Source organism: Streptomyces sp. NPDC048288, from assembly GCF_043201555.1.
In the GTDB taxonomy this organism is placed as follows: Bacteria; Actinomycetota; Actinomycetes; order Streptomycetales; family Streptomycetaceae; genus Streptomyces.
On the sequence record NZ_JBICZD010000011.1, the window covers coordinates 54,563 to 112,233 of the forward strand.

The 57,671-nt window shown below is 71.8% G+C and carries 47 protein-coding genes (2 of these 47 running past the window's edge); 23 read left to right on the top strand and 24 right to left on the bottom strand.

What is annotated here, in order from left to right:
- Together ACGFZS_RS34545 and ACGFZS_RS34550 are read left to right on the top strand one after the other, a co-directional pair.
- Positions 1–1,359, top strand: the 3' portion of a protein-coding gene (locus ACGFZS_RS34545; RefSeq protein ID WP_393798406.1) for a glycoside hydrolase family 3 protein. Its footprint begins 435 nt before the window's first position; only the last 1,359 of its 1,794 coding nucleotides appear in the window; the start codon falls outside the window, past its left edge; it ends in the stop codon at positions 1,357–1,359.
- A 102-nt stretch (positions 1,360–1,461) separates the two neighbouring features.
- Positions 1,462–2,079 (top strand): hypothetical protein, encoded by a 618-nt coding sequence (locus ACGFZS_RS34550; protein WP_393798407.1) that lies wholly within the window; start codon positions 1,462–1,464, stop codon positions 2,077–2,079.
- 109 nt (positions 2,080–2,188) lie between these two features.
- Here ACGFZS_RS34550 and ACGFZS_RS34555 read toward each other — a convergent pair whose 3' ends face one another.
- From ACGFZS_RS34555 to ACGFZS_RS34600, 10 genes are all read right to left on the bottom strand, one after another.
- Positions 2,189–3,481, bottom strand: coding sequence for a hypothetical protein (locus tag ACGFZS_RS34555; protein WP_393798408.1), 1,293 nt, complete (start codon positions 3,479–3,481; stop codon positions 2,189–2,191).
- Positions 3,478–4,029 (bottom strand): flavin reductase family protein, encoded by a 552-nt coding sequence (locus ACGFZS_RS34560; protein WP_393798409.1) that lies wholly within the window; start codon positions 4,027–4,029, stop codon positions 3,478–3,480. Before ACGFZS_RS34560 ends, ACGFZS_RS34555 begins: the two co-directional genes overlap by 4 nt.
- Positions 4,030–4,033: 4 nt before the next feature.
- On the bottom strand, positions 4,034–4,618 hold the full coding sequence (locus ACGFZS_RS34565) for an O-methyltransferase (RefSeq protein ID WP_393798410.1): 585 nt from the start codon (positions 4,616–4,618) through the stop codon (positions 4,034–4,036).
- 29 nt (positions 4,619–4,647) lie between these two features.
- Positions 4,648–6,051 carry an MATE family efflux transporter gene (locus tag ACGFZS_RS34570; RefSeq protein WP_393798411.1) on the bottom strand — a complete coding sequence of 468 codons (1,404 nt, stop codon included), beginning with the start codon at positions 6,049–6,051 and terminating at the stop codon, positions 4,648–4,650.
- A gap of 2 nt (positions 6,052–6,053) precedes the next feature.
- Positions 6,054–7,523 (bottom strand): tetratricopeptide repeat protein, encoded by a 1,470-nt coding sequence (locus ACGFZS_RS34575; RefSeq protein WP_393798412.1) that lies wholly within the window; start codon positions 7,521–7,523, stop codon positions 6,054–6,056.
- Entirely contained in the window at positions 7,498–9,456 is a 1,959-nt protein-coding gene (locus tag ACGFZS_RS34580; RefSeq protein ID WP_393798413.1) for a S9 family peptidase, read from the bottom strand. The genes ACGFZS_RS34575 and ACGFZS_RS34580 overlap by 26 nt, the downstream gene beginning before the upstream one ends.
- Complete coding sequence (locus tag ACGFZS_RS34585; protein WP_393798414.1) at positions 9,456–10,637, bottom strand: SagB/ThcOx family dehydrogenase; 1,182 nt, start codon at positions 10,635–10,637, stop codon at positions 9,456–9,458. Before ACGFZS_RS34585 ends, ACGFZS_RS34580 begins: the two co-directional genes overlap by 1 nt.
- Entirely contained in the window at positions 10,634–11,860 is a 1,227-nt protein-coding gene (locus ACGFZS_RS34590) for a SagB/ThcOx family dehydrogenase (RefSeq protein ID WP_393798415.1), read from the bottom strand. Before ACGFZS_RS34590 ends, ACGFZS_RS34585 begins: the two co-directional genes overlap by 4 nt.
- Before the next feature lie 500 nt (positions 11,861–12,360).
- Positions 12,361–13,149 (bottom strand): LuxR C-terminal-related transcriptional regulator, encoded by a 789-nt coding sequence (locus tag ACGFZS_RS34595; protein ID WP_393798638.1) that lies wholly within the window; start codon positions 13,147–13,149, stop codon positions 12,361–12,363.
- Positions 13,150–13,429: 280 nt separating this feature from the next.
- Positions 13,430–13,822 carry a hypothetical protein gene (locus tag ACGFZS_RS34600; protein ID WP_393660418.1) on the bottom strand — a complete coding sequence of 131 codons (393 nt, stop codon included), beginning with the start codon at positions 13,820–13,822 and terminating at the stop codon, positions 13,430–13,432.
- A 152-nt stretch (positions 13,823–13,974) separates the two neighbouring features.
- On the opposite strand from ACGFZS_RS34600, the gene ACGFZS_RS34605 reads away from it, so the two are divergent.
- A complete protein-coding gene (locus ACGFZS_RS34605; RefSeq protein WP_393798416.1) occupies positions 13,975–14,970 on the top strand; it encodes a helix-turn-helix domain-containing protein in 996 nt (331 codons plus the stop codon).
- A gap of 350 nt (positions 14,971–15,320) precedes the next feature.
- Here the strand turns inward: ACGFZS_RS34605 and ACGFZS_RS34610 are convergent, their stop codons facing one another.
- Positions 15,321–15,713: a hypothetical protein gene (locus ACGFZS_RS34610; protein WP_393798417.1), complete on the bottom strand. Its 393-nt coding sequence runs from the start codon at positions 15,711–15,713 to the stop codon at positions 15,321–15,323.
- A gap of 114 nt (positions 15,714–15,827) precedes the next feature.
- A complete protein-coding gene (locus ACGFZS_RS34615; RefSeq protein ID WP_393798418.1) occupies positions 15,828–19,577 on the bottom strand; it encodes an ABC transporter ATP-binding protein in 3,750 nt (1,249 codons plus the stop codon).
- Positions 19,578–19,792: 215 nt separating this feature from the next.
- On the opposite strand from ACGFZS_RS34615, the gene ACGFZS_RS34620 reads away from it, so the two are divergent.
- Entirely contained in the window at positions 19,793–21,505 is a 1,713-nt protein-coding gene (locus tag ACGFZS_RS34620) for an MOSC domain-containing protein (RefSeq protein WP_393798419.1), read from the top strand.
- 8 nt (positions 21,506–21,513) lie between these two features.
- Here ACGFZS_RS34620 and ACGFZS_RS34625 read toward each other — a convergent pair whose 3' ends face one another.
- Positions 21,514–22,026, bottom strand: a complete 513-nt coding sequence (locus ACGFZS_RS34625) for a hypothetical protein (RefSeq protein WP_393798420.1) — start codon at positions 22,024–22,026, stop codon at positions 21,514–21,516.
- Between the two features lie 121 nt (positions 22,027–22,147).
- Between ACGFZS_RS34625 and ACGFZS_RS34630 the strand changes: the two genes are divergently transcribed.
- Together ACGFZS_RS34630 and ACGFZS_RS34635 are read left to right on the top strand one after the other, a co-directional pair.
- Positions 22,148–22,996 carry a serine hydrolase gene (locus tag ACGFZS_RS34630; protein WP_393798421.1) on the top strand — a complete coding sequence of 283 codons (849 nt, stop codon included), beginning with the start codon at positions 22,148–22,150 and terminating at the stop codon, positions 22,994–22,996.
- 77 nt (positions 22,997–23,073) lie between these two features.
- A complete protein-coding gene (locus ACGFZS_RS34635; RefSeq protein WP_393798422.1) occupies positions 23,074–24,099 on the top strand; it encodes an esterase-like activity of phytase family protein in 1,026 nt (341 codons plus the stop codon).
- A gap of 136 nt (positions 24,100–24,235) precedes the next feature.
- On the opposite strand, the gene ACGFZS_RS34640 is transcribed toward ACGFZS_RS34635, so the two are convergent.
- Positions 24,236–25,021, bottom strand: coding sequence for a calcium-binding protein (locus ACGFZS_RS34640; protein ID WP_393798423.1), 786 nt, complete (start codon positions 25,019–25,021; stop codon positions 24,236–24,238).
- A 194-nt stretch (positions 25,022–25,215) separates the two neighbouring features.
- Between ACGFZS_RS34640 and ACGFZS_RS34645 the strand changes: the two genes are divergently transcribed.
- From ACGFZS_RS34645 to ACGFZS_RS34655, 3 genes are all read left to right on the top strand, one after another.
- Positions 25,216–27,540, top strand: a complete 2,325-nt coding sequence (locus ACGFZS_RS34645) for an ArnT family glycosyltransferase (RefSeq protein ID WP_393798424.1) — start codon at positions 25,216–25,218, stop codon at positions 27,538–27,540.
- A 133-nt stretch (positions 27,541–27,673) separates the two neighbouring features.
- Positions 27,674–28,480, top strand: a complete 807-nt coding sequence (locus ACGFZS_RS34650) for an endonuclease (protein WP_359215441.1) — start codon at positions 27,674–27,676, stop codon at positions 28,478–28,480.
- 157 nt (positions 28,481–28,637) lie between these two features.
- Positions 28,638–28,991, top strand: a complete 354-nt coding sequence (locus ACGFZS_RS34655; protein WP_359215444.1) for a peptidase inhibitor family I36 protein — start codon at positions 28,638–28,640, stop codon at positions 28,989–28,991.
- A gap of 7 nt (positions 28,992–28,998) precedes the next feature.
- Here the strand turns inward: ACGFZS_RS34655 and ACGFZS_RS34660 are convergent, their stop codons facing one another.
- From ACGFZS_RS34660 to ACGFZS_RS34670, 3 genes are all read right to left on the bottom strand, one after another.
- Positions 28,999–30,684, bottom strand: coding sequence for a thiamine pyrophosphate-binding protein (locus ACGFZS_RS34660; protein WP_393798425.1), 1,686 nt, complete (start codon positions 30,682–30,684; stop codon positions 28,999–29,001).
- On the bottom strand, positions 30,681–31,649 hold the full coding sequence (speB, locus tag ACGFZS_RS34665; protein ID WP_393798426.1) for an agmatinase: 969 nt from the start codon (positions 31,647–31,649) through the stop codon (positions 30,681–30,683). The genes ACGFZS_RS34660 and speB overlap by 4 nt, the downstream gene beginning before the upstream one ends.
- Positions 31,650–31,716: 67 nt before the next feature.
- Positions 31,717–33,174: a sodium:solute symporter gene (locus ACGFZS_RS34670; protein ID WP_393798427.1), complete on the bottom strand. Its 1,458-nt coding sequence runs from the start codon at positions 33,172–33,174 to the stop codon at positions 31,717–31,719.
- Between the two features lie 124 nt (positions 33,175–33,298).
- Here ACGFZS_RS34670 and ACGFZS_RS34675 point away from each other — a divergent pair, with 124 nt between their 5' ends.
- Positions 33,299–34,846, top strand: coding sequence for a PucR family transcriptional regulator ligand-binding domain-containing protein (locus ACGFZS_RS34675; RefSeq protein ID WP_393798428.1), 1,548 nt, complete (start codon positions 33,299–33,301; stop codon positions 34,844–34,846).
- 76 nt (positions 34,847–34,922) lie between these two features.
- Positions 34,923–35,711 (top strand): phosphatase, encoded by a 789-nt coding sequence (locus ACGFZS_RS34680; RefSeq protein ID WP_355710548.1) that lies wholly within the window; start codon positions 34,923–34,925, stop codon positions 35,709–35,711.
- Positions 35,712–35,826: 115 nt separating this feature from the next.
- Here ACGFZS_RS34680 and ACGFZS_RS34685 read toward each other — a convergent pair whose 3' ends face one another.
- The 5 genes from ACGFZS_RS34685 to ACGFZS_RS34705 all read right to left on the bottom strand — a co-directional run bounded on the left by ACGFZS_RS34685 (position 35,827) and on the right by ACGFZS_RS34705 (position 40,057).
- Positions 35,827–36,159, bottom strand: coding sequence for a hypothetical protein (locus ACGFZS_RS34685; RefSeq protein ID WP_365682242.1), 333 nt, complete (start codon positions 36,157–36,159; stop codon positions 35,827–35,829).
- A 123-nt stretch (positions 36,160–36,282) separates the two neighbouring features.
- Positions 36,283–37,263 carry a cation diffusion facilitator family transporter gene (locus ACGFZS_RS34690; RefSeq protein WP_393798429.1) on the bottom strand — a complete coding sequence of 327 codons (981 nt, stop codon included), beginning with the start codon at positions 37,261–37,263 and terminating at the stop codon, positions 36,283–36,285.
- A gap of 9 nt (positions 37,264–37,272) precedes the next feature.
- On the bottom strand, positions 37,273–38,139 hold the full coding sequence (gene tesB / locus ACGFZS_RS34695; RefSeq protein WP_365682238.1) for an acyl-CoA thioesterase II: 867 nt from the start codon (positions 38,137–38,139) through the stop codon (positions 37,273–37,275).
- 35 nt (positions 38,140–38,174) lie between these two features.
- Positions 38,175–39,332 carry an acyl-CoA dehydrogenase family protein gene (locus ACGFZS_RS34700; RefSeq protein ID WP_355710556.1) on the bottom strand — a complete coding sequence of 386 codons (1,158 nt, stop codon included), beginning with the start codon at positions 39,330–39,332 and terminating at the stop codon, positions 38,175–38,177.
- A 131-nt stretch (positions 39,333–39,463) separates the two neighbouring features.
- Positions 39,464–40,057, bottom strand: coding sequence for a TetR/AcrR family transcriptional regulator (locus tag ACGFZS_RS34705; RefSeq protein WP_393660447.1), 594 nt, complete (start codon positions 40,055–40,057; stop codon positions 39,464–39,466).
- A gap of 86 nt (positions 40,058–40,143) precedes the next feature.
- On the opposite strand from ACGFZS_RS34705, the gene ACGFZS_RS34710 reads away from it, so the two are divergent.
- From ACGFZS_RS34710 to ACGFZS_RS34755, 10 genes are all read left to right on the top strand, one after another.
- The gene (locus tag ACGFZS_RS34710) at positions 40,144–41,760 is read left to right on the top strand and encodes a carboxyl transferase domain-containing protein (protein WP_393798430.1); all 1,617 of its coding nucleotides are present in this window, start codon (positions 40,144–40,146) and stop codon (positions 41,758–41,760) included.
- 11 nt (positions 41,761–41,771) lie between these two features.
- Positions 41,772–43,700, top strand: coding sequence for a biotin carboxylase N-terminal domain-containing protein (locus ACGFZS_RS34715; protein ID WP_393798431.1), 1,929 nt, complete (start codon positions 41,772–41,774; stop codon positions 43,698–43,700).
- Positions 43,697–44,629, top strand: a complete 933-nt coding sequence (locus tag ACGFZS_RS34720; protein WP_393798432.1) for a hydroxymethylglutaryl-CoA lyase — start codon at positions 43,697–43,699, stop codon at positions 44,627–44,629. The genes ACGFZS_RS34715 and ACGFZS_RS34720 overlap by 4 nt, the downstream gene beginning before the upstream one ends.
- 5 nt (positions 44,630–44,634) lie before the next feature.
- A complete protein-coding gene (locus ACGFZS_RS34725; RefSeq protein ID WP_393798433.1) occupies positions 44,635–45,795 on the top strand; it encodes an acyl-CoA dehydrogenase family protein in 1,161 nt (386 codons plus the stop codon).
- A gap of 292 nt (positions 45,796–46,087) precedes the next feature.
- A complete protein-coding gene (locus ACGFZS_RS34730) occupies positions 46,088–47,137 on the top strand; it encodes an ABC transporter substrate-binding protein (protein ID WP_393798434.1) in 1,050 nt (349 codons plus the stop codon).
- Between the two features lie 47 nt (positions 47,138–47,184).
- The gene (locus ACGFZS_RS34735) at positions 47,185–48,057 is read left to right on the top strand and encodes a siderophore-interacting protein (RefSeq protein ID WP_393798435.1); all 873 of its coding nucleotides are present in this window, start codon (positions 47,185–47,187) and stop codon (positions 48,055–48,057) included.
- A gap of 159 nt (positions 48,058–48,216) precedes the next feature.
- Positions 48,217–49,659, top strand: coding sequence for a lysine decarboxylase DesA (gene desA / locus ACGFZS_RS34740; protein ID WP_393798436.1), 1,443 nt, complete (start codon positions 48,217–48,219; stop codon positions 49,657–49,659).
- Complete coding sequence (locus ACGFZS_RS34745) at positions 49,643–50,920, top strand: lysine N(6)-hydroxylase/L-ornithine N(5)-oxygenase family protein (protein ID WP_393798437.1); 1,278 nt, start codon at positions 49,643–49,645, stop codon at positions 50,918–50,920. Before desA ends, ACGFZS_RS34745 begins: the two co-directional genes overlap by 17 nt.
- Positions 50,917–51,465 (top strand): GNAT family N-acetyltransferase, encoded by a 549-nt coding sequence (locus ACGFZS_RS34750; RefSeq protein WP_393798438.1) that lies wholly within the window; start codon positions 50,917–50,919, stop codon positions 51,463–51,465. Before ACGFZS_RS34745 ends, ACGFZS_RS34750 begins: the two co-directional genes overlap by 4 nt.
- Complete coding sequence (locus tag ACGFZS_RS34755; protein WP_393798439.1) at positions 51,462–53,231, top strand: IucA/IucC family protein; 1,770 nt, start codon at positions 51,462–51,464, stop codon at positions 53,229–53,231. Before ACGFZS_RS34750 ends, ACGFZS_RS34755 begins: the two co-directional genes overlap by 4 nt.
- A 69-nt stretch (positions 53,232–53,300) precedes the next feature.
- Here ACGFZS_RS34755 and ACGFZS_RS34760 read toward each other — a convergent pair whose 3' ends face one another.
- Entirely contained in the window at positions 53,301–54,884 is a 1,584-nt protein-coding gene (locus ACGFZS_RS34760) for a beta-N-acetylhexosaminidase (RefSeq protein WP_393798440.1), read from the bottom strand.
- Between the two features lie 112 nt (positions 54,885–54,996).
- Between ACGFZS_RS34760 and ACGFZS_RS34765 the strand changes: the two genes are divergently transcribed.
- Positions 54,997–55,878: a DUF4429 domain-containing protein gene (locus tag ACGFZS_RS34765; RefSeq protein WP_393798441.1), complete on the top strand. Its 882-nt coding sequence runs from the start codon at positions 54,997–54,999 to the stop codon at positions 55,876–55,878.
- A gap of 56 nt (positions 55,879–55,934) precedes the next feature.
- Here ACGFZS_RS34765 and ACGFZS_RS34770 read toward each other — a convergent pair whose 3' ends face one another.
- On the bottom strand, positions 55,935–57,497 hold the full coding sequence (locus ACGFZS_RS34770; RefSeq protein ID WP_393798442.1) for a purple acid phosphatase family protein: 1,563 nt from the start codon (positions 57,495–57,497) through the stop codon (positions 55,935–55,937).
- Between the two features lie 165 nt (positions 57,498–57,662).
- Between ACGFZS_RS34770 and ACGFZS_RS34775 the strand changes: the two genes are divergently transcribed.
- On the top strand, positions 57,663–57,671 hold the start of the coding sequence (locus ACGFZS_RS34775) for a hypothetical protein (RefSeq protein ID WP_355710602.1). 249 nt of this gene lie beyond the right edge of the window; 9 of the gene's 258 nt are visible here — the first part of the coding sequence; the start codon lies at positions 57,663–57,665; the stop codon falls past the right edge of the window.

Consider the following 57,671-nt stretch of genomic DNA (forward strand, 5'->3'; position numbering starts at 1 on the left):
ACCCTCTTCCCGGGTGCGATGGCGATCGGGGCGGGCGGCTCGGCGGCCGACGCCCGCGCCCTCGGCCGCATCTCGGGCGCGGAGTTGCGCGCGATGGGCGTACGGCAGGACTACTCCCCCGACGCCGACGTCAACGTGAACCCGGCCAACCCCATCATCGGCGTACGGTCCTTCGGCGCCGACCCGGACGCCGTCGGGGCGCTGGTCGCCGCCGAGGTGGCGGGGTACCAGGCGGCGGGGGTGGCCGCGACGGCCAAGCACTTCCCGGGGCACGGCGACACCGCCGTGGACAGCCACACCGGCTTCCCGGTGATCACGCACAGCCGGGAGCTGTGGGAGAAGCTGGACGCGGTCCCGTTCCGGGCGGCGGTCAGGGCGGGCATCGACTCGATCATGACCGCGCACCTCCAGTTCCCGGCGCTGGACGACTCCGGCGACCCGGCCACCCTCTCCCGTCCGGTGCTCACCGGCATCCTGCGCGAGGAACTCGGCTACGACGGGGTGGTGGTGACCGACTCGCTGGGCATGGAGGGCGTCCGCACGAAGTACGGCGACGACCGGGTGCCCGTGCTCGCCCTCAAGGCCGGGGTCGACCAGCTCCTCAACCCGCCCACCCTGGACGTCGCCTGGAACGCCGTCCTGAAGGCCGTACAGGGCGGGGAACTGACGGAGTCCCGGCTCGACGAATCGATCCTGCGGATCCTGCGGCTGAAGTCGCGGCTGGGGCTGCTCGACCGGCCGTACGTGAACACGAAGGACGTCGGCCGGGTGGTGGGCACGGCCCGGCATCTCGCCGCCGCCGACCGGATCGCCGAGCGCACCACCACCCTGCTGGTCAACGAGGGCGGCCTGCTCCCCCTCTCCCACGCCACGCACGGCAGGTTGCTGGTCGTCGGCGCCGACCCGGCCTCCCCGTCCGGTACGACGGGCCCGCCCACCGGTGTGCTCGCCACCGCCCTCACCGGACTCGGCTTCACCGCCACGGCGATGTCCACCGGCACGGCGCCCTCGGCGGCGACCGTCGACCAGGCGGTCGCGGCGGCACGGGACGCGGACGCGGTGGTCGTCGGGACGTACAACGTCACGGCGGGCGGCGAACAGCAGCGGCTGGTGGAGCGGCTGGTCGCGACCGGCAGGCCAGTGGTGGCCGTGGCGGTCCGCAATCCGTACGATGTCGCCCAACTGCCCACCGTGAAGGCCTTCTTGGCGGCCTACTCGTGGACCGACGTCGAACTGCGGGCCGCGGCCCGGGTGATCGCCGGCCGGGTGACACCGCGGGGCAGGCTGCCGGTGCCGGTGCAGCGGGCGGACGATCCGGCGCAGGTGCTGTATCCGATCGGTCACGGGCTGACGTACTAGACGTACGCAGCGGAACCGGGCGTAACACCCCCAACAGGCGGAAAGCCTCCCACACGGCTGGCGTGGGCCCTGCTCGCGGGCCACGCTGGCAGGGGGGTCGGTATGCGCGGGAGACGATGGGCGGGGGTACTGGTGGCGCTGGCCGTCGCCCTGCCGGCGGCCGGGTGCCGGTCGTCCTCGTCCGGGACCCCGGCGGGCAGCGCGCGGTCGACGGCGAGCGGGCCGGTGTCCGGGTACGGCACGGAGTTCCTCGCGGTCGGCGAGTGCAGTTCGTTCGGGACCGCCAGCTTCACCGAGGTGCCCTGCACCAGCGAGCGGGCGGCCGCCCGGGTCGTCGCCCGGTACGACGGGACCGTCGCCGACGGGCCGCCGTGCCCGGCCACCACCGACTTCGTGCTGCACATCAGCGCCCAGCGCGCGAGCGGCGACGAGGACGGCGACGGAACGATCCCGCAGGGCTACGCCTGTATGCGCAACCTGGAACCGCCGCACCCCGGGGACCCCGGCGGGGGCGGCGGACCGCGCACCGTCGTCGGCGACTGCGTCTACGGCTCGGGCCACGGCCAGGTCCGGGAGACCGCCTGCGACGGCTCGGGCAAGCGGGAGCCTCAGTACCGGGTGGTGCGGGCGGTGACCTCGCGGGACGACTGCCCGGCGTCGACCGCCCTCTACGTCCAGCTGGGCGGGGAACGTCCGGTGGGCTGCGCCCGGCGGTTGTGAACAGAGTGCCGACTTCCACCCACAAGGCCACCGACCGCTCTCGGACGGTGCGGCTGGAGGGCACCGCGTGGCAGATCTTGGCGGTCGCCCGCCGGGCGACGCGTCCGAGTCAGCCGCCGGTCAGTGCCGCCAGATACGCCTGTGGCTCGCGTGCCGCCGCGTCCAGTTCCAGGCAGCGGCCCATGGCGTGCGCCGCGTCCGCCGTCCTCTCCAGCAGCAGGTGGCACTGGGCTGCCCGGTACCAGCCCATCGCGCCCGCTCCCGTGCTGAGCTGTCCCGCCCGCGTGTAAAGGTGTGCCGCGTGGTGCAGGTCGCCCGCGCGGGCGTGCGCGTCGCCCGCGGTGAGAAGAGCTTCGACGCAGTTCGGGTCCAGGGCGAGGAGCTCCTCGGCGAGGGCCGGGGCGGACGTCGGCGTGATGTGGATGCGGAGTTCGAGAAGGTAGCGGGCGTTCTCCGCCGCCAGGAGGGCTGTCGTCTCGTCCTGGCCCGGCTCGGAGGGCGCCAGTGCGGTGTGGTGGGCTTGCGCGCGCGCCAGGTGGCGGGGGTCCTCCGGGTGCAGGAGCGCCGCCGCCCGGTGGAATCTGCTCAGGCCCAGGTGTGCCTCCCAGGTGTCCTGCCGGAGGGCCGCCGCCAGGGCTCTCCCGCGTGTCAGGTAGGTCTCCGCCCGCGTTCCGTCCCCGCCGCGCAGCGAGTGGCCGACGCCCTGGAAGCAGGCCGCGAGGGCGAGGGCCGGGTCGGGGGTGGTGGTGGACAGCTCGTCGAGGAGGGACAGCGCGCTCGCCAGGTGGCCAGGGGTGCGGGCGTGGACCCGGGCGACCTCGTAGACGTACTGGTCGTGGCCGGGGTCGCCGGTGGGGCGGACCGCTCCGGCGAGGTCGATCGCGTAGTGGCAGTAGGTGAGTTGGGCCAGGTGGAACAGGAGCAGGGCGCGGGTGGGCGCTGCCAGGTCGGGGAAGGCGTCCGCCGTGTCGACGAGGTTCTGCCAGTGCGGGCTGCGCAGGTGCGGGGCGAGACCGGCGGGGGTGCGGCAGTCGTAGGCGTCCAGGCCCGCGTGCCGCAGGACTTGGTGGCGTTGGCCGGGTACGCCGATGCGGGAGAACCGCGCGGGCCTGTGCGCGTCGGGCGGCTCCGCGAGCCGGGCCGCCACCAGCGGAATCGCTTGCAGCCGGAGCGGGCTGTACGGGCTGGGGCGCAAGTCGATGAGCGGGCGCCAGAAGGGGGTGAGGCGGTTGGCCTCGATGTCGGGAAGGCCGGTGCGGCGGGGCAGGGCGCCTCGGGGATCGGTGCGGGTGTAGGCAGGGCGGACCGGAAGCGGCAGGGATGCCGGGGCCAGTCCGGGAGCAGCGGGGGCGGACGTGGCGAGGGCCTGGGACACCGGGCCGGCCCCCGGGACCGTGCTCATGATCGCCCCGTCCCCGACGCCGCGTCCGGCAGCGGGGCCGTTGTCGCGTACCCCCCGTGATGGTGGACCAGCGGTTCGTGGCCCGGCAGCGGTTCCGCGTCCAGGAGGGCGCCGACGACCTGGAGGTGGTCGCCGACGCGCTGGCGCAGGACCGTGCGCGCGGTGAGGCGCGCGACACCCTGGAGGAGCGGTACGCCCTCTGGGGACGAGGTCCAGTCGACCCCGTGAAAGCGCGGGACCGCCCGGGCCGCGAACCGTACGGCCAGGTCCGCGTGCCGGGCGCCCAGCAGGTGTACGGCGAAGTGGTCGGCGCGGGCGACGGCCGCCGCCGTGGAGGCGGTGAGAGCGACGAAGAACGTCACCAGAGAGGGTTCCAGCGATACCGACGTGAACGAGGTCGCGGTGAAGCCCGCGGGCCCCGGCACCGTGATGACGGTGACCCCCGCGGCGTGTTCCCGCAGCGTGCGGCGCAGCAGTTCGGCGGTCGTGGGGCCTTCCTCGGCTTCCTCGGCTTCCTGGGCCGGCACGGCCCTCAGTGCGGCAGCCACGGTGTCACGCGTTCTTGCGGTGGGCCGCGATGACGAGCCCGGACGCCCAGTCCACCAGCGTGGGAACGAGGTTGGGCTCCTGCATGATCTCCTTGCGGAACAGTTCCACGCGCGGCGGGTGCGAGGCGTCCCAGCTGTCCTGGGGCAGCAGGTCGTCGGCGATGACGAGCGCGCCGTCCGCGAGGTGCGCGAACAGGGTGTCGCGGCGCTCGAACTTGGTGACCGTGGTGTCGATGAACGCGAAGTCGAAGTCGGGCCCGTCGTAGGCGGTCAGCCACTCGGTCGCGTCGGCGACCACGACCTCGGCGCGGGGGTCGTCGGCGACGACGTGCTTGAGCACCCGGGCGAAGTTCTCGTGCTTCTCGATCGAGGTGAGCCGCGCGTCGGCGTCCATGCCGTCCAGGAGCCAGCCCGCGCCGACGCCGACGCCGCCGCCGACCTCGATGATCCGCCCGCCGGGTTTGGCGGCGACGAGGCTGCGCAGCAGGGCGCCCACGCGGGGCTCGCTCGACATCTTGAACTGGCCGCGGTCGGCAATCGCCTGGGCCTTGGCGACGCGCGCCGGGACGGAGAGGGGGAGATCGCTCATGTCACTTCCTTACGGGAGTACGGGAAGGGTCAGGCCACGGCTGCGGGCGTGTGCCGGGTCAGCCGCCGCGCCGCCACCTCGGTGCCGACCGCGCGCGCCGCCCAGTAGGCGAGGACGCCGAGGAAGGCGCCGGTCAGGCCGAGGCCGGCCGCGTCGGCGAGCAGCCAGCCGACCGGGAGTTGTACGACTACGGCGGCGGCCAGGTTGGTGTACATCTCGACGCGGGTGTGACCGAGGGCGCGGATCAGGCTGACGTTGCCCAGGGTCCAGGCCATCAGGGGCACGCAGATCCCGATCAGGACGATCGCCTCGGCGGCGGCGTCGAGGACCGGGGCGAAGGACGTGAACAGCTCGGCGGTCAGGCGGGGCAGGAGCGCGAAGGCGAGGCCGATGGCGAGGCCTGGGGCGAGGAGTACGTACTGTCCCTGCCGCCACAGGACGCGGGCGGCATCCGGCTCCCCCGCTCCCAGCGACCGTCCGATCAGCAAGCGTTGGGCGGCGGCGAATGCCGTGCCGACGCCGAAGACGAACACCATGATCTCGAAGGCGATACGGCCGCCACCGAGTGCCGCCGTGCCGATGCCGCCCATCATGGCGAAGAAGACGGCCATGCTGGCGTAGTCGAGGCCGGAGGAGACCAGGGCGGGCCAGGCCAGGCGGGGTATGGACGTCTCGAAGTCGACCGGGCCGAGGCCTTCGGCGGCCGGTCGCCCGAGTTTGCCGCGCAGGTCCGAACGGCGGGCGAGGACGAGCAGGACGGCGACGCCTGCGAGCCAGGCGAGGCTGGTGGCCAGGCCGTTGCCGAAGGCGCCCCATCGGGGGAAGGGGCCGACGCCGTGGATGAGCAGCACGTCGAGGAGCAGGTTGACGACGTTGACCACGACGCCCGCCACGGCCGCGTACCGAGTCTTCTTGTACGCGTTGAAGCTGGCCGTGAGGAGGGTGAACGGTACGAGCAGCAGCAACGTCGGTGCTCGTGCGGTCAGGTATTGGGCGCCGATGGCGGGCAGTCGGGGATCTCCCCCGGCCACCAGGCCGGTCAGCCAACGGCCACCCGCCATGCACAGGACGGTCAGTGCGAGGGCGAACGCGCCGCAGTAGCGGGCCGAGACGGCCAGGGCGCGGCGAAGGCCCGGCGGGTCCTGGCGGCCGGCGAAGCGCGGGGCGAGGATCTGGTAGCCGATCACGGACGCGAGTACGAGGTTGGCGAACACGTCGAAGACGGCCGCGGTGCCGGAGACGCCGGCGAGTTCGGGCGCCCCGTACCGGCCCATCATGGCGGTGTCGACGATGCCGGAGGCGGTCGAGGACAGTGCGCCGAGCAGCAGCGGCAGGCCGAGGGCGACGATCTGGCGTGCGGCGGAGCGGGTGTCCTCGCCGGACGCGGCGCCCTGGTCGGCGCTCCGGTCGGTGGCCGGGTTGGCGGTCGTCACGGTCAGGCGGCCTTCGCGGGAGCAGTGCCGGGGGCGGGCGCGGAGGCGGGGCCGGGGCCCGGTTCGGGAGACGCGGTGCCGGCCGTCGGGGCGGCGCCCTGCGAGGGGGAGTTGGCGGCCGTCAGGTACGCGCGCGGCTCGATCGCCGTGGCGTCGAGCTCCAGACAGCGGCCCATGGCGTGCAGGGCAGCGCCGGTGTCGCCGACGCGGTCGTGGCACTGGGCTGCCCGGAACCAGCCGATCGCCCCGGCGCCGGTGGCCAGTCGTCCGGCGCGGGTGTACCACTGGGCGGCGGTCGCGTGGTCGCCTGCGGTCGCGTGGCCGTCACCGACGATGAGCAGGGCCTCGACACAGTTCGGGTCCATCGCGTACAGGGCCTCGCTCAGCTCTCGCAGCAGGTCGTTGCTCTCGTCGCCCCGGGCCCGGGCGGCGGCCTTGATCTGCGATTCCAGGATGATCCGCCGGTTCTCGTCGGCGACGAGCCGGTCGGTGCCGACGGGTCGGGCCGCGTAGAGCGCGTCGCTGTGGCGCAGCGCGGCGTCGACCTGGGCGCGCATCGCGTCGGGGCGGCGTTGGGCGAGGCGCAGCAGGGCTAGTGCGCGGTGGTAACGGCTGCGTACGAGATGGGTGTGCCAGTCGCCGCCGAGCCCCTGCGCGTCCAACGCGCCCGTTGCGGTGATCCGCTCGGCGTGCCGTTCGAAGGCGACGGCCCGGTCGGCGCCCGCGCCGCTGCGGATGGAGTGGCCGATGCCCTGTGCGCAGGCGGCCAGGGCGAGGCGGGGGTCACCGGTGGTGGCGGCGAGGGCGTCGAAGGCGGCCAGGGCACGCGGGGCGCGTCCGGTCACGCGGGCGGTGACGCGTGCGGCTTCGTACACGTAACGATCGTGCGCGGCCTCGCCGTCGGGGACCAGGTCGCCCGCGAGGTCGCTGGCGTGGGCGCAGAAGGAGAGCTGGGCGAGTTGGAAGACGACCAGGGCGCGGGTGGCGTCGTCGAGATCGGCGAAGTGGTCGATCAGTTCGACGAGCCGGGTCCACTGCGGGGTGCGCAGTTCCTCGGCGAGTCCGGCCGGAGTCGTGCACGCGTAGGCGTCGAGTCCGGCGTGGCGGAGCACTTGGGCGCGCAGACCGGGAACGCCGATGATGGCGAACCAGCTGGTGGGGCGGGGTGCGGGGGCGGCGAGCCATTGGGAGAGGGTGCGGACGCCCTGCAGACGCAGCGGCGCGTGGTCGCTGTGGGTCATGTCGATGATCGGCCGCCAGAAGACGCCGAGCCGGCTGTGCTCCAGGCCAGGCAGACCGGTGACGCGCGGGAAGCGGCCGCGGGCGTCGCTGCGGCTGTAGCGGCGCTGGATCGGCGGCGGGGCGTCCGGGCGCGGGGTCCTGCCGGTGGCAGGCGGGGACGCGGCGGGGGCCTCGCCGGCGGCGTACGGCGCCCTGCTGGTGCTGTCAGCACTGGTGCTGTCGGCGGACAAGGTGAGCCTCCAGGAAGGTCTCGGTCTCGGAGAACAGAATGTGCCGGTTCGCGTTGGCGACGACGTGGTGGCCCTCGTCCTCGAAGCGCAGGTAACGCACGGGGGCCGGGGCGGTGGCGGTGGCGTGCTCGACGAAGCGGTCGACGGTGGCGACGGGGACCCGCGGATCCCGTGCGCCGTGCGCGATCAGCAGCGGGGCCCGGTCGGGGCCGGCGGTGTGCCGGGGCGAGCGGCGCCGCAGCTCGCGCGGGCCGACGGCGGGCGGGGCGCCGGGCCCGAGGATCTGGCGGCGCAGTTGGGCGGCGAGCGGCCCCCAGTAGCGCGGCGGGGCCTCGACGAACTCGGCCAAGTCGCACGGCGGGCTGACCGCGATCGCGCAGCGCACCAGGTCGGGGCGGGTGCAGGCGGCGAGCAGCGCGGCGTAGCCGCCGTAGGAGCCGCCGAAGAATGCGATCCGGGCGGGGTCGGCGACGCCCCGGTCGGCGGCGGCGGCCACGGCGTCGTACAGGTCCCGCTGCATGCGCGCGCCCCACTCGCCGTTGCCGGCGAGCCGGAAGGCGCTGCCGAAGCCGCGCGAGCCGCGGTAGTTGACATGCAGGGAGGCGAAGCCGAGGGCGGCGAGGTATTGGGCCTCGGCGTGGAAGCGCCAGTAGTCGCGGCCGGACGGGCCGCCGTGCACGATCACGACGGTGGGCGCCGGCCCTGTGGCGCCGAGCGGGCGCATGGCGTAACCGGTGATCGGCTGTCCGTCGCTCGCGGTGAAGGCGAAGTCCTCCAGCGGGGCGAGGGGCCGGCCGACGAGGCCGGGGCGGTTGACGAACAGGGGTTGGGCGGTGGGAGCGGACGGGTCGGCGGTGCGCAGCCCGGTGGTCGGGGTTTCGGCGGCTGCGGGTCCGGCGGCGCCGGGGGTGAACAGCTCGTAGTGGATGGGCCCGTCGGTCCGCACGCGTACGGTCAGCCAGGCCGTGTCGTCGGCGCTGCGGTCGATCACGACGGCTGCGTCGTCCCCGTCAACGGCCAGCCGGGCGACGGCGGCTCGGCGGGCGGGCGCCATGGCGGGCAGCGGGTGCAGCTCGATGCGCTGTCCCATGACGGCGCACAGGTCGGGCCGTCCGGTGAGCGGGTCGAACCAGACGCCCTGCCCCGCGATCGGGTAGCTCTCGACATCGAGGTCCGGGTGCGCGAACTCCTCTGTTGCGTGACCGGTTTCGCAGTCGAGGGCGATCAACCGCCGGGTGCCGGCGCCGTGGCTGGTGAGGACGTACAGCATGCTGCCCTCGGCGTCGAAGCCCTCGACGGACAGGTTCGGGGCGTCGTCGGGGCCGAGCGTGAGCAGCGGCCGTGCGGTGTCGGGGTCTGGGCCCACGAGCAGGCGCGCGGAGCCGTCGCGCAGCAGTTGGATGCCGCCGCGGGCGTTCAGGTCCCGGTCGACCAGCCAGCGGTGGAACGCGCCGGAGCTCGCGAGGAGCCGGGGCGCAGGGCGGGCCTGCGACAGGTCGGCGCGGTAGAGCTCGGGGCGCTTGGTGACGGGGTTCTGCAGGCTGTACGCGAGGTGCGCGCCGTCGCGGCCGGTCCACACCTCGCGTACGGGGCCAGGCGCGGGCAGTTCGACGCGGGCTCCGCTGCCGACGCGTACGGCGGCGATGCGCCAGTGTTCGCTGCCCCGGGGCGCGTACCGGTAGAGCACGAACCGCCCGTCGGCGCTCCAGCGCGGGTCGGAGAGGGTGGCGCCGGGGTGGGCGGACAGCCGCCGGGCGGCGGCGCCGACCGTGTGCAGCCACAGCTCGGGTCCTTCGTCGGCGGTGCGGAGGTACACGACCGAGGCGCCGTCGGGGGCGAGCTTCGGGGAGATGTGGCGTTCGGCGGCGAGGAGTTCGTGGCGGAGGGCGGAGGCGGTGCACGCGGTGGCGCCCGGCGGCGTGGTCACGGCCATCAGGACGTCCGAGCGTCGTCCGTCGGCGGTACGTGGGTGACCTCGGCGCCGTTGAAGTCTATGCCGCGCAGGCCGAGCGAACCACCCATGGTGAGCGTGTACACACAGGCGTAGCGCCGGTCGTCGAGACCGTGCAGGTCCAGGTAGGGACGGTCTTTCTGGGCGGGGGTGACGAGCGTGCCCAGCCCGTAGGAGCCGCCCAGGACGATGAGTTCCTGGCCGATCACGCCCGCTTCGATCCACAGGCGACGCAGTCCGTGCTCGTGGCGGTAGCGCCACTGGTAGCGCGGGAAGTCGGCGACGAGGCCGAGCGTCCAGGCGGCGGTGACGGGTGAGTGCATGCCCTGTAGGACGTCGGTCATGGCTGCGCGGTGGTCGCCGGGGCGGATGGCGCGCAGCTCGTGGCGTTCCACGTCGTAGCGGTACGTGCCGGGGTCGAGGCCCTCGACCCCGTACGCGCACAGGTGGAAGTCCCAGGCGGAGCCGTAGCTGTCCAGGTAGGACAGCGGCTGTTCCGCGCTGGTGCGGGCGCGGCGGGCGCGGACGTCGGCGAGGCCGTGCCACAGCAGGCCCGACAGAACGGCCAGCGGCACGGGGCCGGGGGTGTACGCGCGTCCGCTGCGGCGGCGGGCGAGCAGCACGGACACGGGCTGGGCGCCGGGCGGCTCGGGGACGCCGAGGGGGACGACGGGGCCGTCGGGGAGCTGTTCGGCGGGCGGTTCGCCCTCGGTGGTGAGGTAGTGCTCCAGTGTGCGGGTGCGGATGGTGTCGCCGGGGTCGTCGGTGTCGGCGTAACTCCACCGGCGGGAGGCGACATAGGCCTGGCCGGAGGGGTGCCAGCCACGGCGCTGCCAGTGCCGCCAGCCCTCGGTGAGGCGGTCGCGTTCGTCGGCGGGGGCGGCGGGGTCGCCGTCGGGCGGGAGGGGGGCGGTCCCCTGGGCGAGGATGTGCTCGGCGAGGGCTGCGGGGCGCCAGCGGAAACGGCGTCCGGTGACCGTGTCGGTGAGTTCGACGGAAGCGCTGTCGGGGTCGGCCGAGGGGCGGATGGCGTGCCCGGCGGGCCAGTGGGGGGAGGCCGGGGGGCGGGCAGCGGTCTGGGCGCCTTGCGGGAGGGCGGTCATGGACTCAACTCCGGTACGGGAGGCGGGCATCGGCTGTAGACCGGTACGCGGGGACGTCATGGGGCTCCTTCGGTACGGGTCGCGGCGGCCCGGAGCTCGCCGGCACGGGGCGTGGTTGCTTCGGCAGCGGCCTTCAGGCTCGCCGGGATGCGGAGTTCGGCGTCCTCCTCCTGGCCGTCGGCGAGGGCCACGGTCAGCTGGTAGCCCTCGGCGAGTCCGTCGACGCCGAGGGCGTCCTCGATCTCGCGGGCCGCGTCGCAGTAGAAGATCGCGGCGGTCAGGCCGAGCGAGCGAGCGGCGATGCGGGTGGTCGCGGCGAGGTGGCCGGCGTCCATGTGGACGGTGCGGTAGGTACGCGGCTCGCGGTAGCGGTACATGTTGCGCTCGAAGACGGTGGTCAGCACGACCAGGGCTTTCGCGTGGAGCGGGAAGCGGCCGAGGGTGTTGGGGAAGAGCCGGGACAGGGAGGCGTCGTCGACCGAGGGTCCTTCGACGCTGCGCAGGCTGAACGGCAGCATCGTGACGTGGTACCAGCCGGGTTCGAGTCCGGCGATGTCGCGCACGACGACGTAGGCCTCCGAGGGGTGGCGGCCGCCCCCGGAGGGGCTGCTGCGGCGCAGCAGCGGCGCGGATTCGGTCCTGGGGATGATGCGCCCGGTCATGCCGAAGGCAGCGGCGACGACCTTCTCCAGCGCTTCTCGGTCCACAGGCGCGGCGCCGGTCCGGCCGGCCCAGATGTCGTGGGCGGTGGCGGGGATGAGGTCGGCGGTGAGGCCGGGGAGTCCGACGCCGGGGCGGTCGGTGTAGTCGAGCTTGTAGCGGTCGGTGTCCGGCTCGTACGACTGGTAGTCGCGCATCCGGTCGCGGTCGGCGAGGATGCCGAGGGCCTCGGAGTAGTCGACGCACGGGTAGTCGAAGCACAGGGTGTGGTACTCGACGGCCTCGTGCCAGCCGTGGCGGCTCCAGTCGCGGCGCACGCTGACGAGCCAGTCGAGTTCGGGGTCGGCGGCAGCCTGCTCGGTGTCCACGAGCAGTTCGCGCTCGCGCAGTGTGCCGATGAGTTCGAGCCAGTGGTCGACGGGCCGGGGCATCGCCTTGCTGCCGGCCAGGAGTTCGGCGAGCTCCTGCGGTTCGGCGGGGCGGGCCGCGGCGATCAGGGCGGCGACGGCCGGCCTGGACATCCGGTAACGCCGGCGGCGCAGCAGGTGTTCCACCAGCCAGTGGTCACCGGTCACGGCCGAGGGAGGAGTGATCCTGACCGCTGGGTTGAGTCGTACTGTCATGGTTCTCTGCCTCTCCTCGGACGCTCGTCCTGGTTGTCCTCGGTCCTCTTTGCGGTCGACCGCCCGGCCTCCGATCGCGCGGAGGCCGGGCGGCGATGCGTGCCGTGCCTTCAGTGCCGAGCGACGACTAGTAGACCGAGCCCTGCAGGAGCATGACCTCGTACGCGTCGGTCTCCTCGGTCATGTCGACCTCGGCGGCCTCGACGACGAGTTCGGCGGCGGTGGTGGTGTTCTCACCCATGGTTTTCTCCTTCGGAGAGTGTCCGCGAAGTTCCGCGGAGTTCCTGCCTTCCGGGTTTTTCCCGGCTGACCAGAACTCTGCCGGAGTTCCTCGGGAGTTCCCATAGAAAAGGGCGGAAGGGAAGCGAGGGAGGGACTTTGGGGCAGCGGTCACGCATTGACGCAGATCAGCGCATACGAAAGGGCCCGGATATGGGTGTCGGTTCCACCCATATCCGGGCCCGCGTTTCTACCCGTACTTGATTCGCCGATGAAATGGATCAGAGCAGGCCGGCGCGCAGGGCGCTGGACACCGCGTGGGTACGATTGCGCAGCGACTGCCGCACCATCATGGAATTGATAATGTTCTTTATGGTGCGCTCTGAATAGCCGAGACGGTCCGCTATCTCCGCGGTTCCCGCGCCGTCGGCGAGCATTCGCAGGACCTCGATGTCCCGCTCGGTGAAGCCGTGCCCGGCCACCGACTCGGTGCGGACCCGCCTGAGGTGAGCGGCCAGCGCACGCATCGCGGCGCCGGGCAGCACGGATTGCGTGCGGCACTCAGTGATGGCCCTGACGATGCGCCGGTAACCGGCTTCGGGCCGCAGCAGGAGGCTGCTCAGGCCCCACTCGACGGCGCGCAGCAGCTGTGACTCGGTGATCGACTCGGCTACCAGGACGACTCTGACCTGCGGGTTGCGGTTCGCTGTCAGGGCCGCGCGCAGACACGTCAGGGTGGACTCGGTTACGCGCCCGGCCAGGACCAGAAGCACCTCCGCGTCCGTCTGTTCGCGCGGATCGCCGGCGACCCTCACCTCGTCGAGGGCGGCCAGGTAGGCCTGGGCGCCCTCCTTGACGAGGTCGTCGTCGGAGTGTACGGAGACGAGCGGCACGGCGCCCGGCAGGGCTGGAGGGGGCGTCCTGTCGTCGGCGGCTTCGCGGGGTTGCGCGGAATTCGCCATTCCGCCACCAGGCGTCACGCTGGTCTGCGTCATGCCGTTGCGCGTGCCGCGGCTTCCGGCGCTGCCGTTGCGGACTTTCCGTGGCGCCCTGATCACGGCGCTTTCCACGTATTTCAAGAAAGATTCCCTTTCGGTCAGCGCGGGCCGCTCAGCTCCCCCAGGTGACGTCCCACGTCCCAGGCCCCGCGGCGACGTCCCACTGCGCACGACCATCACCGTGGGACATTCGGGCACCGATGCCCGCCACGGCGCCCAGGGCGAGCAGAGTGGCGGCGACCGCGGCTGCAGCGGCACGAGCGAGACGGGCAACGTTCACGGATTCTCCCTTCCTGCAAATCACAGTGGGCCGGCGAGACCCTCCGACTTCATTTTCCATGATGCCGAGCCCTCAGAATGGGTGGAAGGGATTCGCGGTGGACGGATCATGCACTGACCTAAGCCGTCCAGCACCGTCGGGCGCACATGTCTCCTCGTCGGACGCAGACACCAGCGCGACCTCACATACGGTCAGCGCGGCTTTACATACGGTCAGCACGAAACCGGCCAGTTCGTCGTGGTCGGCCAGCGCCCTGCGACACACGGCACCGGCCGCCCGCTCGGCCTCCGCGGCTCCGGACGCGACCAGGAACAGGCCCAAGACCGGCCCGTTCTCCGCGTCGAGATGAAAAGCGACGTGCTCGACTCCCTCTCCCTCCTGGACACTCCGGCCAATCAGCCAGGCCGCGTTCATCGGCAACAGCCGGCCTTCGGGGCAACAGATGCGGACATGTACGAGACGCATACCCTCATCGTGGTATCCATTCGGTCCGGAACGCTCTCTCTCATTGGGGACGCAACAGGCCAGTGCAGGAACCGGCCTCGGGGCCGGGCTCCTTCCCGGCCTCCGTCTCCGCATGCCGCGCCACGCACGACGCACGATCTGAGGGGACCCCGATGCTGCAGGAGCTGGGACTCGACGCAACCGACGAACGGGTGTACCGGGCGATGCTGGAGCATCCGCGCGACGGGGTGGCCGCGCTCGTCGCACGGCTCGCCCTGCCCGAGAGCACTCTGCGCGCCTGCCTCGACCGGCTCAGCGCACTCACACTCGTCCTGCCCGCCACGTACCAGGAAGTGGGGTTCCGCGCGGTGAGCCCGAAGATCGCGATGGAGGTGCTGCTCTCCCGCCAGCAGGCCGAACTCGCCGCGCACCAGCATCGGGTGGACGCTTCACGGGCCGCAGCGGCGCGGCTCGTGGCCGAGTACTCGGCGCCGCGGGAGCGCGCCGAGGACGCGGGCCTGGAACTGCTGCTCGGCGCGGCGGCCATCCGCGACCGGCTGAGTGACCTGGCAGAGTCGGTCCAGCACGAGATCATGACGTTCGCCCCGGGCGGCGCGCACACCGAGGAGGACCTGCGCGCCAGCCGGGAGCCCAACACGGCCATGCTGCGGCGGGGCGTGGCCATGCGCACGATCTACTTAGACAGCGTCCGCAACCATCAGCCGACCCTGCGCCACGTGGACTGGCTGCATCAGCATGGCGGCAACGTCCGCACCGCGCCGGCCCTGCCCATCCGCATGATCATAGTGGACCGCCGGCTCGCGGTGCTCCCGGTCGATCCGGCGGAGGCAACGGCCGGTGCAGTCATCCAGGAGGGCCCAGGCACGGTGGCCGCGCTGTGCGCGCTGTTCGAGAACGTCTGGGTCGGGGCGTCCCCGTTCGGCACCGCGGCGACACGCGACGCCCACGGCCTGTCCTCACAGCACGCCGAAACGCTCCGCCTGTTGTCGCAGGGCCTGACGGACGAGGCGATCGCGAAACGCCTGGGGGTCTCGCCGCGCACGGCGCGCAGAATCGCGGCGGAACTGCTGAGCAGCCTGGGGGCGCGCAGCCGTTTCGAGGCGGGTGTGCACGCGGTACAGCGGGGATGGCTGCCGACGACGCCGTGAGGCCTGCCGCCCGCGGCCGAGTAGGCGTTCAGAGGTCCCGACAAGGGCGTTGGGCGTGCCGATTGGCGGTGGGGCAGGTGGCGAGGCCGAGGAAGGCTTCATGGATGTCGTCGCGTCGCTCCCGGCGGATGCGCAGGCGGCGGAAGCCGTAAGCCAGATGATCGGCCTCTCGGCGACGCACCGGAAGCCGCCCGGGCCGGAGCCGCGTTCCTCACCTCGCTCGGCGATGACCGGGCGGATACCGCGGTGCCACAGCAGGCGCCGGTCCTTGCCGTGGTAGCCGCGGTCGGCCGGCGGGGCATCGGGTCCGCGCCTTGGTATGACGGGTCGTCAGCTGGTCCGGTCTCCGCTCAGCACAGGATCCAGCCCGAACTCACCGAGCCGCGGCCCACCGTGCCCTTCACCCACACGCACCGGTGTCCGGCGTGCACGGTCACCGGGCCCGCGCGGTGGCGGTACTTGCCCTTGTCGACCACCGGGCGGTTGCCGCGGGCCTGGACGCTGACGGACATGACGCGCTTGGAACCGGTGTTCTTGGGGAGGGTGACGGCGCAGACGTAGCCGCCCTGCCGGTAGATGTGCACGGTGCCGGTGGCGAAGGGCAGGGTCCGCACCTCGCGTCCCGCGCAGCCGGCCGCGGTCACGGCCTGGGCCTGGGCCGGTGCCACGAGGGCGAGCGCCCCGGAGGCGGCCAGCACCGCCACGCCGAGCGCCAGCCGCCGCCGTATCGCACCACTGTCCACAGTCGTCCCCTCCCGTACCGCAGCTGTGCACCCGCCATGACCGTACTGAGGTACGGACGCACGACGTATGCCGGATGGTTGCACGACCGTCAGACAGGCGTTCGGGCGGGCGGCTCAGCGGGCCGCGCCCACCGGCTCCTCCGGTTCCCCGGCCTGGCCGATGAAGGTGCGCCACAGTGCGGCGTACCGGCCGTCGCGGGCCAGCAGCGCGTCGTGCGTGCCGTCCTCGACGACCCGGCCGTGGTCCATGACGACCACCCGGTCGGCGCGGGCGGCGGTGGTCAGGCGGTGCGCGACGACGAGCGTCGTACGACGGCCCGCCAGCCGGTCGGTGGCCAGGTTGACCTGGGCCTCCGTCGCCAGGTCCAGGGCCGCCGTCGCCTCGTCGAGGAGCAGCACGTCGGGGTCGACGAGTTCGGCGCGGGCCAGCGCGATCAACTGCCGTTGCCCCGCCGAGAGGTTGCGGCCGCGCTCGGCCACCTCGTGGAGGTAGCCGCCGTCGAGGGTGGCGATCATCTCGTGGGCGCCGACCGTGCGGGCCGCCGCCTCCACCTGGGCGTCGGTGGCCTCGGGCCGCCCGTAGGCGATGGCGTCCCGGACGGTGCCCGGGAAGAGGTAGGCCTCCTGCGGGACGACGCCGAGCCGGTGCCGGTAGGAGGTGAGGTCGAGGGCGCGCAGATCGGTGCCGTCGACCGTGACCCGGCCGCCCGTCGGGTCGTAGAACCGCGCGACCAGCTTGACCAGGGTCGACTTGCCGGCGCCGGTCTCGCCGACGAAGGCGACGGTCTGCCCGGCGGGGATCGTCAGCTCGATGCCGCCCAGGGCCTCCTCCGCCTCGTCGCCGGAGCCGTAGGCGAAGCGCACGTTCTCGAAGGCGATCTCGCCGCGCAGGGACGGGACCTCCCGGGGCTGTGCGGCCGCCTCCGTGGACGTCGGCTCGCGCAGGAGTTCCTGGATGCGGCCGAGGGAGACGGTCGCCTGCTGGTAGCCGTCGAAGACCTGGGAGAGCTGCTGGACCGGCGCGAAGAACAGGTCGATGTAGAGGAGGTAGGCGACCAGCGCGCCGGTGGTGAGGGTGGCCGCCTCGACCCGGTGGGCGCCCGCGATCAGCACGCTCGCCGCGGCCACCGAGGAGAGCAGCTGGACGAACGGGAAGTAGATCGATATCAGCCACTGGCCCCGGATACGGGCCCGGCGGTAGCTCTCGCTGCGCTCCGCGAAGCGCCGGGAGCCGTCGCCCTCGCGGCGGAACGCCTGCACGATCCTGAGGCCCGCCACCGACTCCTGGAGGTCGGCGTTGACCACCGACACCCGCTCCCGGGCGAGTTCGTACGCCTTCACGCTCGCCCGGCGGAAGAAGAAGGTCGCGATGATCAGCGGCGGCAGGGTGGCGAAGACGACGAGCGCGAGCTGTACGTCGATCACCAGCAGGACGACCATGATGCCGAAGAAGGTGACGACCGAGACGAAGGCGGTGACCAGCCCGGTCTGCAGGAACGTCGACAGGGCGTCGACGTCCGTCGTCATCCGGGTCATGATCCGGCCGGTCAGCTCCCGCTCGTAGTAGTCGAGTCCGAGCCGCTGCAGCTGGGCGAAGATCTTCAGCCGGAGGGAGTAGAGGACGCGTTCGCCGGTGCGGCCGGTCATCCGTGTCTCGCCGACCTGGGCCGACCACTGGACGAGCACCGCGAGCAGCCCCAGCAGCGCGGCCGCCCAGACCGCGCCGAGCGCCATCTTCGTGACGCCCTGGTCGATGCCGTGCCGGATCAGCACGGGCAGCAGCAGGCCCATGCCGGCGTCCACGGCGACCAGGCCGAGGCTGACCAGCAGGGGCAGCCCGAAGCCGCGCAGCAGACGGCGCAGACCGTAGGAGTCCTCGGGGCGCACCGCGCCGGCCTCGTCGATGTCGGGGACGTCGGTGGCCGGGGGCAGCGCGTCGACCTGGGCGAGGAGTTCGGGGGTGGCCGGGGTGCCGGCGAGGGCGAGGTCCCGGGGCGTGCGGTCGCCGGTCCACAGCCGCGGGGTCACACCGCGCTCGGCGTCGAACTCGGCGTCCAGTTCGTCCCGGACGGACGTGTCCTCCCGCGGTGCGAGAGGTACCGAGTGCCCCGGGGAGACCCCGCCCAGCTCGTCGGGGTCGGTGAGCAGCCGCCGGTACAGGGCGGAGCGTTCCTGGAGTTCGTCGTGGGTGCCGATGTCGGCGAGCCGGCCGCCGTCGAGGACGGCGATGCGGTCGGCGAGGTTGAGGGTGGAGCGGCGGTGCGCGATGAGGAGGGTCGTCCGGCCCCGCATCACCTGGCCGAGCGCCTCGTGGATCTCGTGCTCCACGCGGGCGTCGACCGCCGAGGTCGCGTCGTCGAGGACGAGGAGACGGGGGTCGGTGAGCAGGGCGCGGGCGAGGGCGACGCGCTGGCGCTGGCCGCCGGAGAGGGTGAGGCCCTGCTCGCCGACCTTGGTGTCGTAGCCCTCGGGGAGTTCGGCGATGAACCGGTCGGCCTGGGCGGCGCGGGCGGCGGCGAGGACCTCGTCCTCGGTCGCGCCGGGACGGCCGTAGGCGATGTTGGCGCGGACCGTGTCGGAGAAGAGGAAGGAGTCCTCGGGGACCAGGCCGATCGCGGCCCGCAGGGAGTCCAGGGTCAGCTCGCGGACGTCGTGGCCGCCGACCAGGACGGCGCCGTGGGTGACGTCGTAGAAGCGGGGCAGCAGGAGCGAGACCGTGGACTTGCCGGAGCCGGAGGAGCCGACGACGGCGAGGGTCTCGCCCGGCCGGATCTCGAAGCTGAGCCCGCTCAGGACCGGGCGCTCATGGTCGTAGCCGAACGACACGTCGTCGAACTCGACGGTCGCGGGCGCGTCGGCGGGCAGGGTCTTGGTCCCCTCCGTCATGGTCGGCCGGGTGTCGATCAGCTCCAGGACGCGCTCGGTGCCGGCGCGGGCCTGCTGGCCGACGGTGAGGACCACGGCGAGCATCCGGACCGGGCCGACCAGCTGGGCGAGGTAGGAGGAGAACGCGACGAAGGTGCCCAGCGTGATGTGACCGCGGACGGCCAGCCAGCCGCCGAGCGCCAGCATGGCGACCTGGCCGAGGGCCGGCACGGCCTGCAGGGCCGGGGTGAACCTGCTGTTCAGCCGGATCGTCCGCAGCCGCCCGGCGAACAGCTTCCGCCCGACCTCCCGCAGCTTCCCGGTCTCCTGCTCCTCCTGCCCGAAGCCCTTGACCACCCGCACCCCGGTCACGGCGCCGTCGACCACCCCGGCCACGGCGGCGGCCTGGGCCTGGGCGTACCAGGTGGCGGGGTGGAGCTTGCTGCGGCTGCGCTTGGCGATCCAGTACAGGGCCGGGGCGACGGCGAGGGCGACCAGGGTGAGCGGCGGCGACAGCCAGGCCATGATCCCGAGGGAGATCAGGAAGAGGAGGACGTTGCCGATGGTCATCGGCAGCATGAAGAGCAGGCCCTGGATCAGCTGGAGGTCGCTGGTGGCCCGCCCGACCACCTGCCCGGTGGACAGCTCGTCCTGCCGCCGCCCGTCGAGCCGGGTGAGGGTGTCGTACATCTCGGTCCGCAGGTCGTGCTGGACGTCGAGGGCGAGGCGGCCGCCGTAGTAGCGGCGGACGTAGGTGGACACGTACACGAGCAGGGCCGCGCCGATCAGGGCGCCGGCCCAGGGCCCCATGGCCCGGCTGTGGTCGCCGATCACATCGTCGATGATCACCTTGGTGACCAGCGGTACGACGGCCAGCACGGCCATGCCGGCCAGCGAGGACCCCAGCGCGAGCACGACGTCCCGGGGATGCCGCCACGCGTACCCCGCTAGCCTGCGCGCCCAGCCCTGCTGCTCCCGCTCCCCCTGTTGCGCTGCCACGCGGATGCCCTCCGTTCGCCCTGCTCTTCCGCATGGCCACAACACGAAAGGAACCGGATTTCATCCCTCCGCAACAAAACGGGGGGCGGGGCGGGCGAGGTAACAGGGAAGTTCGGTGACGGGGAAAGCCGCTCTCCGTTCGCGGAATCCCGGTGGGGGCAGCAGGATGCGTGCTCAGGGGATCGTGGTGGGGTCGGCCGCCGCAGGAGGTCCGCATGGCGAGGTTGGTGTCCGTCAACGTCGGACTGCCCGAGGACGTCTCCTGGCAGGGCAGGACCGTGCGCACCGGGGCGTGGAAGTCCCCCGTGCGCGGCAGCCGCATGGTGCGGCGGCTGAACGTCGACGGGGACGGCCAGGGCGACCTGGCCGGGCACGGCGGCGAGATCCGGGCCGTCCTCGTCTACCAGCTGGACTCCTACCGGTACTGGCGGAAGGAGCTGGGCCGCGACGACCTGGACTTCGGGATGTTCGGGGAGAACTTCACCGTCGACGGCCTGCCCGACGACGAGGTGTGCATCGGCGACCGGTACCGCATCGGGGAGGCCGAGTTCGAGGTGACCCAGCCCCGCGTCACCTGCTACCGCGTCGGCATGCGGCTGGGCGAGCCCGCGATGGCCTCGCTCCTGGTCGCCCACCACCGGCCGGGCTTCTACCTGCGGGTGATCACCGAGGGCCGGGTCCGGGCCGGTGACGGGATCACCCGCACCCGCCGGGGCCCGGGAGAGCTGAGCGTCGCCGACACCGACGCGCTGCTCTACCTGCCCGGCCGCGACCCCGCGAAGCTGCGCACGGCCCTGCGCGTCCCCGCCCTCAGCCCCGGCTGGCAGCAGTCCTTCCGGGAACTCGCCGCCGCCGGGCAGACCGGTCCCGAGCCGGGGCCGCCGGGTTTCCGGCCGCTGCGGGTGACCCGCGTCGTCCCCGAGACCGCCGACGTGACCTCCGTCCACCTCGGCCCCGCCGACGGCACGGCGCTGCCCGAGGCCCGCCCCGGCCAGTACCTCTCCCTCCGCCTGGCCGTCGACGGCACCGACCGCGCCGTACGCAGCTACTCCCTGTCCGCGACGCCCGCGGACGGCACCTACCGCATCAGCGTCAAGCGCGAGCCGCACGGGAGGGTCAGCGGCTACATCCACGCCCGGCTCCGCGCCGGGGACCTCGTGGAGGTGGCCGGTCCGCGCGGGGCGTTCGTGCTCGAAGAGGGTGCCGGTCCGGTCGTCCTGCTCTCCGCGGGCATCGGTGTCACTCCGGTGCTCGCCATGCTCCACCGGCTGGCGGCCGTACGGGACCCGCGCCCCGTCTGGTGGATCCACACCGCCCACGACCGCGCCCACCACGCCTTCGCGGACGAGGCCCACGCCCTGCTGGCGCACCTCCCCCATGCCCGCGAGCACATCCACTACACCGCGCAGACACCGCCGCCCGGCGACGCCCGCGTCACCCGGGGCCGCCCGACCGCCGCCTCGCTCACCGCCCTGGGCGTCCCCGCCGACGCCGACGCCTACCTCTGCGGGCCGACCGCCTTCATGGACGACCTCTCCGGTCACCTGCGCGAGCTCGGCCTGCGCCCCGAGCGGATCCGCACGGAGCGGTTCGGCGCGCTCGCCGCCGTCAACCCGGGCGTCACCGCCGCCGCCCCGGTACGCCCGCACCAGCCGGCCGGCCCGCCGGGCACCGGCCCCCTCGTCACCTTCAGCCGCACCGGCATCACCACCCCGTGGTCACCCGCCCGCGGCTCGCTCCTCGAACTCGCCGAAGCCTGCTCCATCCCCACCCGCTGGTCCTGCCGCACCGGCGTCTGCCACACCTGCGTGACGCCCGTGGTGACCGGCGACGTCACCTACACCGCCCCGCCCCTCGAACTCCCCGAGCCGGGCACGGCCTTGATCTGCTGCGCCACACCGGCGACCGAGGTCGTCCTCGACCTCTGAGCCCGGCGCTAGGAGTCCGACCGGCCGGACGTGTTCTGGTGCCCGACGGCGATCGCCCAGCGCACGCCCGCCGACGCGGTCACGCTCACCGTGCCCCGGGTGGGGTCGCGCTTCAGGTCCGCGACGTTGTACGTGCTGGAGACCTCGCCGTCGACGCACGTGAGCGGGAAGCTCAGGCCCACCGCCCGGACCGCGACGGTCAGCCGGCCCTTGCCCTCGCAGGCCACGTCGACCGACAGGGCGCCGCGGCCGATGTCGCCCTTGATGTCCAGCTCCCGGCTCCCGGTGACGTTCGCGGCCTGCGCGACGACGTCCTCCCCGCCGAGCGGCGGCACCTCGGTGACGGACCCGGAGGACGGTGTCTCCGTCACGGCGGCCGACGTCTTCGGCGGGGCGGCGGCGGGTGGGACGGCCTTATGGCCGTCGGTGCAGCCGACGGCGAGCGAGACGACGGACAGGACGGACAGGACGGACAACGACATCGTGGCCGCGCGGCCACCGGCTCTCCCCATGCTCCCCATGCGGTGACCTTATGCCGGGGCCGTGGCGGAGGAGAAGGCTCCGCCGCCGTCGGGCAAACGACTCGTCAAGAACACCTCCCCTCGTACAACCTTTCGTGCGAACTCCCGAGTCATTCCGGGCATGACTCACCGGATACCCAGACGCGCCAGAGTGCTGGCGGCGGTCGTCGGCGGGGCCACGCTCGCCGTGGGCATGGCCGCCGCGCCCGCCTCGGCCGCCTCGCCCGCGGTCAGTTGTACGTCCGCGAAGGCGGGCCTGGCCGCGAAGCTGAAGAAGGACATCACGGCCGCGATCGCGAACCGCAGCGGGACCATCGCCGTCGGCCTGTACGACCGCTCGACGAAGACGACCTGCACGCTCCGCTCCACCACGCACTACGACTCGGCCAGCACCGTCAAGGTGACCGTCCTGGCCACGCTGTTGTGGGACGCGAAGAAGCACAACCGCTACCTCACCACCACCGAGCAGACGCTCGCCAAGGCCATGATCACCAAGTCGGACAACGACGCGACGACCAAGCTGTGGAAGCAGCTGGGCCTGACGAAGATCAAGGGCTTCCTGAGCGCCGCCGGGATGACGCAGACGACTCCCGGCGCGAACGGCTACTGGGGCCTGACCCAGATCGACGTGCGCGACGAGCAGAAGCTGCTGGCGCTCGTCACCGCCAAGAACACGGTGCTCAGCGACAATGCGCGGGCCTACATCCTGAAGCTGATGGGGCAGGTCGTCTCGTCCCAGCGCTGGGGCACCCCCTACGGCGTCCCGTCCGGGGTCTCGGTGCACGTCAAGAACGGCTGGCTGCAGCGCTCCACGCACGGCTGGCGGGTGCACAGCCTCGGCACCTTCAAGGGCGGCGGCCACGACTACCAGATGACCGTGCTCACCCACGACAACAGCACGATGCAGTACGGGATCAACACCATCCAGGCCGTCGCGAAGGTCATCCACAAGGACCTCGCGGCCTCCTGAGGCGTCGGCCGGAAATCGACCCTGTCCTTCACGGGGCGGTCTCCACGCCGTCACCACGGCGTCCTACGGTGACGGCCATGCGCCTGCGAACCGTACTCGCCACCGTCACCGCCGGCCTGGCGGCGGCCACCTGTCTGTCCGCCGCCGGGCCCGCCAACGCCACGACGAATAACGCCTGTTCGACGTCCGTCTCCCTCGACGGCTTCTCCGACGCCCTCGACAAGACGACCTTCGGCGGCTACTTCGTCGGCAACCTGTCCGCGCTCGCCGTGGACAAGGACGGCTCCCTGGCCGCCCTCGCCGACCGTTCCTACCTGTTCGACCTGGACGCGAGGACGCTCGCGCCGAAGTCGGTCGTCGGGCTCGCCGACGAGAAGGGCGCCGCGCTCGACTCCGAGGGCCTGGTCGTGGACCGGGACGGGACCCGGCTCATCACCTCCGAGACCGAGCCGTCGATCCGCCGCTACTCGGTGGACGGCAAGATCCTGGACCGCCTCCCCGTGCCGTCCTCGCTGCTGGTCTCCCCCGCCGGGCGGGCCACCTCCAACCAGACCTTCGAGGGCCTGACCCTGCTGAACGGCGGTCACACCCTGCTGGCCTCCATGGAGTACGCCATCGCCGGGGACACCGCCGGGATCGTGCGCTTCCAGACCTGGCAGCGCACGAAGGACAACCACTTCAGGCTGTCGGCCCAGTACGCCTACCGCACCGACGACCCGATCCTCGGCGTCCCCGAGGTGCAGGCGCTGCCCGACGGCCGGCTGCTCGTCCTGGAGCGCGGTTTCACCTCCGGCGTCGGCAACACCGTCCGCCTCTTCCTCGCCGACCCGCGGCACGCCACGGACACCAGCGGCATCGACAACCTGACGGGGCAGCAGGGCGTCCGCCTGATCAGGAAGACGCTGCTCACGGACATCGCGAGCTGCCCGTCGCTGGGCGCCACGGCCAAGCAGCCGCAGCCCAACCCGCTCCTCGACAACATCGAGGGCATGGTCGTCACCGGCCACGACAAGGGCGGCTACAAGGTCCTCCTGGTCAGCGACGACAACCAGAACGCCGCCCAGACGACCCGCTTCTACCGGCTGTCGGTCCGCGTGCACTGACCTGCCGGCACACCACCGGGGGGGGGGGGGGGGGGGGGGGGGGGGGGGGGGGCCCCCCCCCCCCCCCCCCCGCGCCCGCCCCCCCCCCCCCGCCCCCCCCCCCCCCCCCCCCCGGTGCGACGCGGTCGCCGGACGGCTAGCGGACGTCCACGTAGTCGCCGGTCGCGGTGGACGGCGCGGTCGTCGCCGTGCCGCCGAAGCTGTAGCGGAACCAGCCGTCGCGGGCGGCGGTGACGGTCGTCTTCAGGGTGCCCGTCGAGCTGGTGCGGACGGTCTTCACCGTGGTGTAGGTGGTGCTGCCCTTCTTGCGGAACTGCAGCTTCACCGACTGACCGGCGTAACCGTGGGACTTGTTGTCGTCCCAGCTGGCCCGGGAGAGCTTGCCGGTGACCGTCAGGGTCTTGCCCTTCTTCACCGGCTCCGGCGCGGCGTTGACCGTCAGCGACGACTGGCGCTGCACCTTGAACGTGGTGGCCGCGTCCCGGTGGATGTAGTCGAAGTCGTTGGCGGAGACCAGCGTGGAGAGGTTCCAGGTGGCGGCAGCGGCGTTGTTGACGAAGCCCGTCGCCGCCTGCGGGTCGAAGGTCAGCGTGCCGGTGCAGGTCGACGTGGTGGCGCTCACCTTGACGCAGGTGATGTCGCCGTCGTCGTACCAGATCTGCGCGTAGTTCGGCTTCGGGCCGACGGCGTAGATGTACGTGGTCTCGGCGATGCCCGAGTCGTCGGACGCGGTCACGGAGACCTTGGCGGACACCACCTTGGTGGTACCGACCACGACCGGCTTGCCGCCGTTGACGACGACCTTGTCGATCGTGATGTTGCCCGCTCCGCCGTCCGTCGCCTGGGCGGCGGTGGCACAGGTCGCGGTGGCGACGAGTGCGGCGCTGGTGCTGAGCAGGGCGAGGCGCGTGGTCGCGCGCATGGACATTCCCCCCGGAAGTCGCTGTTCGACCGGTCTGATCGAGCACCGGGAGCCTACGGCTTTGGCCAACGGTTTACCACTTGATTACCGAGGGGCGGGCGGCCCGGGCGCTTCTTACCCACATCTCACCCACCCACAGGTCGCTCCCAGGATCAGCACAGCGCTCCCTCATGGCACCGCTGCACGTTGGACTGGTGACATCTGCCACCGACCCCACCCCCCACACGCACACGCCCGTGTCCCCCGACTGGGCCCCGCCCACGGCGACCCCCGCGGATCCCCTGCCGGACAAGGCACCGCGCTGGTCGCTCCCCGCGTTGATCGCGATCCTGATCCTGGCGGCGGTGCTCTACTCCTGGAACCTCTCCGGTTCCGACATGAACACCTTCTACAGCGGCGCCGTCTGGGCCGGTACGAAGAGCTGGAAGGCCTGGTTCTTCGGCTCGCTCGACCCGGGCAACTTCCTGACCGTCGACAAGCCGCCGCTCGCGACCATGGTCATGGGTCTGTCGAGCCGGATCTTCGGCTTCGGCACATGGCAGATGATGGCGCCGATGATCGCCCTGGCACTCGCCACGATCTACATCCTGCACACCACCGTGAAGCGGGTGTGGGGCCACGGCGCGGCGACCGTCGCCGCGCTGGTGCTGGCGCTGACCCCGATCACCGTCGCCATCAACCGCGACAACAACCCCGACACCCTCCTCGTCTTCCTGATGGTGTCGGGCTCGGCGCTCGCGTTCCGGGCCACCCGTGACGAGAAGCTGCTGCCGCTGCTCGGCTCGGCGGCCTGCTTCGGTCTCGCCTTCAACACCAAGCTGCTCGCGGGCTGGATCGCGCTCCCCGCCGTCTTCGCGCTCTACCTGTACGCGTCGAAGGCCTCCTGGGCGAAGCGGGCCGTCAACCTGGCCCTTGCAGCGGTCGTGCTGGCCGTCTCCAGCTTCTGGTGGGCGATCGCCGTCTCCCTGGTCCCGGCCTCCGACCGCCCGTACATCGGCGGCTCCACGGACGGCTCCGCCTGGGACCTGATCATGGGCTACGACGGTCTCGGCCGCGTCTTCGGCGGCGAGGGCAACGGCGGGGGCGGAGGCGGCGGGGGCGGCGGCTTCTCCGGCTCCTCGGGCCTCGGCCGGATGTTCAACGACATCCTCGGCGGCCAGATCTCCTGGCTGCTCCCCTTCTCCGTGATCGCCCTGGTCGGCGGCCTGGTGCTGTGCGGCCGCGCCCCGCGCACCGACCTGAAGCGCATGGCGCTGGTCCTCTGGGGCGGCTGGACCCTGCTGCACTACGTGATCTTCGCGACCGCGCAGGGCACCATGCACCCCTACTACACGACCGCGCTCGCCCCCGGTATCGCGGTGCTGTGCGGCGGCGGTGGCGCGATGCTGCTCCAGGCGTTCCGCACCGACAAGCGGTGGATCTGGGTCCTCCCGGCCGCCTTCGGCGTCACCGGCATCTGGGCGATCGTCCTGCTGCGCCGGGCCTCCGGCTGGAACACCTGGCTCTGGCCGACGATCGCCGTGCTGACCGTGGCCGGCATCGCGGGCATGATCCTCTTCCGGTCCGGCAACAGGGCCCGGCTGCTGGCCGCCTCGCTGGCGGCGGCCGTGATCGCGGCGCTCGCGGGTCCGACGGCGTACGCGGCGTCGGTGCCGTTCGGCAGTGGCAGCGGCGGGATGGGCGGCGGCACGAACCCGACCGCGGGCCCCTCCACGGGCAGCGGCATGGGCGGCGGCCCCGGCGGGGGCGGCGGCAACCGCAGCGGTGGCTTCCCCGGCGGCGGCGAGATGCCCGGCGGCACCCAGCAGGGCGGCGGCCAGAACAGCCAGGCCGGCGGCGAGATGGGCGGCGGCTTCCCGGGCGGCACGAACGGCGAGGCACCCGGCGGCGGCATGGGCGGCCAGGCTCCCGGCGGCACCGGCAACGGCCAGACGGCACCCGGTGGCGGCACCGGCGAACTGCCGAGCGGCGGCACCGGCAACGGTGAACTGCCCGGCGGCACGGGTGAGATGCCCGGTGGCGGCACCGGCACCGGCACCACGCGCGGCGGCTTCGGCGGCGGTGGCGGTGGCGGGATGGGCGGTGGCGTCAGCAGCGACCTGATCGCCTACCTGAAGAAGCACAAGGACGGCGCCACCTGGCTGCTGGCCGTGTCCAACTCCCAGTCCGCGGCGCAGATCGAGCTGAGCACGCGCGAGCCCGTGATCTCCATGTGGGGCTTCACCGGGTCCGACGACGCGATGACCGTCGCCAAGCTGAAGGAACTGGTGAAGGCGGGCAAGCTGCACTACATCCAGATCGGCGGCAGCGGGATGGGCGGCGGCATGGGCGGCGGCAACTCCGTCAGCTCCGCCGTGAACACCTGGGTGCAGAAGCACGGCACGGCGGTCAAGGAGAGCGCGTACAGCAAGAGCACGACCTCGTCGTCCTCTTCGTCGTCCTCGTCCTCCTCTTCGTCTTCGTCGTCTTCGTCGAGCACCGCTTCGCTCTACCGGCTGGACCCGTCGGACGTCAGCTGACACACCGGCACAACCGAGACCCCCGACCACACGGTCGGGGGTCTCTTTTTACATCCCGTTCACCTGCGCGTCCTCATGTTCATGTCACCCTCCTCTTGCCGCCTCGTCAACCCGCGTAGATGGGAAACTCTTTATGCTGGCGACACACATCCGGCGCTGGAAGTCGGTGGCCCTGGCGACCGCCGCCGTCCTGGTGGGCCTGACCGCCCCCGCGCTGACGGCGACCCCGGCCGCCGCCACGACCACCGCGTACGACTCGACGTACTACAAGAACGCGATCGGCAAGACGGGGACGAGCCTCAAGTCGTCCCTGCACACGATCATCAGCGCGAACGTCACGAAGCTGTCGTACTCGGCCCTGTGGGACGCCCTGAAGAAGACCGACCAGGACCCGAACAACAGCAGCAACGTGATCCTGCTGTACTCGGGCATCTCCCGCAGCAAGTCGCTCAACGGCGGTGACAGCGGCGACTGGAACCGCGAGCACGTCTGGGCGATCTCGCACGGCGACCTCACCACCTCCACCGGCCCCGGCACGGACCTGCACCACATCCGGCCCGAGGACGTGGCGGTCAACGGCAAGCGCGGCAACCTCGACTTCGACGAGGGCGGCTCCACCTTCACCAACAGCGGCGGCAGCAAGGTCGACTCGGACTCCTTCGAGCCGCGCGACGCCGTCAAGGGCGACGTGGCCCGCATGATCCTCTACATGGCCGTGCGCTACGAGGGTGACGACGGCTTCGCCAACCTGGAGCCGGACGACAAGGTCAACAACGGCTCCACCCCGTACATCGGCAAGCTCTCGATCCTCAAGCAGTGGAACGACGAGGACCCGCCGGACTCCTTCGAGGAGAACCGCAACGACGTCATCTACAGCACCTACCAGCACAACCGGAACCCGTTCATCGACCACCCGGAGTGGGTCGACGCGATCTGGTAGGCGCCTGCGGGCCGGTCCTCCGGGCCGGTCCTACTACTTCCCTCACACAGGTGAAGTCGATCTTGGACTCGGGCGTGTCCCGGTGATCACGCCCGAGCATGGAAAGGCCCCGGCAGTCCCGCCGGGGCCTTTCCCACTCCCTTTTCCGGAGAGTCCCGTGAAGCTTCGCACCTGGTCCCTCGCCGCCGCCCTCGCCCTGACCGCGCTGGTGCTCCCCGCCCAGAGCGCCTCCGCGCACGCGGCCGCCCCCTCCTGTCCCGACGGCTCGGTCTGCTTCTGGAGCGGCGAGGGCTTCGGCGGCGACTACTGGGAGTGGACCGCCCGCAGCGGCTACCGCGACATGCCGCCGAACCTCCACGACAACGTCGGCTCCTTCGTCGCCTCCACCCGCGCCTGCTTCGTCAACTGGGACCCGCAGGAGAAGCGCGACGTCTTCAACGGCGACTGGCGCTCCCAGTACCGCGGCGACTTCGGCGGCCGCATCGACGGGGTGGGCCCGGGGGCCTGCTGACGCCCGCCTAGCCCAGGTGCGTCGGCGCGAACATCCTGAGCAGGGCCGGGAGTACGACCACGGAGGGGCCGGGGGTGGCGAGGGCCTTCGCGAGGTCGGTCTCCAGGGTCTCCGGGGTCGTCCGTACCCCGGGGACGCCGAAGGACTCCGCCAGGGCGACGTAGTCGGGGCGGGAGAGTTCCGTCGCCGTGGCCTCGCCGAAGGTGTCCGTCATGTACTCGCGCAGGATGCCGTAGCCGCCGTCGTCGATGATCAGCCAGGTGACCGGCAGACCGTACTGGACCGCCGTGGCCAGTTCCGCGATGGAGTAGAGGGCCCCGCCGTCGCCCGACACCGCCAGCACCGGGCGGGTCGGGTCGGCGGCGGCGACGCCGAGGGCCGCCGGGAAGCCGTAGCCGAGACCGCCGGCGCCCTGGGCGGAGTGCATGAGGTTCGGGGCGTGGGCGTCGAACGCGGACCATGCCCAGTAGGCCAGGATCGTCATGTCCCAGCAGGACGGGGAGCCGGCGGGCAGGGCGCGCCGCACCGATGCCAGCACGTCCTGTTCCAGGGTGAGTTCCTGCGCGGCGATGCGCGCGGAGACCTTCGCCAGGACCTCGCGCACCCGGGTCGGCGCCGACGCGTCGGGCCGGTCCGCCACCGTCTCCAGCAACGCCTGGAGCGCGAGACGGGCGTCCGCGTGGATGCCCAGCGCCGGGTGGTTGGACTCCAGCTTGCCGAGGTCCGCCTCGATCTGGACGACCCGGCCGCGCGGGGCGAACGTGTGGTAGTTCGAGGAGAGTTCACCGAGCCCCGAGCCGACCACGAGCAGGACGTCCGCGTCCTCCAGGAAGTCCGTGGTGTGCCGGTCCTCCAGCCAGGACTGCAGGGAGAGCGGGTGGTTCCAGGGGAACGCGCCCTTGCCGCCGAAGGTGGTGACGACCGGGGCGTTCAGCTTCTCGGCCAGCTGCAGCAGCTTGCCGGAGGCGTCCGCCCGGACCACTCCGCCGCCCGCGATGATCGCCGGGCGGACGGCGCGGGAGAGCAGATCGGCCGCCACCGCGGTCAGTTCGGGGCGCGGGGCCGGCTCGTCGGGGGTGGCGTCCACGGCGGTCACGACCGGGAGCGTGGTCTCGGCGAGCAGCACGTCCTGCGGGATCTCCACCCACACCGGGCCGTGCGGGGCCGTCAGCGCGGACTTCCAGGCCGCCGCGATCGCGGACGGGATCTGGGAGGGGGCGCGCACGGTGTGGACCGACTTCACCACGCCCCGGAAGGAGGCCGACTGGTCGGGGAGTTCGTGCAGATAGCCGTGGCGGCCGCCGCCGAGGCCCGCGGTGGGGATCTGGCTGCTGATCGCCAGCACCGGCGCGGACGCGGAGGCCGCCTCGTGCAGCGCGGCCAGCGAGGTCAGCGCGCCGGGGCCGGTCGACAGGAGCAGCGGGGCCGCCTCGCCGGTCACCCGGCCGTACGCGTCCGCCGCGAAGCCCGCGTTGTTCTCCACCCGCAGGCCGACATAGCGCAGCGACGAGCGGCGCAGGGCGTCGAACATGCCGAGGGCGTGCTGGCCGGGCAGGCCGAAGACCGTCGTCGCGCCGAGCCCGGCGAGGGTCTCCACGACCAGGTCCCCGCCGTTGCGGCCGGCGGGCGGGTTCAGAGCTGCGGCCGTCTGCGCCTCCGTCGGGCGGAGCACCAGGTCGTGGTCGTGGGTCACTTCGAACGCGCCTCGGCAATCTGTCGGGTCATGATCGTGGTCAGTTCGTACGCGGTGTGCGAGGCCGCCACCGAGGTGATCTCGGCGTGGTCGTACGCGGGGGCCACCTCGACGACGTCCGCCGAGACGAGGTGGCAGGAGGAGAGTCCGCGCAGGATCTCCAGCAGCTCCCTGGACGTCATACCACCCGCCTCGGGCGTGCCGGTGCCCGGGGCGTGTGCGGGGTCCAGACAGTCGATGTCGATGGAGATGTAGAGGGGGCGGTCGCCGATCCGCTGTCGGAGCTGGTCGGCGACCTCGTCGGCGCCCCGGCGGTAGATGTCCGCCGAGGTGACGATGCCGAAGCCCATCTTCTCGTCGTCGGTGAGGTCCTGCTTGCCGTACAGCGGGCCGCGGGTGCCGACGTGGGAGAGGGCGGAGGTGTCCAGGATGCCCTCCTCGACGGCCCGCCGGAACGGGGTGCCGTGGGTGTACTCGGCGCCGAAGTAGGTGTCCCAGGTGTCGAGATGGGCGTCGAAGTGGAGCAGCGCGACCGGCCCGTGCCTCTTGGCGACGCTGCGCAGCAGCGGCAGCGCGATGGTGTGGTCGCCGCCCAGGGTCATCAGCCGCGCGCCGGTGCCGAGGAGATCGTCCGCGGCGGCCTCGACGGTCTCGACCGCCTCGTTGATGTTGAACGGGTTGACCGCGATGTCGCCCGCGTCCGCCACCTGCGCCAGCGCGAACGGGGACGCGTCCTGCGCCGGGTTGTACGGGCGCAGCAGCCGGGATGCCTCGCGGATGGCGTTGCCGCCGAAGCGGGCGCCCGGCCGGTAGGAGACACCCGAGTCGAACGGCACGCCCACGACGGCGACATCGGCGGTGCCGACCTCGTCCAGGCGGGGCAGCCGGGCGAAGGTCGCGGGTCCGGCGTACCGCGGGACGCGGGAGGAGTCGACGGGGCCGCGGGGTGTCTCGTTGCTGCTCATCGGGGTGCTGCCTGCTTCCTGCGCTTCGTCGCGTACGTACCGCTATGCACTGCTTCTGCTGACGACTCTACGGGTGGGCCGGGACCGGTTCGGACACGAGTTCGGGGGTGCCCCGGCCGGCCAGCCGCTCCCGCCAGTTCGCCAGCACGGCCTCGTCGGTCGGCTTCGTCACCAGGGAGACGGCGACGTACGCGACCAGGGAGGAGAGCAGGCCGTAGTAGACGGGTTCGTTGGCGAGGATGCCGTAGCCCGCCATCAGGCCGATCACCGCGAGACCGCCGACGGTCACGGCGGCGAGCGCGCCCTGGACCGTGCCGCGCTTCCACAGCAGTCCGCCGAGGATGGGGACGAGGAGACCGCCGACGAGCAGGTTGTAGGCGACCGTCAGCGCCTCGACGACGTCGTTGAGCGCGATCGCCGTGCCGATCACCCCGATCCCCATGACCAGGATGAAGACGCGGTTGCCCCGCACCTCGTCGTGGTCGTCGCTTCTCGTCCCGCCGCGCAGCCGCGACCAGATGTCGTTGTTGGCGACGGTCGCGCAGGCGATCAGGGCGCCGGAGGACGTCGACATCACGGCGGCGAGCGCGGCGGCCAGCACCAGCCCGCGCACCCCGACGGGGAGTTCGTCCTTCACGATGGTCGCGAAGGCGTCGTCCGGGCTGCCCAGCTTCGGGTACAGCACCCTGGCCGCCGTACCGATCACCGCACCGGCGAGGGCGTACGCCAGACAGTAGGTGCCCGCGACCGTGCCGCCCCACTTCGCCGTCGTGTCGCTGCGGGCCGTGAACACCCGCTGCCAGATGTCCTGCCCGATGAGCATGCCGAACGTGTAGATGAGCACGTACGTGAAGATCGTCTCGCCGCCGATGCCCAGCGGGTCGAAGTACGCGGTCGGCAGCTTCGCCTTCATCGCGCCGAAGCCGCCCGCCTTCACCACCGCGATGGGCAGCAGCAGGAGCAGCACGCCGATGGTCTTCACCACGAACTGGACCATGTCCGTCAGGGTGATCGACCACATGCCGCCGAGCGTCGAGTAGGCGACGACGATGGAGCCGCCGAGGATGATCGCGACGGTCCGGTTCATGTCGAAGAGGACGTCGAAGATCGTGGCGTACGCGATGGTCGAGGTGACGGCGAGCATGAGCGTGTACGCCCACATGACCACGCCGGAGATGACCCCGGCCCGGCCGCCGTAGCGCAGGTCGAGCATCTCGGAGACCGTGTACACCTTGAGGCGGGCGATCCGGGCCGAGAAGAAGACCGACAGGGCGAGCAGGCCCAGGCCGATGGTGAAGACCATCCAGGCACCGGACAGCCCGTACTGGTACCCCAGCCCGACCCCGCCGATGGTGGACGCGCCGCCCAGCACGATCGCGGCCATGGTGCCGGAGTACATGGCGGGCCCGAGCCGGCGCCCAGCCACCAGGAAATCGCTCTTGGACCTGGCGCGGCGCATGCCCCACCAGCCCATGGCCAGCATCCCGGCGAGATAGAGCACGATCACTGTGTAGTCGACGGCCATGGGACCTCCCTCGAATCGCGTGCACGGAGTCGGACGACGTGCACTGACACTAGGTGGCCGGAAAGCGACTGCGAAGTGTACGTTTCATCCATTCGAGCCTCACCCGAGGGATGAAACGCACACCATGCCGGATCCCACCGTTCCCCCTACGCCCGCCGTGCCCCTCGCGTCGCTCCTGGCCCGCGAGGACCTGGCCCTGCGCCTGATCGCGGGCCCGTCCGACCCCTCCCTGGTGATCCACGCGGCCCACACCTCGGAGATGGCCGACCCGTACCCGTACCTGCTGGGCGGCGAGCTGCTGCTGACGGCCGGGGTGCACATCCCGGAGGCGGCCGGCTCGGGCACCTATTTCGACGACTACGTCTCCCGGATCGTCGCGGCGGGCGGCGCGGCCCTCGGCTTCGGACTCGCCCCCGTCCACGACACGGTCCCGCGCGCCCTGGTCGCCGCCTGCGACCGCTACGGCCTCCCGCTCCTGGAGGTCCCGCCGCAGACCCCCTTCACCGCCGTCGCCCGCGCCGTCTGGCAGCTGCTGGCCCAGGCCCGCCTCGCCGAACTGCGCCGGGTCACCGAGGCCCAGCAGAGCCTCGCGTCCGCCGCCTCCCGCCCCGACCCGGTCCCCTCGGTCCTGCGCCAGCTGGCCAACCGGCTCGGCGGCTGGACGGCCCTCTACGGCCCGGAGGGCACGGACATCGCGTCGGCGGGCCGCGAGCCCGAGGCGCCGGTGCGCGGCCCGCTGGCCGAGCTCGCCGACGTCGTCCGCCCGTCCGGCCCCGGCACCCCCACCTCCGCCACCCACGCCACCGCCGGCACCCACCTCGCCGCCTACGCCCTCGGCACCGGCTTCGTCCTCGGCGTCGCCACCCCGTCCCGCGAACCCGGCGACCACACCATCGCCTCCGTCGCCGCCGTCCTCCTCACCCTCCTCACGGGGGAGCAGCAGAGCGGCTCGGGCGTGGCGCGCAACTCCGCGCTGGTACGCCTGCTGCTGGGCGGCACGGCAGAAGAGGTGGCGCCGCTACTGGGCAAGGGTGACAAGTGGTTCGTCGTACACGCCTCGCCAATCAACAAGCGGGACATTGCCGACCTAGGGGCGCGGGGCCCTGTCGATTTGCGGCTCCGCCGCGGGGCGCGACCAGCCACGAACCACCCGCACCCGCCCCCCGACCTCCTCGCCACCACTGCACTGGGCGCCTCACTCGGCTCCACCCTCATCGACCCCGGAGGGGAAACCACCCGCATCCTGCTCCCCGCAGACCGCGAACCCGAACCGCAACCCGGCTGGATGCTCGGCGTCAGCGACGCGGTACCCCCGCAACAGCTGGCGGCCGCCGACACCCAAGCCGCCCGCGCCCTGGCCCGCGCCCGAGCGACCCGCACCCCCCTGGTCCGCCACGCCTCCCGCCCCGGCCTCGCCCAACTGGTCCCGGAGGCCGAGGCCGAGGCCCACGCCCGCGCCCTCCTCGCCCCCCTCGCGGAGCACCCCGCGCTCACCGAGACCCTCCGCACCTGGCTCTCCCTGCACGGCAGTTGGGACCGCACCGCGGTGGCGCTCGCCGTGCACCGCAACACCGTGCGCCAGCGCATCGCCCGCTGCGCATCGCTCCTCGACGCCGAACTCGACGACCCGGACGTACGGATGGAGCTGTGGTTCGCCCTCCGCCAGGCGTGAGCCGGGCACGAGTGACCCACGTCCCAGCGGGCGATACGCAGGGAAATCGCACAGCGCCCTGCCTCACAATGGAGCCATGCCGATACCCGGGACACCGAGCCGCGCCGAGCTCGTCGAGCACCTTGTGAAGACCCGTATCGCGGGCGATGTCGCCACGCCCCGCGAGAACAACCTGCTCCACTACCGCAAGCTGGCCAACGGCGAGCGCAACTGGTGGCTGGGACTGGAACTCGGCGACCGCTGGACCGACGAGCAGGACGTACTGGCCGTGATGGCCGAGCGGGTCGGGGTGAACGACGACGCCGAGTACCGGTACGGCCAGGACACCATCGACCCCGAGCTGACCGTGGACGGCCTGGACCGGCTGGCCGCGCGGCTGCGCAAGGCGGCCGAGGGCAGACAGCGGGTGCTGTTCGCGACCGGCCACCCCGGCGGCCTGCTGGACGTGCACCGGGCGACGGCGGCCGCGCTGCGCGCCGCCGGCTGCGAGATCGTGGTGATCCCGGACGGGCTGCAGACGGACGAGGGCTATGTCATGCAGTTCGCCGACGTGGCGGTGCTGGAGCACGGGGCGACCCTGTGGCACACCCACTCCGGTGAGCCGATGAAGGCCATCCTGGGCGGCCTGGAGCGCGAGGGCCGGCCGCTGCCCGACCTGGTCGTCGCCGACCACGGCTGGGCGGGCTACGCGGCCCAGGCGGGCCTGGACTCGGTCGGTTACGCCGACTGCAACGACCCGGCGCTGTTCCTCGCCGAGTCGGAGGGCACCCTCCAGGTGGCCGTACCGCTCGACGACCATGTGCTCAGCCCGCGCCACTACGACCCGATGACCGCGTATCTGCTGGCCGAGGCCGGGCTGGCCTGACGGGCGGAAGACCGAAAGACGGAAAGACCGATGTGCGGCCCCCGGAAGCGGGAGCCGCACATCGTGGTCTGGCCCTAGACCCTCAAGTCACTGGTTTGTCTGCGTCCGGTCCGGCTCAGAAGCCGAACCCGCTGATCCCGCCGAACCCGAACCCGTTGAGGCCGCCGAAACCGCCGAAGCCGCCGAACCCGCCGCTGACGACGGTGGGGACGACCACGACAGGGACGACGGGCACGACGGGGACGAACCCGAAGTTGCCGAAGCGGCAGCCGTTGTTGAAGCCGCCGAACCGGGAGTTGTTGCAGCCGAAGCCGCCGGTGACGACGTTCTGATGAGTGGAGGCGGGGGCCGCCGAGGCGGTACCCGCGGCGCCGATCGCCGCACCGCCGGCCAGCAGCAGGCCGGCGGCGGACATCGCGGCGAGACGCCTCGCGCGCTGTACTCGCATGGGAAATACCTTTCTGCCGGACATACGTCCGCTACGCGGCACGTCCGCTATGCGGCACATGCACTGTGCGGCATTTCACTCATAGAGCTTAATATCCGACAAACCGGACGGCACTTCGGAAGATCACCTACCGTGATCCTCCGAGGTCGCGGGCCCCGGAGTGGGGTCCAGATACACCCGGCCGATCGCCGGGAACGCGGCCCGCAGCCGCTGCTCGGCCCGCTCGCACGCCCACTCGATCTCGGCGGCCGTGGAGACGTCCCGGAAGTCCACCTTGGCGGCGACCAGCGCCTCGTCCGGCCCCTGCACCAGCGTGGTCAGCTCCAGTACGGCCACGATGTGCTCGGACTCCAGCAGCTCCGCGCGGATCCGCTCCCGTACCTGCTCCGGCAGCGGCCGTCCGATGAGCAGCTCGGCGTTGGACCGGCCCAGCACCCAGGCGACGTAGAGCAGGAGCAGGCCGATGAGGAGGGAGGCGAGGCCGTCCCAGACGCCGGAGCCGGTGAGCTGCCCGCCGAGCAGGCCGCCGGCCGCGAGCACCAGGCCGACGAGCGCGGCCGAGTCCTCCAGCACCACGGCCTTCACGGCGGTGTCGGGGGTGTACCGGAGGTAGCGCTTGAACGGTGCCTTGAAGCGGGCCGCCTCGCCGCGCGCCTGCCTCAGCCCCGTCCGCAGCGAGTACCCCTCCAGCACGAAGGCGACGGCGAGCACGATGTACGAGACCAGCGGGTCGCCGAGCTTCTCCCCCTCGGCCAGGGTGTGGATGCCGTCGTAGAGCGAGAAGACCGCGCCGCCGACGAAGGTGGCGACGGCGGCGAGCATGGCCCAGATGTACCGCTCGGGGCCGTAGCCCAGCGGGTGCTCCTCGTCGGCGGGCTTCTCGCTGCGTTTGAGGGCGGTGAGCAGCAGGATCTCGGTGACGGTGTCGGCGACCGAGTGCGCGGCCTCGGAGAGCATCGCGCTGGAGCCGCTGATCACCCCGGCGACCGCCTTGGCGAGCGCGATCCCGAGGTTGGCGAGGGCGGCGACGATCACCGTGCCCGTGCTCTCGCCGCCGCTCGGCCGGGCTTGTTCCGCCTGCTGGACTTGCTGGGCTTGGGCCATGCCCCAGTCTTACCTGGGGACGCGGACCACACCCTCCTGGATCACGGAAATGGCCAGGGAACCGTCCTGGGTGTAGATGCGGGCCTGCCCGAGCCCGCGGCCGCCGTGCGCGGACGGTGACTCCTGGTCGTACAGCAGCCACTCGTCGGCGCGGAACGGCCGGTGGAACCACATGGCGTGGTCGAGCGAGGCCCCGACGACGTCCCCGACGGCCCAGCCGCCGCGGCCGTGCGCGAGCAGGACCGAGTCGAGCAGGGTCATGTCGGAGACGTAGGTGGCGAGGACGACGTGCAGCAGGGGGTCGTCGTCGAGCTTGCCGTTGGTGCGGAACCAGACCTGGCTGTGCGGCTCGCGCGGCTCGCCGAACTTCCCGTACGGCGGCTCGTCGACGTACCGCAGGTCGATCGCCTCGCGGGCCTCCAGGAACTTCTCGACCACGGCGGACGGCAGATGGTCGTAGCCGCGCAGCCGCTCCGCCGAGGTGGGGAGGGTCTCCGGGTCGGGCGCGGGCGGCATCGGGGCCTGGTGGTCGAGGCCGTCCTCGTACAGCTGGAAGGACGCGGAGAGGGCGAAGATCGGGCGGCCGTGCTGGACGGCGACCGCGCGCCGGGTGGTGAAGGAGCGGCCGTCGCGGATGCGCTCGACGTTGTAGACGATGGGCGCGCCCGGGTCCCCGGCGCGCAGGAAGTACGCGTGCAGGGAGTGGGCGTGCCGGTCCGCCGGGACGGTACGTCCGGCGGCGACCAGCGCCTGGGCCGCGACCTGCCCGCCGAACACGCGCGGGACGACGGCGGACCGGGACTGGCCGCGGAAGATGTTCTCCTCGATCTGCTCCAGGTCGAGCAGGTCGAGGAGATCACTCAGTGCCTCGTTCATGGCACCTTTTCTACTGGCCGGGGATTGCGCGGGCCTTACAGGCCCATGTCCTTCGCGATGATCGTCTTCATGATCTCGCTGGTGCCACCGTAGATGCGGTTGACGCGGTTGTCCGCGTACAGGCGGGCGATCGGGTACTCGTTCATGAAGCCGTAGCCGCCGTGCAGCTGGAGGCAGCGGTCGATGACGCGGTGGGCGACCTCGGTGGCGAACAGCTTGGCGCTGGCGGCCTCGGCGGGGGTCAGCTCACCGGCGTCGAGGGCCTCCGTGGCGCGGTCCACGACGGCCTCGGCCGCGTCCACCTCGGCCTGGCAGGCGGCCAGCTCGAACTTGGTGTTCTGGAAGGCGGCGACGGGCTGACCGAAGACGACCCGCTCCTGCACGTACTGCTTGGCGAACCGTATGGCGGCCTTGGCCTGCGCGTAGGCGCCGAAGGCGATGCCCCAGCGCTCGGAGGCGAGGTTGTGGCCGAGGTAGTAGAAGCCCTTGTTCTCCTCGCCGAGGAGGTCCTCGACGGGGACCTTGACGTCGACGAACGCGAGCTCGGCGGTGTCGGAGGTCTTCAGGCCCAGCTTGTCGAGCTTGCGGCCGACCGAGTAGCCCTCGGCCTTGGTGTCCACGACGAACAGGGAGATGCCGTGCCGGCGGTCCTCCTTGGTCGGCGCGGAGGTGCGGGCGCAGACGATCATGCGGTCGGCGTGCACGCCACCGGTGATGAAGGTCTTGGCGCCGTTGAGGACGTAGTGCGTGCCGTCCTCGGAGAGCTTGGCGGTGGTCTTCATGCCCGCGAGGTCGGAGCCGGTGCCCGGCTCGGTCATCGCGATGGCCCACATCTCCTCGCCGGAGACGAACTTCGGCAGGTACCGCTTCTTCTGCTCGTCCGTGGCCAGCAGCTTCAGGTACGGCAGGCCGAGCAGCACGTGCACACCGGAGCCGCCGAAGGCGACGCCCGCGCGGGCGGTCTCCTCGTACAGGACGGCCTCGAACTTGTAGGAGTCGATGCCGGCGCCGCCGTACTCCTCGTCGACGCGGATGCCGAAGACGCCGAGCTCGGCGAGCTTGTAGTAGAAGTCGCGGGGGGCCTGCCCGGCCGCGAACCACTCGTCGTACACGGGTACGACCTCGGCCTCGATGAAGGCGCGGAGGGTCTCCCGGAACGCCTCGTGATCCTCGTTGAACAACGTACGGCGCACGCCGCCACCTCCAGGCACGTCCATCTGTCTAAGCGCTTGCTCAGAGCATTACCGTACCGGCGGGTAGGCGGATGGGTCCAGGGCACGGGAGGGGGGACGGGCGTAACGCTCGTCACGCCCGGGAGGGCCGGTCAGTCGGCCGCCGCCGCGAACGCCCCCTTCGCCATCCGGTGCAGCAGGACCGCCGTCACGCCCCGCCCCGGCAGGGAACCCGGCCGGCCCAGATGCGGGGTGGAGTTCAGCAGGCCGAAGACCGAGTGGACCGCCGAGCGGGCCGCGGGCTCCGCCAGGGCCGGGTAGACCGCGCGCAGGACCTCCACCCACAGCTCGACGTACTGCCGCTGCAGCTGCCGTACGAGCTTGCGGTCGCTGTCGCGCAGGCGGTCCAGCTCCCGGTCGTGCAGGGTGATCAGTGGACGGTCGTCGAGGGCGAAGTCGATGTGCCCCTCGATGAGGGAGTCGAGGACCTCCTCGGCGGGGACCCCGTCGGCCTCCGCCAGGCGCCGCTTCGCCCCCGTCAGCAGCTGCCCGCTGATCCCCACCAGCAGCTCCGCGAGCATCGCGTCCTTGCCCGCGAAGTGCCGGTAGAGACCGGGCCCGCTGATGCCGACCGCCGCGCCTATCTCGTCCACGCCCACACCGTGGAAGCCGCGCTCGGCGAAGAGCCGGGCGGCCTCCTTGAGGATCTGCTCGCGACGGGTCGGGGCGTCGGTTCTCGTGACCATGAAGACAATTCTAGACAGGGAGGTTAGCGGTCGTTAACCTGAGGGAAATGCGTTAACGCTCATTAACAAGATGAGGGGATCGCGGCATGGACCAGGCACCGGAGCTGACGAGCGCGGCGGACCCCGCCTCGGAGGCCTTTCGGGCCAACGAGGAGGCGCACCGCGTCCTCGTGGAGGAGCTGCGCGGCAGGCTCGCGGCGGCGGCGCTGGGCGGGGGTGAGAAGGCCCGGGCCCGGCACACCGCGCGCGGCAAGCTGCTGCCCAGGGACCGGGTGGACACCCTGCTGGACCCCGGCTCGCCCTTCCTGGAGCTGGCCCCGCTGGCCGCCGAGGGGATGTACGACGGGGCGGCCCCGGCGGCCGGCGTGATCGCCGGGATCGGGCGGGTCAGCGGGCGCGAGTGCGTGATCGTCGCCAACGACGCCACCGTCAAGGGCGGCACGTACTACCCGATGACCGTGAAGAAGCATCTGCGGGCCCAGGAGGTCGCCCTCGACAACCGGCTGCCGTGCGTCTACCTGGTGGACTCCGGCGGGGCCTTCCTGCCCATGCAGGACGAGGTCTTCCCGGACCGCGACCACTTCGGGCGGATCTTCTACAACCAGGCCCGGATGTCGGGGGCGGGCATCCCGCAGATCGCCGCCGTCCTCGGCTCGTGCACGGCGGGCGGGGCGTACGTCCCGGCCATGAGCGACGAGGCGGTGATCGTCCGCAACCAGGGCACGATCTTCCTCGGCGGCCCCCCGCTGGTGAAGGCCGCCACCGGCGAGGTCGTCACGGCGGAGGAACTGGGCGGCGGCGAGGTCCACGCCCGCGTCTCCGGGGTCACCGACCACCTCGCCGAGGACGACGCGCACGCGCTGCGGATCGTCCGGAACATCGCCGCGACCCTCCCGGCCCGGCGCGCCCTGCCCTGGGAGGTCACCCCGGTCGTCGAGCCGAAGGCCGACCCCTACGGCCTCTACGGCGCCGTCCCCGTCGACTCCCGCACCCCCTACGACGTCCGCGAGATCATCGCCCGGGTCGTCGACGGCTCCCGGTTCGCCGAGTTCAAGAGCGAGTTCGGGCAGACCCTGGTCACCGGCTTCGCCCGGATCCACGGCCACCCCGTCGGCATCGTCGCCAACAACGGCATCCTCTTCTCCGAGTCCGCCCAGAAGGGCGCCCACTTCATCGAGCTGTGCGACCAGCGCGGGATCCCGCTGGTGTTCCTGCAGAACATCTCCGGCTTCATGGTCGGCAAGGACTACGAGGCCGGCGGCATCGCCAAGCACGGCGCCAAGATGGTCACGGCCGTGGCGTGCACGCGCGTGCCGAAGCTGACGGTGGTGGTCGGCGGCTCGTACGGCGCCGGGAACTACTCGATGTGCGGCCGGGCCTACTCCCCCCGCTTCCTGTGGATGTGGCCCAACGCCAAGATCTCCGTCATGGGCGGCGAGCAGGCCGCCAGCGTGCTGGCCACGGTCAAGCGCGACCAGCTGGAGGCGCGCGGCGAGTCCTGGCCCGCCGACGAGGAAGAGGCCTTCAAGGCGCCCGTCCGCGCCCAGTACGAGCGCCAGGGCAGCGCCTACTACGCGACCGCCCGGCTCTGGGACGACGGGGTCATCGACCCCCTCGACACCCGGCAGGTGCTCGGACTCGCCCTGACGGCCTGTGGCAACGCGCCCCTGGGTGAGCCCCAGTTCGGCGTCTTCCGGATGTGAGGAGGGGACTCGTGTTCGACACCGTACTCGTGGCCAACCGGGGCGAGATCGCCGTCCGGGTCATCCGTACGCTGCGGTCGCTGGGCGTGCGCTCGGTGGCCGTGTACTCCGACGCCGACGCGGAGGCCCGGCACGTCCGGGAGGCCGACACCGCCGTACGGATCGGTCCGGCGTCGGCGGCCGAGAGCTATCTGTCGGTGGAGCGGCTGCTGGCGGCCGCCCGGTCGAGCGGGGCCCGGGCGGTCCACCCCGGGTACGGCTTCCTCGCCGAGAACGCCGGCTTCGCGCGGGCCTGCGCGGAGGCGGGGCTGGTGTTCATCGGCCCGTCCGCCGACGCGATCGCGCTGATGGGCGACAAGATCCGGGCCAAGGAGACGGTGGCGGCGGCCGGGGTGCCGGTGGTGCCCGGCGGCCGTGACCCCGAACTGGCCCTTGCCGCCCGCGAGTTGGGTGCGCCCGTGCTGCTCAAGCCGTCCGCCGGTGGCGGTGGCAAGGGCATGCGGCTGGTGCGGGACCTGACGCTGCTGGACGAGGAGATCGCCGCCGCCCGCCGCGAGGCCCGCGCCTCCTTCGGCGACGACACGCTCCTCGTCGAACGGTGGATCGACCGGCCCCGGCACATCGAGATCCAGGTGCTGGCCGACGGGCACGGGAACGTCGTCCATCTCGGCGAGCGCGAGTGCTCGCTGCAGCGGCGGCACCAGAAGGTGATCGAGGAGGCGCCCAGCGTGCTCCTGGACGAGGCCACGCGGGCGTCGATGGGCGAGGCCGCGGTGCAGGCGGCGCGCTCGTGCGGGTACGTCGGCGCGGGCACCGTGGAGTTCATCGTGCCGGGCGGCGACCCGTCGTCGTACTACTTCATGGAGATGAACACCCGGCTCCAGGTGGAGCACCCGGTCACCGAACTGGTCACCGGGCTCGACCTGGTGGAGTGGCAGCTGCGGGTGGCGGCCGGCGAGCGGCTGCCGTTCGCGCAGGCCGACGTCACGCTCACCGGGCACGCGGTCGAGGCGCGGATCTGCGCCGAGACCGCGTCCGTCAAAGAGGGGGCGCGGGGCTTCCTGCCCACCGGCGGCACGGTCCTCCTGCTGGACGAGCCGTCCGGGGACGGCGTCCGCACCGACTCGGGGCTCAGCGAGGGCACCGAGGTGGGCAGCCTGTACGACCCGATGCTGTCCAAGGTGATCGCGTACGGCCCGGACCGGGAGACCGCGCTCCGGAAGCTGCGCGCGGCCCTCGCGGAGACGGTCACGCTGGGCGTGCAGACCAACGCCGGGTTCCTGCGCCGGCTGCTCGCCCATCCGGCGGTGGTGGCGGGCGAGCTGGACACGGGGCTGGTCGAGCGGGTGGTGGACGACCTGGTCTCCACGGACGTACCGGACGAGGTGTACGAGGCGGCGGCGGCCGTCCGGCTGGAGGCGCTGCGGCCCGTCGGCGCGGGCTGGACGGACCCCTTCTCGGTGCCGAGCGGCTGGCGCCTCGGCGGTACCCCCAAGCCGGTCGGCTTCCCTCTCCGGGTGCAGGAGCCGGTGGAGTACGTCCCGCGCGGCACGCACACCGTGACCGGTGACCGGGTGTCGGTGACGCTGGACGGTGTCCGCCACACCTTCCGCCGGGCCGCCGACTGGATCGGCCGCGACGGCGACGCCTGGCAGGTCCGCGACCACGACCCGGTCGCCGCGTCCCTCACGGGGGTGGGACACGCGGGGGCCGACGCCCTGACCGCGCCGATGCCCGGCACGGTGACCGTGGTGAAGGTCGCCGTCGGGGACGAGGTGACCGCCGGTCAGAGCCTGCTGGTGGTGGAGGCGATGAAGATGGAGCACGTCATCTCCGCCCCGCACGCCGGCACGGTCGCCGAACTCGACGTGAGACCCGGTGCCACGGTCGCCATGGACCAGGTGCTGGCCGTCATCAACCCGGTGGAGGACGCGACATGACACTCCCCATGGTGGTACCGGCGACCGACCTTCCCGCCCGGGTCCGGATCCACGAGGTCGGCGCCCGCGACGGCCTGCAGAACGAGAAGTCGGCGGTCCCCACCGACGTCAAGGCGGAGTTCGTGCACCGCCTGGCCGACGCGGGCCTGACGACGATCGAGGCGACCAGCTTCGTGCACCCCGAGTGGGTGCCCCAACTCGCGGACGCGGAGGACCTGTTCCCCCGGGTCCGCGACCTGCCGGGCGTCGCTCTGCCCGTGCTCGTCCCCAACCGGCGCGGCCTGGACCGCGCCCTGGCCCTCGGCGCCCGCCGGATCGCGGTCTTCGCCAGCGCCACCGAGTCCTTCGCCAAGGCCAACCTCAACCGCACGGTGGACGAGTCCCTGGCCGTCTTCGACCCGGTCGTCCGGCAGGCGAAGGAGGCCGGCGCGCACGTCCGCGGCTATGTCTCGATGTGCTTCGGCGACCCCTGGGAGGGAGCCGTCCCGCTCCACCAGGTGGTCCGGGTCTGCAGGTCCCTGCGGGACATGGGCTGCGACGAGCTGAGCCTGGGCGACACGATCGGCGTCGCGACCCCCGGCCACGTCCTCGAACTCCTCTCCCTGCTCAACGAGGAGGGCGTGCCGACGAACGTCATCGGCGTGCACTTCCACGACACCTACGGCCAGGCGCTCGCCAACACCTACGCGGCCCTGGAACACGGCGTGACGACGGTCGACGCGTCCGCCGGCGGGCTCGGCGGCTGCCCGTACGCCAAGTCCGCCACCGGCAACCTCGCCACCGAGGACCTGGTCTGGATGCTCCAGGGCCTCGGCATCGAGACCGGAGTAGACCTCGGCAAGCTCACCGCCACCAGCGTGTGGATGGCCGAACAACTGGGCCGACCCAGCCCGTCCCGTACCGTCCGCGCCCTCTCCCACCAGGAGTGACGACCATGGACCACCGCCTCTCCCCCGAACTGGACGAACTCCGCCGCACGGTGGAGGAGTTCGCGCACGACGTCGTGGCGCCGAAGATCGGCGACTTCTACGAGCGTCACGAGTTCCCCTACGAGATCGTCCGCGAGATGGGCCGCATGGGCCTGTTCGGGCTGCCGTTCCCCGAGGAGTACGGCGGGATGGGCGGCGACTATCTCGCCCTCGGCATCGCCCTGGAGGAACTGGCCCGCGTCGACTCGTCGGTGGCGATCACCCTGGAGGCCGGGGTGTCGCTGGGCGCGATGCCCCTGCACCTGTTCGGCACTCCGGAGCAGAAGCGCGAGTGGCTTCCCCGGCTCTGCTCCGGCGAGATCCTCGGCGCCTTCGGCCTCACCGAACCCGACGGCGGCAGCGACGCCGGCGCCACCCGCACCACGGCCCGCCTGGACCCCGCCACCGACGAGTGGGTGATCAACGGCAGCAAGTGCTTCATCACCAACTCGGGGACCGACATCACGGCTCTGGTCACCGTCACCGCGGTCACCGGCCGCAAGCCCGACGGCAAGCCGCTGATCTCCTCGATCATCGTCCCCTCCGGCACCCCCGGCTTCACCGTCGCCGCCCCCTACTCCAAGGTCGGCTGGAACGCCTCCGACACCCGTGAGCTGGCCTTCGCCGACGTCCGCGTCCCCGCCGCCAACCTGCTCGGCGAGGAGGGCCGCGGCTACGCCCAGTTCCTGCGCATCCTCGACGAGGGCCGCATCGCCATCGCGGCCCTCGCCACCGGCCTCGCCCAGGGCTGCGTCGACGAGTCGGTGCGGTACGCCAAGGAACGCCACGCCTTCGGCCGCCCCATCGGCGCCAACCAGGCCATCCAGTTCAAGATCGCCGACATGGAGATGAAGGCCCACACCGCCCGCCTCGCCTGGCGCGACGCGGCCTCCCGCCTCGTCTCCGGCGAACCCTTCAAGAAGGAAGCCGCCCTCGCCAAGCTCTACTCCTCCACCATCGCCGTCGACAACGCCCGCGACGCCACCCAGATCCACGGCGGCTACGGCTTCATGAACGAGTACCCCGTCGCCCGCATGTGGCGCGACTCCAAGATCCTGGAAATCGGCGAGGGCACCAGCGAGGTCCAGCGCATGCTGATCGCACGGGAGTTGGGGCTGGTGAGCTGAGACCGCCGGGGGCGGCGGCTCGCCAGACGCCCCCTACTCGCCGCCCGCCTCCTCCAGCGGGTCCAGCGGGCATCCGGCCTGCACCGGGCACCGTCTCCGTGCCGGCCACGGTCTACCGGCCCCGGCAACGAACCGACGCGTCAACAGAAGTCGCCGGTGGGCGAGTTGGGTTCGCAGGGCCTGTCTCGCGCGGGCGGCGCCGGGGGCGGGCCTGGACAAGATCTGAGGTTAGGCTAACCTAAGCAACGACTTGTCCGGCGGTGTTTCCGCACGTCCGAAAGCAGCCACAGCCATGTCCAACGTCAGAGCAGCCCACCTCACCCGCCGTGGCATCCTCGCCGCCGGCGGCGCCCTCGGCCTCGGCGCCGCACTCGCGGCCTGCGGGGACGACGACGCGAAAAGCGGCTCCTCGGACAAGGAGACGACGGCCGCCGCCAAGTCCGGTCCCTGGACGTTCAAGGACGACCGCGGGACCACGGTGAAGCTGGACAAGGCCCCGGCGAACATCGTCGCGTTCGTCGGCGTGGGCGCCGCGCTGTACGACTACGGCATCGAGGTCAAGGGCGTCTTCGGCCCGACGAAGACGAAGGACGGCAAGGCCGACGTCCAGGCCGGCGACATGGACGTCAGCAAGCTGACCGTGCTCGGCAACGAGTGGGGCCAGTTCAACGTCGAGAAGTACGCGGCCCTCGCCCCGGACGTCCTCATCACCACGATGTTCGACGGCGCCGGCACCCTCTGGTACGTCCCGGACGAGTCCAAGGACAAGATCGCCAAGCTCGCCCCGAGCGTCGGCATCTCGGCCTACGACCGTCAGCTGACCGTCCCGCTCCAGCGCGTCTGGGCCCTCGCCGAGTCGCTCGGCGCGGACATGACGGCGAGCAAGGTGACCGACGCGAAGAAGCGGTTCGAGGAGGCGTCCTCCCGGCTGCGCGCCGCCGCCAAGGCGCACCCCGACATCAAGGTGCTGGCCGGTTCGGCCGCCCAGGACCTGTTCTACGTCTCCGGCTCCAACCTCTCCGTGGACCTGGAGTACTTCAAGGCCCTCGGCGTGAACTTCGTGGAGCCCTCGGCGTCCGTGCTGAAGGCGAGCGGCGGCTGGTACGAGTCGCTGAGCTGGGAGAACGTCGACAAGTACCAGGCCGACATCATCATGATGGACGACCGTACGGCGACCATCCAGCCCGCCGACATCACCCAGGCCACCTGGAAGAAGCTCCCCGCGGTCAAGGCCGGCCAGGTCATCGCCCGCTCCCCCGAGCCGATCTTCTCCTACGACAAGTGCGTCGCGACGGTGGAGAACCTCGCCAAGGCAATCGAGACGGCGAAGAAGGTCAGCTGACCCCCACGCCCGCAAGTCCGACAACTTCCTGAGTCTCAGGAGCTCATATGACGACGGCCGTAGCCGCCCCGTTCCGTTTCTTCTCCCTCCAGGTCGTACGGACGAGGCGGCTCGGTCCGTCTCTGGTCCGGGTCACCTTCGCCGGTGCCGATCTGGCGCACTTCCACTCCCACGGACGCGACCAGTCCCTCTCCCTGTTCATCCCCGCCGAGGGGCGGACCGAGCCCGCCGTGCCGATCGAGCTGGGATGGGGGTCCCCCCGCTCGAGCGAAGCCGAGAGTGGGGGAGGGTGGTGGCAGGGGTGGCGGGAACTCCCGGACGACGTACGGGCCGTGATGCGGTCGTACACGCTCCGGGCGCTGCGCCGCGACCCCGACGAGATCGACATCGACTTCGTGCTGCACGGGGTCGAGCCTGGGGCCGCCACCCCGGCCGGACCCGCCTCCCGGTGGGCTTCGCGGGCGGGCGCCGGGGACCGGGTCGTGCTCCTCGGCCCGGCCGTCGCCGACAACCGGGCGATCCGCTTCCGGCCGCCCGAGGACACCGATCTGGTGCTGGTCTGGGGCGACGAGACCGCCGTACCGGCCGCGACCGCCGTCCTCGAATCCCTGCCCGCGGGCACGCGCGTCCGGGCCTGGCTGGAGGTGCCGCACGCCGGGGACGTGCAGGACGTGGTCACCGAGGCGGACGCGGAGATCACCTGGCTGGTCGGCGGCCGGGACGCCCTGACGGAGCTCCGCGCCGCACAACTCCCCTCCTGCGAGCAGCCGTACGCGTGGATCGCGGGTGAGTCGGGGCGGGTGAAGGAGCTGCGCCGGCACTTCGTCGGGGAGCGGGGGATCGACCGGCGCCGGGTCACCTTCGTCGGGTACTGGCGGCAGGGGCTGACGGAGGAACAGCTCCGGGCGGCCGGCGAGTAGTTACGCCCGCCGGCCTGTCGAGCCGCCGACCCTCCGACCCGTCGACGTGACGGCTGTCACGGGAGGGGCAGCGTTTCACTCGCGTTACTTAGGTTAGGCTAACCTAAGTGGAGCCGATCGCTCCCCTCCCCCGCACGGATCGCCCCGGAGGCCCCCCTCATGCGCTCGCACCTGCTCAATGACCTCACAGCGGAGCAGTACCGCCGCTCCGTGACCGAAGGAGTAGAGCGGGTGGCGGCCAAACTCGCCACCACCGACCGGCCGTTCACGGGTGTCACCGTCGACGCCCTCGCCCCCGCCATCGACGCCATCGACCTGGACCGGCCGCTGCACGACACCAGCGCGGTCCTGGACGAGCTGGAGGACGTGTACCTCCGGGACGCCGTCTACTTCCACCACCCCCGCTACCTCGCCCACCTCAACTGCCCGGTGGTCATCCCGGCGGTGCTCGGCGAGGCGGTGCTCTCCGCCGTCAACTCCTCCCTGGACACCTGGGACCAGTCGGCCGGCGGCACCCTCATCGAGCGGAAACTGATCGACTGGACGACCGCCCGGATCGGCCTCGGCGAGGCCGCCGACGGGGTGTTCACCTCCGGCGGCACCCAGTCCAACCTCCAGGCGCTGCTCCTGGCACGCGAGGAGGCCAAGGCCGAATCCCTCGCCGACCTGCGGATCTTCGCCTCCGAGGTCAGCCACTTCAGCGTGAAGAAGTCGGCGAAACTGCTCGGCCTCGGCCCGGACGCGGTGGTCTCCGTGCCCGTCGGCACCGACAAGCGGATGCAGACCGTCGCCCTCGCCCGCGAGCTGGAGCGCTGCGCGCGGGAGGGTCTGGTGCCCATGGCGGTCGTCGCCACCGCCGGCACCACCGACTTCGGCTCCATCGACCCGCTCCCCGAGATCGCCGAGCTGTGCGCGCAGTACGGCGTGTGGATGCACGTCGACGCGGCCTACGGCTGCGGACTGCTCGCCTCCCTCAGGCACCGGGACCGGATCGCCGGCATCGAGCGCGCCGACTCGGTCACCGTCGACTACCACAAGTCCTTCTTCCAGCCGGTGAGTTCGTCCGCCGTGCTGGTCCGGGACGCGGCCACGCTGCGGCACGCCACCTACCACGCGGAGTACCTCAACCCGCGCCGGATGGTGCAGGAGCGCATCCCCAACCAGGTCGACAAGTCCCTGCAGACCACCCGCCGCTTCGACGCCCTCAAGCTGTGGATGACCCTGCGCACGATGGGCGCCGACGGCATCGGCGAACTCTTCGACGAGGTCTGCGACCTGGCCGCCGAGGGCTGGAAGCTGCTGGCGGCCGACCCGCGCTACGACGTGGTCGTGGAGCCGTCCCTGTCCACCCTGGTCTTCCGCTACATCCCCGCCGCCGTCACCGACCCGGCCGAGATCGACCGCGCCAACCTGTACGCCCGCAAGGCCCTGTTCGCCTCCGGCGACGCCGTCGTCGCGGGCACCAAGGTCGGCGGCCGCCACTACCTGAAGTTCACCCTGCTCAACCCCGAGACCACGACGGCGGACATCGCCGCCGTCCTCGATCTGATCGCCGGCCACGCCGAGCAGTACCTGGGAGAGTCCCTTGACCGCGCGTCCTGAAACCCCGAGCAAGACCTACGACTTCGTGGGGATCGGGCTCGGCCCGTTCAACCTCGGTCTCGCCTGCCTCACCGAGCCGATCGCCGAACTGGACGGCGTCTTCCTGGACTCGAAGCCCGACTTCGAGTGGCACGCCGGCATGTTCCTGGACGGCGCCCACCTGCAGACCCCGTTCATGTCGGACCTGGTCACCCTCGCCGACCCCACCTCCCCCTACTCCTTCCTGAACTACCTGAAGGAGAAGGGCCGTCTGTACTCGTTCTACATCCGCGAGAACTTCTACCCGCTGCGGGTCGAGTACGACGACTACTGCCGCTGGGCCGCGAACCGGCTGACCAACGTCCGCTTCGGCACGACGGTGACGGAGGTCCGGTACGAGGACGGCCGGTACGTCGTCACGACGGCCGCCGGGGAGACGTACCGCGCCCGCCACCTGGTCCTCGGCACCGGCACCCCGCCGCACATCCCCGAGGCCTGCCAGGGCCTGGGCGGCGACTTCATCCACAACTCGCGCTACCTCCGGCACAAGGAGGAGCTGCAGTCGAAGGAGTCGATCACGCTGGTCGGCAGCGGCCAGTCCGCCGCCGAGATCTACTACGACCTGCTCAGCGAGATCGACGTCCACGGCTACCGGCTGAACTGGGTGACCCGCTCCCCCCGCTTCTTCCCGCTCGAATACACCAAGCTCACGCTGGAGATGACCAGCCCCGAGTACATCGACTACTACCACGCCCTCCCCGAGGACACCCGCTACCGGCTCACCGCCGAGCAGAAGGGCCTCTTCAAGGGCATCGACGGCGACCTGATCAACGAGATCTTCGACCTGCTCTACCGGAAGAACCTCGGCGGCCCGGTCCCGACCAGACTCCTCACCAACTCCTCGCTCGAAGCCGCCGGTTACGACAACGGCAGCTACACGCTCACACTCCGCCAGGAGGAGCAGGGCAAGGAGTACGAGATCGAGACCCAGGGCCTGGTCCTGGCCACCGGCTACAAGTACGCCGAGCCGGAGTTCCTCAAGCCGGTCCGCGACCGGCTGCGCTACGACACGCACGGCAACTTCGACGTGGCCCGCAACTACGCCGTCGACGTCACCGGCCGGGGCGTGTTCCTCCAGAACGCCGGCGTCCACACGCACAGCATCACCAGCCCCGACCTGGGCATGGGCCCCTACCGGAACGCGTACATCATCCGCGAGCTGCTCGGCTCGGAGTACTACCCGGTGGAGAAGACGATCGCCTTCCAGGAGTTCGCCGTATGAGCACCACCGCCACCCTGACCTTCGCCTTCCGGCCCCTCGACCCGCTCAAGGACGCCGAACTCCTGCACTCCTGGGTCACCCACCCCAAGGCGGCCTACTGGATGATGCAGGACGCGAAACTGGAGGACGTCGAGCGGGCGTACATGGAGATCGCGGCCGACGAGCATCATCACGCGCTGCTGGGGACCGGGGAGGACGGGGCGCCCGCCTTCCTGATGGAGTACTACGACCCGGCCCGTCGCGAGCTGGTGGGGCTGTACGAGCCCGAGCCGGGGGATGTCGGGATGCACTTCCTCACCCCCGCCACCGGCACGCCCGTGCACGGTTTCACCAGGGCCGTCATCACGGCCGTGGTCGCCCGTCTCTTCGAGGACCCGGCGACCCGCCGGATCGTCGTCGAGCCGGACGTGCGCAACACGGCCGTGCACACGTTGAACCAGGCCGTCGGGTTCGTGCCCGTACGGGAGATACAGAAGCCGGAGAAAAGGGCGTTGCTGAGTTTCTGTACACGGGAGCGGTTCGAGCAGGCGGTGGCCGCCGTATGACGCTCGCCGACGCGGTCGCCCACCTGTCCCCCGAGCGCTGGGAGAAGGCCAACCGGCTGCTCATACGCAAGGCGCTCGCCGAGTTCGCCCACGAACGCCTGATCACCCCGGAGGCGGACGGGCCGTCGTACGTCGTCCGCAGCGACGACGGGCTGACCCGCTACCGCTTCACCGCCGTCCGGCGCGCCCTGGACCACTGGCAGGTAGACGCCGACTCCATCAGCCGTACCCGCGACGGCGCCGAACTCCCGCTCGCCGCACTGGACTTCTTCATCGAGCTGAAGACGTCGCTGGGGCTGAGCGACGAGATCCTGCCGGTCTACCTGGAGGAGATCTCCTCCACCCTCTCCGGCACCTGCTACAAGCTCACCAAGCCGCAGGTCCCGGTCGCCGAGCTGGCACGCTCCGGCTTCCAGGCGATCGAGACCGGGATGACCGAGGGCCACCCCTGCTTCGTCGCCAACAACGGCCGGCTCGGCTTCGGCGTCCACGAGTACCTGTCGTACGCCCCGGAGACCGCGAGCCCGGTCCGGCTGGTGTGGCTGGCCGCCCACCGGTCGCGGGCCGCGTTCACGGCGGGGGTGGGGATCACGTACGAGTCGTTCGTGCGGCAGGAGCTGGGCGAGGCGACCGTCGAGCGGTTCGACGGCGTCCTGCGCGACCGGGGCCTGGACCCCGCCGACTACCTGCTCATCCCGGTCCACCCCTGGCAGTGGTGGAACAAGCTCACCGTCACCTTCGCCGCCGAGGTGGCCCGCGGCCACCTCGTGTGCCTGGGCGAGGGCGACGACGAGTACCTGGCCCAGCAGTCCATCCGGACCTTCTTCAACAACTCCCACCCCGAGAAGCACTATGTGAAGACCGCCCTGTCGGTCCTCAACATGGGCTTCATGCGCGGGCTTTCGGCCGCCTACATGGAGGCCACCCCGGCGATCAACGACTGGCTGGCCCAGCTCATCGACAACGACCCGGTGTTCAGGTCCACCGGCCTGTCGATCATCCGGGAGCGGGCGGCCGTCGGCTACCGGCACCTGGAGTACGAGAAGGCGACCGACCGCTACTCGCCGTACCGGAAGATGCTGGCCGCGCTGTGGCGGGAGAGCCCGGTCGCCTCCCTGAAGGAGGGCGAGTCCCTCGCGACGATGGCCTCCCTCCTCCACGTCGACCACAAGGGCGCCTCCTTCGCCGCCACACTGGTCGAGCGGAGCGGACTGACCCCGGCGGAGTGGCTGCGGGCCTACCTGCGGGCGTACTTCACCCCACTGCTGCACAGCTTCTACGCCTACGACCTGGTGTTCATGCCGCACGGCGAGAACGTCATCCTGGTGCTGGAGGACGGCGTGGTCCGGCGGGCGGTCTACAAGGACATCGCCGAGGAGATCGCCGTCATGGACCCGGACGCGGTGCTGCCGCCGACGGTCGAGCGGCTGCGCGTCGAGGTCCCGGAGGACATGAAGCTGCTGTCGATCTTCACGGACGTCTTCGACTGCTTCTTCCGCTTCCTCGCCGCGAACCTGGCGGCCGACGGGGTCCTGGACGAGGACGGCTTCTGGCGGACGGTCGCCGAGGTCACCCGCGAGTACCAGGAGTCGGCGCCCGAACTCGCCGAGAAGTTCGCCCGGTACGACATGTTCGCGCCCGAGTTCGCGCTGTCCTGCCTCAACCGGCTCCAGCTGCGCGACAACCGGCAGATGGTGGACCTGGCGGACCCGTCGGGCGCCCTCCAGCTGGTCGGAACCCTGAAAAATCCCGTCGCGGGGTTCTGATCCAGGCAGACGGGCTCCCCCCGAGTACGGTCCTCGGGGGGAGCCCGTCGTCCTTTCCGCCCGCTCCGCCTACTTCGCAGGCCAGGGCACCTGCGGGGAGCGGTAGTAGGCGATGCCGAGCGCGTCCCAGCGCGGGGCCTGGGCGGCGAGCCGCGCCTTGTAGGCGTTCCAGGAGTGGGTGGCGGCCGGCGACCAGCCGAGTTCGGCGACGCCCTGCAGCCTCGGGAACGCCATGTAGTCGAGGTCGGCGTCCGTCACGATGGTCTCGGTCCACAGCGGCGCCTCCACGCCCCTGACCGCCGCACCGGGCGCCCCGGCGAGATAGGTGCCCGGGTCCCAGTCGTAGGACCGCCGCACCTCCACCAGGCCCGCCCAGTCCTGGCCGAGCCGGGTGTCCTCGGTGTACTTCATGTCGAGGTAGACCCGGTCGGCGGGCGAGAGGATCAGCCCGGTGCCGTGCCGGGCGGCCTCGGCCACCTGGGCCTTCTCGTCGGCGGCGGTGTCGTCCAGGCCCCAGTACTGGGCGAGGGCCCCGGCGGCCGGGTGCGCGCCGGTCAGCTGGTGCCAGCCGATCACCGTCTTGCCGTACTTCGCGACGATCGGCTGCACCCGGTCCATGAAGGCCACGTAGTCCGCGTGCGGGGTGGAGTGCGCCTCGTCGCCGCCGATGTGGAGATAGCGGCCGGGGGTGAGGGCCGCCAGTTCCCGGACGACGTCGTCGACGAAGTCGTAGGTGACCGGCTTGCCGACGCACAGCGAGCTGAAGCCGACCTCGGTGCCCGTGTAGAGCGGGGGTGCCGTGCCGTCGCAGTTGAGGCCGGCGTAGGAGGCGAGGGCCGCGTTGGTGTGGCCGGGCAGGTCGATCTCCGGGACGACCTCCAGATAGCGGGAGGCCGCGTAGCGGACGATCTCCCGGTAGTCGGCCTTGGTGTAGAAGCCGCCCGCGCCGCCGCCGACCTGGGTGGAGCCGCCGTAGGCCGCGAGCCGGGGCCAGGAGTCGATCGCGATCCGCCAGCCCTGGTCGTCGCTGAGGTGCAGATGCAGTTCGTTGATCTTGTAGAGGGCCAGCTGGTCGATGTAGCGCTTCACCTGGGCCACGGTGAAGAAGTGCCGGGAGACGTCGAGCATCGCGCCGCGGTAGGCGTAGCGCGGCCGGTCGGTGACGGTGCCGCCCGCGACCGGCCAGGGGCCGGGCTGCACGGTGTCCTTCTCGACGGCCGCCGGGAGCAGCTGGCGCAGGGTCTGCACACCGTGGAAGAGGCCGGCGGGCTCGGCGGCGGTGAGGGTGACACCGTCGCGGCCGCTGTCGAGCCGGTAGCCCTCGGCGCCGAACGGGCCCTCGGCCAGCCGGAGTCGGATGCCCTCGCGGCCCTGGGTGGTGACGGGCAGCCGGTAGCCGGTCGACGGGCGGAGGATGCCCGCGAGGTACTCGGCGACCCGGCGGGTCGCGCGCGAGCCGTCGACGCGGATGGCGGTGTCCCGGGTGACGCGGTACGGCGATCCGCCCGCCGTGACGGACGCGGGTGCCGGAATCACCTGGCCGAGCGGGGTCGGTGCGGAGTGCGGCGCGGGCTTCGAGGCCGCCGGGGTCGCGCCGGCCGTGAAGGCGCCGGCCGCCGCGACGAGCAGCAGGGACCCGAGGATGCGGGCCATACGGGGAGTCGTGCTGTGGTGCCGTCTCACATGCGCTCCCATCGGTGGTGGTCCTGACCGACCAGGATTGGTCGAGACCACTCTCCCGCAGATCCGGTGGAACAATCCCTCCATGGCGGAAATCATCCAGAAGGACGGCATCTGGGCCTTCGACTCGGATGCCCTGCGGCTGACTCCGGGGCGGGACAAGAACGTGAGTGTGCTACGCCGGACGCTGGGTGAACTGGTCGTCCCGCTGGGGGCGTTGGCGGGGATCTCGTTCGAGCAGGGGCGGAAGTCCGGGCGGCTGAGGCTGCGGCTGCGGGACGGCGCCGACCCGCTGCTGCACGCCACCGGGGGCCGCCTCGCCGAACCCCACGACCCCTACCGGCTGACGGTCGAGCCGGACCGGTACGGGGTCGCCGAGTACTTCACGGACGAGGTGCGGGACGCGCTGCTCCTGGAGCGGGTGCCGGGCACGCCCGTGAGCGGGTACCTGCTGCCGGGGCCGCAGCTGCCGCTGTCGGTGTCCGCCGGGGACGGCACGGCGTCGTTCGACGGGGAGCGGGTGCGGCTGGAGTGGAACTGGAAGACGGAGGACGCGAAGGCCGCCGCCGGTCCGCGGACGCTGGCCCTGGCGGACATCCTGGGCGTGGAGTGGCAGCCGTCGGCCGGGCTGGAGAACGGCCATCTGCGGTTCCGGGTGCGCGGCGCGCCGGCCCGGACGCGGGCCAAGTACGACCCGAACGCGGTGGAGCTGTGGGGGTTCAAGCGCGATCCGCTGATGGCACTGGTCGCGGCGGCGGTGCAGGCGCGGCTGCCGCATCCGTCGACGGCCGCGGGGGCGGAGGCGCAGAAGCCGGAGGCGGAGGCGGACGAGGTGGCCGCGGCGCCCGAGGCCGATCACGACGCGCTGCTGCGCCGGCTGCGCGAACTCGGCGAGCTGTACCGCGCGGGCGTGCTCACGGACGAGGAGTTCACGAGAGCCAAACAGGCGGTCCTCAAACGGATGTGAGGACCGCCTGCCGTTGTTCGGCCGTTCGGCTATTCGGCTATTTGGCTGTTCGGCGACTACTTGGCCTTGCGGGCCACCGTGAAGTGGTCGATGCGGTCGCCGGTCTCGGCGATGCCCGACACGTTCAGCTTGGCGTAGCGGCCGCGCGAGGCGGGCTCGACGTCGACGCGCAGGAACGAGTAGTTGAGGTAGCGCACCCGGGACCAGGCGACGGTCTCGTTGACCTTGCCGTCCTTGGTGTTGATGAAGGAGGCGACGGAGTCGACCTCGTTCAGGTGGCCCTCGTAGGAGTCGGGGGCGGTGAAGGCGTAGAGGCTGCGGCCGGCCGCGCCCGCGGTGACGTAGACGACACCCTCGGTGTCGGAGTACGCGGTCTCGCCGATCGGGAGCTTCTTGACGACCTTGTCGCCCTTGATGACGTCGGTGCGCTCGTACTGGTGGTTGTGGCCGTTGATGACCAGGTCCACCGTGTACTTCTCGAACAGCGGCACCCACTCCTGGCGCACGCCCCCCTCCGAGGCGTGCGCGGTGGAGGTGCAGTAGGCGCAGTGGTGGAAGAACACGATGATGAAGTCGATGTCCTTCGAGGCGCGGAACTTCTTCAGCTGGCCCTCGAACCACGTGGTCTGCGTGCCGCCCGAGATGCCGAGGTTGGCCGGGATCTCGAAGGAGACGTCGTTCGGGTCGAGCGAGATGACCGCGGTGTTGCCGTAGACGAAGGAGTAGACGCCGGGCAGGTTCGCCTTGTCCGGTCCGTTGTCGGGCAGGGTGAAGCGGGCCTCCTCGCCGCCGTAGCCGTTCGGCGAGTACCAGGCCTCCATGTCGTGGTTGCCGTACGACACCATCCACGGCACGGACTTGGCGACGGACTCGGTCTGGGCGAGGAACTGGTCCCAGATGCGCGAGTCGAAGCCGGTGTCGCTGGCCTTGCCCTGGCCGGCCGGGTCGCCGTAGGCGATGTCGCCGGCGTGCAGGTGGAAGCTGGGGTTCTGGCCGAGGATCAGGCTGTCGTTGGCCAGCGCGTGGTAGCTGACGCCCTGGTCGCCGAAGGCCGTGAAGGTGAACGGCGTCTTGCAGTCGGGCGCGGTGGTGAAGGTGCCCAGGGTGCCGAGCAGGTGGGCCTCGGCGGGGTCGAAGCCCTGGTGGCCGACGCCGTAGTAGTACGTCCTGCCGGGGCGCAGGTTGGCCAGCTTGGCGTGCAGGTAGTACTGGGTGCGGTCGGCGCTGGCGCCGACGCCGGCCGGGGTGTACAGGGTGCGGATCTCGGCGTCGATCTTGCGCGAGAGGTCCCAGGGGTGGGCGCCGATGCGCACGAAGGGCTTCTTGACGGCGACCGGCACCTGCCAGGAGATCGTCATCTCCGTGCTGGCGTCGTTGCCGAAGGCGAGGTGGCGGCCGAAGGGGGCGACGAGGGAGCCGTCGACCTGCTCGGTGGCGGGGGCGGAGGACTGCGTGGGGACGGCGGCCTGGGCGGTGCCGCCCAGAACGAACTGACCGCCGGTGATGGCGCCGACGGTGACGGCGCCGCCTCTGATCATCGAGCGCCGGGAGAACTTGGCGCGGAGGTACTCGTGCTGCTCGGCCATGCTGCGGTCGGCGAGCTCATCGGGTACGCCCATACGAGGAATGTCCATGGCGTCTGAAAGTCGTCTCCACAAGCAACGTGGCGCAAGACACAGGATGGACAGGTTACGAACAGAGCCCCATAAGAGATTCAACAGGCCGTTGCCCGGAATCGGGCAGGATTCTTGCGAATCCGGCGCCGGTACTCCAGGATCTACCGGGTGCACGAC

Excerpts from the sequence above, each read along its gene's own strand:
- ACGFZS_RS34550 (WP_393798407.1), top strand. The coding sequence starts at position 1,462 with ATGCGCGGGAGACGATGGGCGGGGGTACTGGTGGCGCTGGCCGTCGCC.
- ACGFZS_RS34555 (WP_393798408.1), bottom strand. The coding sequence starts at position 3,481 with ATGAGCACGGTCCCGGGGGCCGGCCCGGTGTCCCAGGCCCTCGCCACG.
- ACGFZS_RS34565 (WP_393798410.1), bottom strand. The coding sequence starts at position 4,618 with ATGAGCGATCTCCCCCTCTCCGTCCCGGCGCGCGTCGCCAAGGCCCAG.
- ACGFZS_RS34580 (WP_393798413.1), bottom strand. The coding sequence starts at position 9,456 with ATGGCCGTGACCACGCCGCCGGGCGCCACCGCGTGCACCGCCTCCGCC.
- ACGFZS_RS34585 (WP_393798414.1), bottom strand. The coding sequence starts at position 10,637 with ATGACGTCCCCGCGTACCGGTCTACAGCCGATGCCCGCCTCCCGTACC.
- ACGFZS_RS34590 (WP_393798415.1), bottom strand. The coding sequence starts at position 11,860 with ATGACAGTACGACTCAACCCAGCGGTCAGGATCACTCCTCCCTCGGCC.
- ACGFZS_RS34600 (WP_393660418.1), bottom strand. The coding sequence starts at position 13,822 with ATGCGTCTCGTACATGTCCGCATCTGTTGCCCCGAAGGCCGGCTGTTG.
- ACGFZS_RS34605 (WP_393798416.1), top strand. The coding sequence starts at position 13,975 with ATGCTGCAGGAGCTGGGACTCGACGCAACCGACGAACGGGTGTACCGG.
- ACGFZS_RS34620 (WP_393798419.1), top strand. The coding sequence starts at position 19,793 with ATGGCGAGGTTGGTGTCCGTCAACGTCGGACTGCCCGAGGACGTCTCC.
- ACGFZS_RS34625 (WP_393798420.1), bottom strand. The coding sequence starts at position 22,026 with ATGGGGAGCATGGGGAGAGCCGGTGGCCGCGCGGCCACGATGTCGTTG.
- ACGFZS_RS34630 (WP_393798421.1), top strand. The coding sequence starts at position 22,148 with ATGACTCACCGGATACCCAGACGCGCCAGAGTGCTGGCGGCGGTCGTC.
- ACGFZS_RS34635 (WP_393798422.1), top strand. The coding sequence starts at position 23,074 with ATGCGCCTGCGAACCGTACTCGCCACCGTCACCGCCGGCCTGGCGGCG.
- ACGFZS_RS34640 (WP_393798423.1), bottom strand. The coding sequence starts at position 25,021 with ATGCGCGCGACCACGCGCCTCGCCCTGCTCAGCACCAGCGCCGCACTC.
- ACGFZS_RS34650 (WP_359215441.1), top strand. The coding sequence starts at position 27,674 with ATGCTGGCGACACACATCCGGCGCTGGAAGTCGGTGGCCCTGGCGACC.
- speB (WP_393798426.1), bottom strand. The coding sequence starts at position 31,649 with ATGAGCAGCAACGAGACACCCCGCGGCCCCGTCGACTCCTCCCGCGTC.
- ACGFZS_RS34670 (WP_393798427.1), bottom strand. The coding sequence starts at position 33,174 with ATGGCCGTCGACTACACAGTGATCGTGCTCTATCTCGCCGGGATGCTG.
- ACGFZS_RS34675 (WP_393798428.1), top strand. The coding sequence starts at position 33,299 with ATGCCGGATCCCACCGTTCCCCCTACGCCCGCCGTGCCCCTCGCGTCG.
- ACGFZS_RS34680 (WP_355710548.1), top strand. The coding sequence starts at position 34,923 with ATGCCGATACCCGGGACACCGAGCCGCGCCGAGCTCGTCGAGCACCTT.
- ACGFZS_RS34685 (WP_365682242.1), bottom strand. The coding sequence starts at position 36,159 with ATGCGAGTACAGCGCGCGAGGCGTCTCGCCGCGATGTCCGCCGCCGGC.
- ACGFZS_RS34690 (WP_393798429.1), bottom strand. The coding sequence starts at position 37,263 with ATGGCCCAAGCCCAGCAAGTCCAGCAGGCGGAACAAGCCCGGCCGAGC.
- tesB (WP_365682238.1), bottom strand. The coding sequence starts at position 38,139 with ATGAACGAGGCACTGAGTGATCTCCTCGACCTGCTCGACCTGGAGCAG.
- ACGFZS_RS34705 (WP_393660447.1), bottom strand. The coding sequence starts at position 40,057 with ATGGTCACGAGAACCGACGCCCCGACCCGTCGCGAGCAGATCCTCAAG.
- ACGFZS_RS34710 (WP_393798430.1), top strand. The coding sequence starts at position 40,144 with ATGGACCAGGCACCGGAGCTGACGAGCGCGGCGGACCCCGCCTCGGAG.
- ACGFZS_RS34720 (WP_393798432.1), top strand. The coding sequence starts at position 43,697 with ATGACACTCCCCATGGTGGTACCGGCGACCGACCTTCCCGCCCGGGTC.
- ACGFZS_RS34725 (WP_393798433.1), top strand. The coding sequence starts at position 44,635 with ATGGACCACCGCCTCTCCCCCGAACTGGACGAACTCCGCCGCACGGTG.
- ACGFZS_RS34730 (WP_393798434.1), top strand. The coding sequence starts at position 46,088 with ATGTCCAACGTCAGAGCAGCCCACCTCACCCGCCGTGGCATCCTCGCC.
- ACGFZS_RS34735 (WP_393798435.1), top strand. The coding sequence starts at position 47,185 with ATGACGACGGCCGTAGCCGCCCCGTTCCGTTTCTTCTCCCTCCAGGTC.
- desA (WP_393798436.1), top strand. The coding sequence starts at position 48,217 with ATGCGCTCGCACCTGCTCAATGACCTCACAGCGGAGCAGTACCGCCGC.
- ACGFZS_RS34750 (WP_393798438.1), top strand. The coding sequence starts at position 50,917 with ATGAGCACCACCGCCACCCTGACCTTCGCCTTCCGGCCCCTCGACCCG.
- ACGFZS_RS34755 (WP_393798439.1), top strand. The coding sequence starts at position 51,462 with ATGACGCTCGCCGACGCGGTCGCCCACCTGTCCCCCGAGCGCTGGGAG.
- ACGFZS_RS34760 (WP_393798440.1), bottom strand. The coding sequence starts at position 54,884 with ATGGCCCGCATCCTCGGGTCCCTGCTGCTCGTCGCGGCGGCCGGCGCC.
- ACGFZS_RS34765 (WP_393798441.1), top strand. The coding sequence starts at position 54,997 with ATGGCGGAAATCATCCAGAAGGACGGCATCTGGGCCTTCGACTCGGAT.
- ACGFZS_RS34770 (WP_393798442.1), bottom strand. The coding sequence starts at position 57,497 with ATGGGCGTACCCGATGAGCTCGCCGACCGCAGCATGGCCGAGCAGCAC.